This window comes from Lichenibacterium ramalinae (assembly GCF_004137085.1).
Taxonomy (GTDB): Bacteria; Pseudomonadota; Alphaproteobacteria; order Rhizobiales; family Beijerinckiaceae; genus Lichenihabitans; species Lichenihabitans ramalinae.
In genome coordinates this window covers 104,635-159,620 of sequence record NZ_QYBC01000005.1, presented here as the reverse complement: position 1 = coordinate 159,620, position 54,986 = coordinate 104,635, and the positions used below count along the sequence as shown (strand labels likewise).

The 54,986-nt window shown below is 72.2% G+C and carries 53 protein-coding genes and 1 riboswitch (2 of these 54 only partly in view); of the genes, 34 read left to right on the top strand and 19 right to left on the bottom strand.

Going from position 1 to position 54,986, the window contains the following annotated elements; translation table 11 throughout:
* Window positions 1-1,466: the 5' portion of a 1-deoxy-D-xylulose-5-phosphate synthase gene (dxs, locus tag D3272_RS07585; RefSeq protein ID WP_129218556.1), read on the bottom strand. 490 nt of this gene lie to the left of the window's left edge; only the first 1,466 of its 1,956 coding nucleotides appear in the window; its start codon is at window positions 1,464-1,466; its stop codon lies off the left edge, out of view.
* Between the two features lie 198 nt (window positions 1,467-1,664).
* Between dxs and D3272_RS07580 the strand changes: the two genes are divergently transcribed.
* A complete protein-coding gene (locus D3272_RS07580) occupies window positions 1,665-2,243 on the top strand; it encodes an HdeD family acid-resistance protein (RefSeq protein WP_129218555.1) in 579 nt (192 codons plus the stop codon).
* Between the two features lie 213 nt (window positions 2,244-2,456).
* Window positions 2,457-5,153, top strand: a complete 2,697-nt coding sequence (gene ppdK / locus D3272_RS07575; protein WP_129218554.1) for a pyruvate, phosphate dikinase — start codon at window positions 2,457-2,459, stop codon at window positions 5,151-5,153.
* Window positions 5,154-5,184: 31 nt separating this feature from the next.
* On the opposite strand, the gene D3272_RS07570 is transcribed toward ppdK, so the two are convergent.
* From D3272_RS07570 to D3272_RS27215, 3 genes are all read right to left on the bottom strand, one after another.
* Window positions 5,185-6,027: an NAD(P)-dependent oxidoreductase gene (locus D3272_RS07570; protein ID WP_129218553.1), complete on the bottom strand. Its 843-nt coding sequence runs from the start codon at window positions 6,025-6,027 to the stop codon at window positions 5,185-5,187.
* Window positions 6,024-6,974, bottom strand: coding sequence for an oxidoreductase (locus D3272_RS07565; RefSeq protein ID WP_129218552.1), 951 nt, complete (start codon window positions 6,972-6,974; stop codon window positions 6,024-6,026). The genes D3272_RS07570 and D3272_RS07565 overlap by 4 nt, the downstream gene beginning before the upstream one ends.
* Before the next feature lie 232 nt (window positions 6,975-7,206).
* The gene (locus tag D3272_RS27215) at window positions 7,207-7,371 is read right to left on the bottom strand and encodes a hypothetical protein (protein ID WP_165361267.1); all 165 of its coding nucleotides are present in this window, start codon (window positions 7,369-7,371) and stop codon (window positions 7,207-7,209) included.
* 156 nt (window positions 7,372-7,527) lie between these two features.
* Between D3272_RS27215 and D3272_RS07560 the strand changes: the two genes are divergently transcribed.
* From D3272_RS07560 to D3272_RS07510, 10 genes are all read left to right on the top strand, one after another.
* On the top strand, window positions 7,528-8,322 hold the full coding sequence (locus D3272_RS07560; RefSeq protein WP_129218551.1) for an MBL fold metallo-hydrolase: 795 nt from the start codon (window positions 7,528-7,530) through the stop codon (window positions 8,320-8,322).
* Between the two features lie 150 nt (window positions 8,323-8,472).
* The gene (gene fdnG, locus D3272_RS07550; RefSeq protein ID WP_207210159.1) at window positions 8,473-11,556 is read left to right on the top strand and encodes a formate dehydrogenase-N subunit alpha; all 3,084 of its coding nucleotides are present in this window, start codon (window positions 8,473-8,475) and stop codon (window positions 11,554-11,556) included.
* Window positions 11,557-11,572: 16 nt separating this feature from the next.
* Entirely contained in the window at window positions 11,573-12,505 is a 933-nt protein-coding gene (gene fdxH, locus D3272_RS07545; RefSeq protein WP_129218548.1) for a formate dehydrogenase subunit beta, read from the top strand.
* A 59-nt stretch (window positions 12,506-12,564) separates the two neighbouring features.
* A complete protein-coding gene (locus D3272_RS07540; RefSeq protein ID WP_129218658.1) occupies window positions 12,565-13,290 on the top strand; it encodes a formate dehydrogenase subunit gamma in 726 nt (241 codons plus the stop codon).
* Window positions 13,291-13,602: 312 nt separating this feature from the next.
* Window positions 13,603-14,511 carry a formate dehydrogenase accessory protein FdhE gene (gene fdhE / locus D3272_RS07535; RefSeq protein ID WP_129218547.1) on the top strand — a complete coding sequence of 303 codons (909 nt, stop codon included), beginning with the start codon at window positions 13,603-13,605 and terminating at the stop codon, window positions 14,509-14,511.
* A gap of 5 nt (window positions 14,512-14,516) precedes the next feature.
* A complete protein-coding gene (gene selA / locus D3272_RS07530) occupies window positions 14,517-15,944 on the top strand; it encodes an L-seryl-tRNA(Sec) selenium transferase (RefSeq protein WP_210214702.1) in 1,428 nt (475 codons plus the stop codon).
* Window positions 15,941-16,726 carry a tetratricopeptide repeat protein gene (locus tag D3272_RS07525; protein ID WP_129218546.1) on the top strand — a complete coding sequence of 262 codons (786 nt, stop codon included), beginning with the start codon at window positions 15,941-15,943 and terminating at the stop codon, window positions 16,724-16,726. Before selA ends, D3272_RS07525 begins: the two co-directional genes overlap by 4 nt.
* The gene (gene selB, locus D3272_RS07520; RefSeq protein ID WP_129218545.1) at window positions 16,723-18,681 is read left to right on the top strand and encodes a selenocysteine-specific translation elongation factor; all 1,959 of its coding nucleotides are present in this window, start codon (window positions 16,723-16,725) and stop codon (window positions 18,679-18,681) included. The genes D3272_RS07525 and selB overlap by 4 nt, the downstream gene beginning before the upstream one ends.
* Window positions 18,682-18,844: 163 nt before the next feature.
* Window positions 18,845-19,492, top strand: a complete 648-nt coding sequence (locus D3272_RS27655) for a hypothetical protein (protein WP_207210158.1) — start codon at window positions 18,845-18,847, stop codon at window positions 19,490-19,492.
* A gap of 229 nt (window positions 19,493-19,721) precedes the next feature.
* Window positions 19,722-20,924, top strand: a complete 1,203-nt coding sequence (locus tag D3272_RS07510) for a mandelate racemase/muconate lactonizing enzyme family protein (protein ID WP_129218544.1) — start codon at window positions 19,722-19,724, stop codon at window positions 20,922-20,924.
* Window positions 20,925-20,950: 26 nt separating this feature from the next.
* Here D3272_RS07510 and D3272_RS07505 read toward each other — a convergent pair whose 3' ends face one another.
* Window positions 20,951-21,157 (bottom strand): hypothetical protein, encoded by a 207-nt coding sequence (locus tag D3272_RS07505; protein WP_129218543.1) that lies wholly within the window; start codon window positions 21,155-21,157, stop codon window positions 20,951-20,953.
* A 172-nt stretch (window positions 21,158-21,329) separates the two neighbouring features.
* On the opposite strand from D3272_RS07505, the gene D3272_RS07500 reads away from it, so the two are divergent.
* A complete protein-coding gene (locus tag D3272_RS07500; RefSeq protein WP_129218542.1) occupies window positions 21,330-21,548 on the top strand; it encodes a hypothetical protein in 219 nt (72 codons plus the stop codon).
* Here the strand turns inward: D3272_RS07500 and hutH are convergent.
* Window positions 21,541-23,100 (bottom strand): histidine ammonia-lyase, encoded by a 1,560-nt coding sequence (gene hutH / locus D3272_RS07495; protein WP_129218541.1) that lies wholly within the window; start codon window positions 23,098-23,100, stop codon window positions 21,541-21,543. The genes D3272_RS07500 and hutH overlap by 8 nt on opposite strands.
* Window positions 23,097-24,314, bottom strand: a complete 1,218-nt coding sequence (hutI, locus tag D3272_RS07490; RefSeq protein WP_245496434.1) for an imidazolonepropionase — start codon at window positions 24,312-24,314, stop codon at window positions 23,097-23,099. The genes hutH and hutI overlap by 4 nt, the downstream gene beginning before the upstream one ends.
* 116 nt (window positions 24,315-24,430) lie before the next feature.
* On the opposite strand from hutI, the gene D3272_RS07485 reads away from it, so the two are divergent.
* The 3 genes from D3272_RS07485 (at window position 24,431) to D3272_RS07475 (ending at window position 27,497) form a co-directional block, all read left to right on the top strand.
* Window positions 24,431-25,780 (top strand): formimidoylglutamate deiminase, encoded by a 1,350-nt coding sequence (locus D3272_RS07485; RefSeq protein WP_129218539.1) that lies wholly within the window; start codon window positions 24,431-24,433, stop codon window positions 25,778-25,780.
* A 92-nt stretch (window positions 25,781-25,872) separates the two neighbouring features.
* Window positions 25,873-26,289 carry a CopG family transcriptional regulator gene (locus D3272_RS07480; protein ID WP_129218538.1) on the top strand — a complete coding sequence of 139 codons (417 nt, stop codon included), beginning with the start codon at window positions 25,873-25,875 and terminating at the stop codon, window positions 26,287-26,289.
* Between the two features lie 83 nt (window positions 26,290-26,372).
* The gene (locus tag D3272_RS07475) at window positions 26,373-27,497 is read left to right on the top strand and encodes an extracellular catalytic domain type 1 short-chain-length polyhydroxyalkanoate depolymerase (RefSeq protein ID WP_129218537.1); all 1,125 of its coding nucleotides are present in this window, start codon (window positions 26,373-26,375) and stop codon (window positions 27,495-27,497) included.
* 52 nt (window positions 27,498-27,549) lie between these two features.
* On the opposite strand, the gene D3272_RS07470 is transcribed toward D3272_RS07475, so the two are convergent.
* Window positions 27,550-28,236, bottom strand: a complete 687-nt coding sequence (locus D3272_RS07470) for a fumarylacetoacetate hydrolase family protein (RefSeq protein WP_129218536.1) — start codon at window positions 28,234-28,236, stop codon at window positions 27,550-27,552.
* Between the two features lie 207 nt (window positions 28,237-28,443).
* Between D3272_RS07470 and D3272_RS07465 the strand changes: the two genes are divergently transcribed.
* The 3 genes from D3272_RS07465 to D3272_RS07455 all read left to right on the top strand — a co-directional run bounded on the left by D3272_RS07465 (window position 28,444) and on the right by D3272_RS07455 (window position 29,831).
* Window positions 28,444-28,749, top strand: a complete 306-nt coding sequence (locus D3272_RS07465) for a hypothetical protein (RefSeq protein WP_129218535.1) — start codon at window positions 28,444-28,446, stop codon at window positions 28,747-28,749.
* A gap of 123 nt (window positions 28,750-28,872) precedes the next feature.
* Entirely contained in the window at window positions 28,873-29,388 is a 516-nt protein-coding gene (locus tag D3272_RS07460; RefSeq protein WP_129218534.1) for a hypothetical protein, read from the top strand.
* Complete coding sequence (locus D3272_RS07455) at window positions 29,385-29,831, top strand: DUF421 domain-containing protein (protein ID WP_129218533.1); 447 nt, start codon at window positions 29,385-29,387, stop codon at window positions 29,829-29,831. Before D3272_RS07460 ends, D3272_RS07455 begins: the two co-directional genes overlap by 4 nt.
* Before the next feature lie 80 nt (window positions 29,832-29,911).
* On the opposite strand, the gene clpS is transcribed toward D3272_RS07455, so the two are convergent.
* Both clpS and D3272_RS07445 read right to left on the bottom strand, forming a co-directional pair.
* Window positions 29,912-30,217 (bottom strand): ATP-dependent Clp protease adapter ClpS, encoded by a 306-nt coding sequence (gene clpS, locus D3272_RS07450; protein ID WP_129218532.1) that lies wholly within the window; start codon window positions 30,215-30,217, stop codon window positions 29,912-29,914.
* A gap of 244 nt (window positions 30,218-30,461) precedes the next feature.
* The gene (locus D3272_RS07445; RefSeq protein ID WP_129218531.1) at window positions 30,462-30,653 is read right to left on the bottom strand and encodes a hypothetical protein; all 192 of its coding nucleotides are present in this window, start codon (window positions 30,651-30,653) and stop codon (window positions 30,462-30,464) included.
* Between the two features lie 150 nt (window positions 30,654-30,803).
* Here D3272_RS07445 and D3272_RS07440 point away from each other — a divergent pair, with 150 nt between their 5' ends.
* Window positions 30,804-31,577 (top strand): SDR family oxidoreductase, encoded by a 774-nt coding sequence (locus tag D3272_RS07440; protein ID WP_129218530.1) that lies wholly within the window; start codon window positions 30,804-30,806, stop codon window positions 31,575-31,577.
* A 203-nt stretch (window positions 31,578-31,780) separates the two neighbouring features.
* Complete coding sequence (locus D3272_RS07435) at window positions 31,781-32,410, top strand: YciE/YciF ferroxidase family protein (RefSeq protein ID WP_129218529.1); 630 nt, start codon at window positions 31,781-31,783, stop codon at window positions 32,408-32,410.
* A gap of 72 nt (window positions 32,411-32,482) precedes the next feature.
* On the opposite strand, the gene thiC is transcribed toward D3272_RS07435, so the two are convergent.
* On the bottom strand, window positions 32,483-34,348 hold the full coding sequence (gene thiC / locus D3272_RS07430) for a phosphomethylpyrimidine synthase ThiC (RefSeq protein ID WP_129218528.1): 1,866 nt from the start codon (window positions 34,346-34,348) through the stop codon (window positions 32,483-32,485).
* A 63-nt stretch (window positions 34,349-34,411) separates the two neighbouring features.
* Window positions 34,412-34,517, bottom strand: a riboswitch (TPP riboswitch).
* Between the two features lie 116 nt (window positions 34,518-34,633).
* On the opposite strand from thiC, the gene D3272_RS07425 reads away from it, so the two are divergent.
* From D3272_RS07425 to D3272_RS07410, 4 genes are all read left to right on the top strand, one after another.
* Window positions 34,634-34,978 carry a DUF433 domain-containing protein gene (locus D3272_RS07425; RefSeq protein WP_129218527.1) on the top strand — a complete coding sequence of 115 codons (345 nt, stop codon included), beginning with the start codon at window positions 34,634-34,636 and terminating at the stop codon, window positions 34,976-34,978.
* Entirely contained in the window at window positions 34,978-35,415 is a 438-nt protein-coding gene (locus D3272_RS07420) for a type II toxin-antitoxin system VapC family toxin (RefSeq protein WP_129218526.1), read from the top strand. The genes D3272_RS07425 and D3272_RS07420 overlap by 1 nt, the downstream gene beginning before the upstream one ends.
* Window positions 35,416-35,467: 52 nt before the next feature.
* Entirely contained in the window at window positions 35,468-35,923 is a 456-nt protein-coding gene (locus tag D3272_RS07415) for a hypothetical protein (RefSeq protein ID WP_129218525.1), read from the top strand.
* Window positions 35,924-36,108: 185 nt separating this feature from the next.
* Window positions 36,109-38,109 (top strand): SPFH domain-containing protein, encoded by a 2,001-nt coding sequence (locus D3272_RS07410; protein ID WP_129218524.1) that lies wholly within the window; start codon window positions 36,109-36,111, stop codon window positions 38,107-38,109.
* A 45-nt stretch (window positions 38,110-38,154) separates the two neighbouring features.
* Here D3272_RS07410 and D3272_RS07405 read toward each other — a convergent pair whose 3' ends face one another.
* Window positions 38,155-39,336, bottom strand: coding sequence for a PAS domain-containing protein (locus D3272_RS07405; RefSeq protein WP_129218523.1), 1,182 nt, complete (start codon window positions 39,334-39,336; stop codon window positions 38,155-38,157).
* A 187-nt stretch (window positions 39,337-39,523) separates the two neighbouring features.
* Entirely contained in the window at window positions 39,524-40,498 is a 975-nt protein-coding gene (locus tag D3272_RS07400) for a S1C family serine protease (RefSeq protein ID WP_129218522.1), read from the bottom strand.
* Between the two features lie 351 nt (window positions 40,499-40,849).
* Between D3272_RS07400 and D3272_RS07395 the strand changes: the two genes are divergently transcribed.
* On the top strand, window positions 40,850-42,616 hold the full coding sequence (locus tag D3272_RS07395) for a DEAD/DEAH box helicase (RefSeq protein WP_129218521.1): 1,767 nt from the start codon (window positions 40,850-40,852) through the stop codon (window positions 42,614-42,616).
* Between the two features lie 215 nt (window positions 42,617-42,831).
* Window positions 42,832-43,119: a con-10 family general stress protein gene (locus D3272_RS07390; protein ID WP_129218520.1), complete on the top strand. Its 288-nt coding sequence runs from the start codon at window positions 42,832-42,834 to the stop codon at window positions 43,117-43,119.
* Window positions 43,120-43,126: 7 nt separating this feature from the next.
* Here the strand turns inward: D3272_RS07390 and D3272_RS07385 are convergent, their stop codons facing one another.
* Both D3272_RS07385 and ggt read right to left on the bottom strand, forming a co-directional pair.
* A complete protein-coding gene (locus tag D3272_RS07385) occupies window positions 43,127-44,203 on the bottom strand; it encodes an NAD(P)-dependent oxidoreductase (RefSeq protein ID WP_129218519.1) in 1,077 nt (358 codons plus the stop codon).
* Between the two features lie 16 nt (window positions 44,204-44,219).
* Window positions 44,220-45,977, bottom strand: a complete 1,758-nt coding sequence (gene ggt, locus D3272_RS07380) for a gamma-glutamyltransferase (protein ID WP_129218518.1) — start codon at window positions 45,975-45,977, stop codon at window positions 44,220-44,222.
* A 148-nt stretch (window positions 45,978-46,125) separates the two neighbouring features.
* Between ggt and D3272_RS07375 the strand changes: the two genes are divergently transcribed.
* Together D3272_RS07375 and D3272_RS07370 are read left to right on the top strand one after the other, a co-directional pair.
* On the top strand, window positions 46,126-46,707 hold the full coding sequence (locus D3272_RS07375; RefSeq protein ID WP_129218517.1) for a YqaA family protein: 582 nt from the start codon (window positions 46,126-46,128) through the stop codon (window positions 46,705-46,707).
* A gap of 22 nt (window positions 46,708-46,729) precedes the next feature.
* Window positions 46,730-47,239: a disulfide bond formation protein B gene (locus D3272_RS07370; RefSeq protein ID WP_129218516.1), complete on the top strand. Its 510-nt coding sequence runs from the start codon at window positions 46,730-46,732 to the stop codon at window positions 47,237-47,239.
* Between the two features lie 22 nt (window positions 47,240-47,261).
* Here D3272_RS07370 and D3272_RS07365 read toward each other — a convergent pair whose 3' ends face one another.
* Window positions 47,262-48,338 (bottom strand): alpha/beta fold hydrolase, encoded by a 1,077-nt coding sequence (locus D3272_RS07365; RefSeq protein ID WP_245496433.1) that lies wholly within the window; start codon window positions 48,336-48,338, stop codon window positions 47,262-47,264.
* Between the two features lie 201 nt (window positions 48,339-48,539).
* Here D3272_RS07365 and D3272_RS07360 point away from each other — a divergent pair, with 201 nt between their 5' ends.
* Both D3272_RS07360 and D3272_RS07355 read left to right on the top strand, forming a co-directional pair.
* A complete protein-coding gene (locus D3272_RS07360; protein WP_129218514.1) occupies window positions 48,540-48,920 on the top strand; it encodes a response regulator in 381 nt (126 codons plus the stop codon).
* A gap of 244 nt (window positions 48,921-49,164) precedes the next feature.
* Complete coding sequence (locus D3272_RS07355; protein WP_165361266.1) at window positions 49,165-49,536, top strand: response regulator; 372 nt, start codon at window positions 49,165-49,167, stop codon at window positions 49,534-49,536.
* Between the two features lie 5 nt (window positions 49,537-49,541).
* Here D3272_RS07355 and pdxA read toward each other — a convergent pair whose 3' ends face one another.
* On the bottom strand, window positions 49,542-50,519 hold the full coding sequence (gene pdxA, locus D3272_RS07350) for a 4-hydroxythreonine-4-phosphate dehydrogenase PdxA (RefSeq protein WP_129218512.1): 978 nt from the start codon (window positions 50,517-50,519) through the stop codon (window positions 49,542-49,544).
* Between the two features lie 133 nt (window positions 50,520-50,652).
* On the opposite strand from pdxA, the gene D3272_RS07345 reads away from it, so the two are divergent.
* Together D3272_RS07345 and D3272_RS07340 are read left to right on the top strand one after the other, a co-directional pair.
* Window positions 50,653-51,438 (top strand): 2OG-Fe dioxygenase family protein, encoded by a 786-nt coding sequence (locus D3272_RS07345; protein WP_129218511.1) that lies wholly within the window; start codon window positions 50,653-50,655, stop codon window positions 51,436-51,438.
* Window position 51,439: 1 nt separating this feature from the next.
* Window positions 51,440-52,180 carry a pyridoxine 5'-phosphate synthase gene (locus tag D3272_RS07340; protein ID WP_129218510.1) on the top strand — a complete coding sequence of 247 codons (741 nt, stop codon included), beginning with the start codon at window positions 51,440-51,442 and terminating at the stop codon, window positions 52,178-52,180.
* A 25-nt stretch (window positions 52,181-52,205) separates the two neighbouring features.
* Here the strand turns inward: D3272_RS07340 and hisB are convergent, their stop codons facing one another.
* Entirely contained in the window at window positions 52,206-52,802 is a 597-nt protein-coding gene (hisB, locus tag D3272_RS07335) for an imidazoleglycerol-phosphate dehydratase HisB (protein WP_129218655.1), read from the bottom strand.
* 273 nt (window positions 52,803-53,075) lie between these two features.
* Between hisB and D3272_RS07330 the strand changes: the two genes are divergently transcribed.
* Window positions 53,076-54,113, top strand: coding sequence for a DHH family phosphoesterase (locus D3272_RS07330; RefSeq protein ID WP_129218509.1), 1,038 nt, complete (start codon window positions 53,076-53,078; stop codon window positions 54,111-54,113).
* Between the two features lie 255 nt (window positions 54,114-54,368).
* On the opposite strand, the gene D3272_RS07325 is transcribed toward D3272_RS07330, so the two are convergent.
* Window positions 54,369-54,986, bottom strand: the 3' end of a protein-coding gene (locus D3272_RS07325; protein WP_129218508.1) for a carnitine 3-dehydrogenase. Its footprint extends 903 nt past the window's final position; 618 of the gene's 1,521 nt are visible here — the last part of the coding sequence; the start codon falls outside the window, past its right edge; it ends in the stop codon at window positions 54,369-54,371.

The window sequence follows — 54,986 nt, the reverse complement described above, 5'->3', positions numbered from 1 at the left end:
CCGACGGCCGGCATGTCCATGCCGACGCCTTCGCCGCGCGGGTAGCGCAGGGCGGAGGGACCGTCGTCGTAGGCGACCTGGGTGGCCACCATGTGGACGAGGTCCGCCTCGTCGGCCGCCGCCATGATCATCATGTTGGGCAGGCAGCCGAGGTAGGCGAGGTCGAAGGAGCCGGCGTGGGTCGGGCCGTCGGCGCCCACGAGGCCGGCGCGGTCCATGGCGAAGCGGACCGGCAGGTTCTGGATGGCGACGTCGTGCACGACCTGGTCGTAGCCGCGCTGCAGGAAGGTCGAGTAGATGGCCACGAAGGGCTTGAACCCTTCCGTGGCGAGGCCGGCCGCGAAGGTGACGGCGTGCTGCTCGGCGATGCCGACGTCGAAGGTGCGGGTGGGGTGGGCCTGGCCGAAGAGGTCGATGCCGGTGCCGGACGGCATGGCGGCCGTGATGGCCACGACCTTGTCGTCCCGGTCGGCCTCCTTGATGAGGCTTTCGCCGAAGACGCGCTGGTAGGCCGGGGCATTGGCCTTGGGCTTGGCCTGGGTGCCGGTGATGACGTCGAAGGTCGACACGCCGTGGTACTTGTCGGCGGAGGCTTCGGCCGGCGCGTAGCCCTTGCCCTTCTGCGTCACGACGTGGATCAGCACCGGACCCTGCGCCTCGTCGCGCACGTTGCGCAGCACGGGCAGCAGTTGGTCGAGGTTGTGGCCGTCGATCGGCCCCACGTAGTAGAAGCCGAGCTCCTCGAACAGCGTGCCGCCGGTGAAGAAGCCGCGGGCGTATTCCTCGGTGCGGCGGGCCTTGTCGTAGAAGAACTTCGGCAGGTGGGCCGCCAGCTGCTTGCCGAACTCGCGCACGGTGCGGTAGGCCCCGCCCGACACGAGGCGGGCGAGGTAGCCCGACATGGCGCCGACGGGCGGCGCGATCGACATGTCGTTGTCGTTGAGGATGACGACGAGGCGCGACTTCAGCGCGCCGGCGTTGTTCATCGCCTCGTAGGCCATGCCGGCCGACATGGACCCGTCGCCGATGACGGCGATGACGGAATTGTCGCGGCCCGCGAGGTCGCGCCCGACGGCCATGCCGAGGCCGGCCGAGATCGACGTCGAGGAATGGGCGGCGCCGAAGGGATCGTATTCGCTCTCCGCACGTTTCGTGAATCCCGACAGGCCCCCGGCCTGGCGGAGCGTGCGGATGCGCGCGCGGCGGCCGGTGAGGATCTTGTGGGGATAGGCCTGATGACCGACATCCCAGATCAGCCGGTCGGCCGGCGTGTTGAAGACGGCGTGGATCGCGACGGTGAGTTCGATGACGCCCAGAGCCGAACCGAGGTGGCCGCCCGTGACCGACACGGCGCTGATCGTCTCGGCACGCAGTTCATCCGAGACTTGGCGCAGGTCGGCGTCCGACATGCGCCGGAGCGCGTCGGGCTGATCGACTTGATCGAGAAGGGGCGTGGAAACCGTCACGACAACCTCATGAATGATAGACCCTAGCGTCTGAGCTTTCCCTTCGTTTAGGCGGAAGGGTGCCGGGACGCAAATGCTCCCTGGGGAGCCCGGCGCTCAAAGTCACCGCTGTGGTCTTCCAGGTCACAGATCACCAGAACACATCGAGCGCTGCGCTTCGGATTGTTCAGCTCAACATCGGCCGCAGAAGGACAGACCATGACGATGCAGCCACCGACGGGCTTCGGCGCCAAACTCCGCGGCCTGCCGCCGACCGAACAGCTGCGGGCCAACTGGGCCTGGTTCCTGGGCCTCGGGATCGTGGCCGTGGTGGCGGGCCTCGTCGCGCTCGCCATCACGGAATTCGCCACGCTGGTGTCGGTGGTGACGATCGGCGTGCTCGTCGCCGTCGTGGGCCTCGTCGAGATCGTGCTGGGCTTCCGGGCGCGCGGCTGGGGCCAGGCGCTCTACTGGGAGATCAGCGGCCTGTTCTATGTGGCGGCCGGGATCTTCGCCTGGGCCGAGCCCGTGCAGGCCTCGGTCGTGCTGACGCTCCTGCTCGGCGCCGGCCTGCTCGCCACCGGCATCGTGCGGGCGGTCGCGGGCTTCCGCCACCACGACAAGATGCGCGGCCCGCTGATCCTGTCGGGCGTGGTGACGGGCCTGCTGGGCCTCCTCATCGTGAGCGGCTGGCCCGCCAACGGCCTCTTCGTCATCGGCCTGCTGCTCGGGATCGAGCTCGTCTTCACGGGCATCAACTGGATCTTCTTCGCGCTGCGCCTGCGCTCGCACGCGTGACGCGCAGCGGCGGCGGGGGACCGCATAGACGTCGCCCCGGTTTCGGTCGGAGCCGACCGGCACGACCCGCGCGGCGGACCGGGCGTTCCAGGCCGTCGCCGGGCGGGGCGCCACCGTCACGCGGCGCTCGCCCCAAGGCTACGTTCATGCTCTAAACGCGACGATAAGCGGCGCAAGGCCGGGCTGTTGGCGGTCGGAAGAGGGCGGGAGAGCATGACGAAGTGGGTTTACGCTTTCGGCGGCGGACAGGCCGAGGGCTCCGGCAGCCAGCGCGACCTCCTCGGCGGCAAGGGGGCGAACCTCGCCGAGATGGCGCATCTCGGCCTGCCGGTGCCTCCCGGCTTCACCGTCACGACCGAAGTCTGCACCTATTTCTACGCCCATGAGCACCAGTATCCCGACACGCTGAAGGGCGATGTCGCGGCCGCGCTGGCGCATGTGGGCCGCCTGACGGACCGGGTCTTCGGCGACGAGACGCGGCCGCTGCTCGTGTCGGTGCGCTCGGGCGCCCGCGCCTCCATGCCGGGCATGATGGACACGGTGCTGAACCTCGGCCTCAACGACCGCACCGTCGCGGCTCTGGCCGCATCGGCCAAAGACGAACGCTTCGCCTTCGACAGCTACCGCCGCTTCATCCAGATGTACTGCAACGTGGTGCTCGACCTGCCGAGCCACGGCTTCGAGGAGATCCTGGAGGAGTTCAAGGAGCGCAAGGGCTTCATGCTCGACACCGATCTCGCCGCAGCCGACTGGCAGGCCGTGATCGAGCGCTACAAGGCCAAGGTGCTGTCCGAGACCGGCAAGCCCTTCCCGCAGGACCCGATGGTCCAGCTGTGGGGCGCCATCGGGGCGGTGTTCTCGTCCTGGATGAACAGCCGCGCCAAGACCTATCGGCGGCTCAACACCATCCCCGAGTCCTGGGGCACGGCCGTCACCGTGCAGGCCATGGTGTTCGGCAACATGGGCGAGACGTCGGCGACGGGCGTCGCCTTCACCCGCAACCCGTCGGTCGGCACGCACGAACTCTACGGCGAGTTCCTGGTCAACGCGCAGGGCGAGGACGTGGTGGCGGGCATCCGCACCCCGCAGAACATCACGGAAGCCGCCCGCATCGCGGCGGGCTCCGACAAGCCCTCGCTCGAGACCGTGATGCCGGAGGTATTCAGGAGCTTCGTCGAGACGACGCAGCTGCTCGAGCGCCACTACCGCGACATGCAGGACATGGAGTTCACGGTCGAGCGCGGCAAGCTGTGGATGCTGCAGACCCGCAACGGCAAGCGCACCACCAAGGCGGCGCTGAAGATCGCCATCGACATGGCGGGCGAGGGGCTCATCACCCGCGAGGAGGCGGTGCGCCGCATCGACCCGGCCTCGCTCGACCAGCTGCTGCACCCGACCCTCGACCCGAAGGCCAAGCGCGACCTCCTCGCCACCGGCCTGCCCGCCTCGCCCGGCGCCGCCCAGGGCGAAATCGTCTTCACCTCCGACGAGGCCGAGGCCGCCAAGATCGCCGGCCGACGCTCCATCCTGGTGCGGGCCGAAACCTCGCCCGAGGACATCAACGGCATGCATGCCGCCGAGGGCATCCTCACGACGCGCGGCGGCATGACCTCGCATGCCGCCGTGGTGGCGCGCGGCATGGGCAAGCCCTGCGTGTCGGGCGCGGGCTCCATCCGGGTCGACGCCGCCAAGGGCACGCTGTCCTGCGCGGGCGTGGTGCTGAAGAAGGGCGACCTCATCACGGTGGACGGCTCGACCGGCCAGGTGCTGCGCGGCCTCGTGCCCATGCTGGAGCCGGAGCTGTCGGGCGACTTCTCGGCCCTGATGGAATGGGCGGACGCGTCGCGGCGCATGAAGGTCCGCACCAATGCCGAGACCCCCGCCGACGCCCAGGCGGCGCGGCGCTTCGGCGCCGAAGGCATCGGCCTGTGCCGCACCGAGCACATGTTCTTCGAGGGCGACCGCATCGTGGCGGTGCGCGAGATGATCCTCGCCGACGACGAGGCGGGCCGGCGCGCCGCCCTGGCCAAGCTGCTGCCGATGCAGCGCGAGGACTTCAAGCAGCTGTTCGGCATCATGTCGGGCCTGCCGGTGACGATCCGCCTGCTCGACCCGCCGCTGCACGAGTTCCTGCCCCACACCGACGGGGAGATGGACGAGGTCGCGGCCTCGCTCGGCCTGTCGGCCGACAAGGTGCGGCGCCGCGCCCAGGACCTGCACGAGTTCAACCCGATGCTGGGCTTCCGCGGGGTTCGCCTCGCCATCGCCTATCCCGAGATCGCCGAGATGCAGGCCCGCGCCATCTTCGAGGGTGCGGTGCTGGCCGGGAAGGAGGCCGGCGAGGTCGTCGAGGCCGAGATCATGGTGCCGCTGGTGATGACGCTGGCGGAGCTCGACCTCGTGAAGGGGCGCATCGTCGCCATGGCGGAGGCGGTGGCGCAGGAGACGGGCGTGACCGTGCCCTACACGGTCGGCACCATGATCGAGCTGCCGCGCGCCGCCCTCAAGGCCGGCGAGATCGCGGGCTCGGCCGAGTTCTTCTCCTTCGGCACCAACGACCTCACCCAGACGACGCTCGGCATCAGCCGCGACGACGCCGCTTCCTTCCTCGGCCCCTACACCGCCAAGGGCATCCTCCCGGCCGATCCCTTCGTGACGCTGGACCAGGAGGGCGTGGGCGAACTCGTCGCCATCGCGGCGGAGCGCGGGCGCAGGACCCGGCCCGGCATCAAGCTCGGCATCTGCGGCGAGCATGGCGGCGACCCGGCCTCCATCGCGTTCTGCGAGACCTTGGGCCTCGACTACGTCAGCTGCTCGCCCTTCCGGGTGCCGATCGCGCGGCTGGCGGCGGCGCAGGCGGCCATCGAGGCCAAGAGCGGCGCTTCGAACGAGAAGCACCGCACCGTGTGACGTCGGCGGCGGCGCCCCGGGGACGGGGCGCTCACACCGCCGGCTTCGACCCCGCCAGCAGCGTGGCCCCGAGTTCGCCCCCGGCCTCGCGGTCGGCGGCGAGCCGTTCGTAGACCTGGGCGGCGCCCTCGAACATCAGGGCGGCGGGATCGTCCGGGCCGAGGAAGGCCGCGATCTCGCGCATCTCGGCGACCCAGCGGTACGCCTTGGGCAGCATGTCGGGCATGGCCTTGGCGAAGCGGCCGACGAGTTCGGGCTGGCTGCGGGCGAGTTCGGCCCGCAGCGCCGCGCCGGCGCCGTTGCGCTCCGCCCCCAGCACCATGGCGGCGGCGAGCGCCGTGACGCCCTTGGTGCACATGGCATAGACGAGCTTCAGGCCGGAGGCTGCCCCGAAGGGCGCCTCCATGGGCTTCCAGTCGAGCCCGTGCTGGGCCAGCGGAGCGGTCAGCCGGTCCGGGTCGCCGCTGACGTAGAAGGCCGGGCTCTTGCCGCGGGGCTGCGGCGGCGCCCCGATGATGCAGCCGTCGACGACGGCGCATCCCGAACCGGCGAGCGCCGCGCGCACGCGCTCCGCCGTCTCGGGGCTGATGGCATTGGCGTCGACGAAGACCGGCTTGCTGTCGCTGGCCGCCAGGGCCGGCGCGAGCCGCTCGGCGAGCGCCACGGCGGAGCCCGGCGGCACGATGGACAGGACGATGTCGGCACGGGCGACCTCGGACAGGGGCACGTCCCGCAGGCCCGCCTCGACGGCGCGGCGGCGGCTCTCCGGTCCCCGGCCGTCGAGGTTGGTCAGCACGGTGGCGCCGCCCTCGACGAGGTGCAGGCCGATGCCGGCCCCCATGGCGCCCGTCGCCAGGATCGCGATCGTGGTCATACCCTCTCCTCCAGCCCGAAGCGCACGCCGGTCAGCCGCTCCGACGCGTCCCACAGGGCCGCCGCGACAGCGGCATCGCGCGCCTGCGGCATGACGCGGGAAGGGCCGACCGACCCGGTCCTCTCCCCCCGCCCCGCGGGGCCGTAATAGCCGCCGGGCTCGGCCTTCTCCATCGTGGCGGAGTAGAGGATGGGCAGGGCGCCGTCCGCCGCGGACTGGCCGAGGAAGCTGAAGGCGAGGTTCATCAGCGCGGGCTTGACCCCGCCGCGCCCCTCGGCCGGCCCGTTCGAGATGATGTCGGTGACGGCCCAGCCCGGATGGGCCGCGACGGAGCGCAGGGGCCAGCCCGCCGCATCGGCGCGGCGCTGGAGTTCGCGGGCGAAGACCAGCATGGCGAGCTTGCTCTGGCGGTAGGCCGTCCAGCCGTCGTAGCGCGCCTCGCCCTGGAGGTCGTCGAGGGCGATGCGGCCCTGGACATGGGCGAGGCTCGCCAGCGACACGACCCGGCCACCGCCCTGCGCCCGGACGAGGGCCGGCAGCAGCAGGCCGGTCAGGGCGAAGTGGCCGAGGTAATTGGTGCCGAACTGTTCCTCGAACCCGTCCCGCGTGACTCGCCGCGTGGGATAGGCCATGACGCCGGCGTTGTTGACCAGCACGTCGACCGGCTGGCCGACGTCGAGATGGGACTGGGCGAAGCGCCGCACGGAGGCGAGGTCGGCGAGGTCGAGCAGCCCGACGCGGATATCGGCGCCCGGCACGGCCGCGCGCAGGCGCTGCAGCGCGGTCTCGGCCTTGACGGCGTTGCGGGCCGCCAGGACCACGGCGGCGCCCCGCCGCGCGAGGCCGAGCGCGGTCTCGGCGCCGAGCCCGCCCGACGCCCCCGTGACGATGGCCAGGCGGCCATCGAGCCGCGGCGCGTCCTCGATCTTCCACGCCCGCTCCGCCATCGCGCACCTCCTGCCTTGGTGTCGCAGGTGGGGTCAGGGCCCGCCCCCGGCAAGGCGGCGGGCCTCGGGGCGAAGCGGACGGCTGGCATGTCGGAGCCGGCGTGTGTCGGCGACGGCGCGATGGACGCCATGGGCCAGGAGGGGACCTCGCCACACGAAAAGGGCCGCGACGCCCATGGCGTCGCGGCCCTTTTCGTATGGCGGCTGGATCGGGCCGTCGTGGCCCGGAGGATCAGCCGTAGACCTGGCGATGCGCCGCGGCGTAGAGGTCGGACTGGAAAGCCCCCATCTCGACGAGGTCGGCGTTCGACAACGTGTCGATCTCGGCCAGCAGCTGGCGATAACGGCGGCTCTTGTCGAGGCGATCCTGCGCCAGGGCGAAAAGTTTGTTGAACATGGTTCGATTTCCCTCAAAACGGTTTGATGGATCAAACCTCCCGGATCGGTCTTGATGCCGATGACGATGAGATAGCCCCGTCCATGTTGCGTCGCAACACAGGAAGAGTGCAGCGCAGCTAGGCGCACGGTGCATGGCGTTGTTAAGGAGTCCTTCATGGTCGACGGACAAGCCATTTCGAAATCGCATGGCGTACCGCCCGAGGGTTGGTACGAGGCCCTGCCCTTCGCCGACGACGTGACGCTGATCCACGAGCCCTGGATGCCGCCCTTCTATCGGGGCCACATGTGGCTGGTGCGGGGACGGGACCGGGACCTGCTGATCGATGCGGGGCTCGGCCACGTGCCCCTGCGGGCGTCCCTGCCGATCCTGCGCGGGCGGCCCGTGACGTTGCTGGTCAGCCACGTCCATTGGGACCACATCGGGGCTGCCCACGAGTTCGACGGGCCGGAGGACGAGCGCCTCGTCCACCCTGCCCTGGCGGCGGTCCTGGCCGACCCGGCGCCGGACGCGACGCTCTTCGCCAACTATGCGGACGGCAGCCGGGACGCCGATGCCTTCACGCGGCGGCCGGAGGGCTGGTCGGCGGGCGCCCACCGCATCGCGCCCGCGCCGGCCACCGGCTTCGTGGACGAGGGCGACCGGATCGACCTCGGCGGGCGCAGCCTCACGGTGCTGCACACGCCGGGCCATTGCCGCGGCCACCTCGCCCTCTTCGAGGAGCGGACCGGCACGCTCTTCGCGCAGGACGCCGTCTACGACGGCCCCCTGGTCGACACCTGCCCGGATTCAGACATCGCCGCCTATCGCGCCACGCTGGCGCGGCTGAGGGCCGAGATCGCGCCCCGCATCGTCCACGGCGGGCATTTCCCCAGCTTCGGGGCGGTGCGGTTCCGCCAGATCGTCGACGCTTACCTTGCGGCAACCGACCCATGCGGCGGTGCCGCTTGACGGATGGGGCCGAACCCCGCATCTGAGCCACTAACGTTTGACACTGCATGCGATCATGCCACATGGTTGTGACAATCGTAATCGTTCTAAAGCACCATCCTCAACGGGACGAGCGAACGTGACGCGAAGCGTGAAGAAGGGGGGGCCTCAATGAACATGGAGCTCTCACGACGCCATTTCTTGAAAATGGCCGGCGTGGGTGCGGCGGGCACATCGCTGGGAGCCTTCGGCTTCGGCGGCGTCGAGGCGGCGCAAGCCGCGGCCATCAGGCCCTATAAGCTCGCCAACACCACAGAAACCCGCAACACCTGCCCCTACTGCTCGGTGGCCTGCGGCATCATCATGTACTCCAAGGGGGACCTGAAGAAGGGCGAGCGCGCCGACATCACCCATATCGAGGGTGACATCGACCATCCGACGAACCGCGGCACCCTGTGCCCCAAGGGCGCGGCGCTGCACGACTTCGTCACCTCCAAGACCCGCATCACCGTTCCCCGCGTGCGCAAGCCCGGGTCGGACGCGTGGCAGCAGGTGTCCTGGGACCAGGCCCTCGACCGCATCGCGCGCCTCCTCAAGGACGACCGCGACGCCAACTTCATCAAGGCCAACAAGGACGGGACCGCGGTCAACCGCTGGACCACCACCGGCTTCCTGGCGGCGTCCGCCACCACGAACGAGACCGCCTACCTGACCTACAAGGTGGTGCGCTCGGCCGGCATCCTGGGGTTCGACAACCAGGCGCGTGTCTGACACGGCCCGACGGTGTCCAGTTTGGGCCCGACGTTTGGCCGCGGAGCGATGACGCAGCCGTGGACTGATATCAAGAACACCGATCTCGCGATCGTGATGGGCGGCAACGCGGCCGAAGCGCACCCGTGCGGCTTCAAATGGCTCGTGGAAGCCAAGGCCCACCGCGGCGCCAAGCTGATCGTCGTCGACCCGCGCTATACCCGCACGGCCGCCGTCGCGGATTATTACGCCCCCATCCGCCAGGGCACCGACATCGCCTTCCTGCTCGGGGTGATGCGCTACTGCATCGCCAACGACAAGATCCAGTGGGAATACGCCAAGAACTATACCAACATCAGCTACCTGGTGAAGGACGGGTTCGCCTATAAGGACGGGCTGTTCACCGGCTACGACGAGATGAAGCGCGATTACGACCGCTCGACCTGGGATTACCAGATCGGCCCGGACGGCTTCGTCGTGTCCGACATGACGCTGCAGCACCCCCGCACGGTGTGGCAGCTGCTGAAGGACCACGTCGAGCAATATACGCCCGAGCTCGTCGAGCGCATCTGCGGCACGCCGAAGGACAAGTTCCTCCACGTCTGCGAGATGATCGCCACCACGTCGGCGCCCGACAGGGCGATGACGTCCATGTATGCGCTCGGCTGGACGCAGCATTCCAAGGGTGCGCAGAACATCCGCACCATGGCGATGCTGCAGCTGCTGCTCGGCAACATCGGCGTGGCGGGCGGCGGCATGAACGCGCTGCGCGGCCATTCCAACATCCAGGGTCTCACCGACCTCGGCCTGATGTCCAACCTGATCCCCGGGTATCTCGCGATCCCCACCGAGAAGGAGAAGACCTACGGCGACTACGTCGCGACGCGCCAGTTCAAGCCGCTGCGCCAGGACCAGACCAGCTATTGGCGCAACTACGACAAGTTCTTCGTGTCCTTCATGAAGAGCATGTGGGGCGACAAGGCCACCAAGGACAACGACTGGGCCTACGATTACCTGCCCAAGCTCGACGTGCCGGCCTACGACATCCTGCGCATGTTCGAGCTGATGCGGGAAGGCAAGGTCAACGGATATTTCTGCCAGGGCTTCAACCCGATCCTGTCGATCCCGGACCGGGCCAAGACGACGGACAGCCTGTCGAAGCTGAAGTTCCTCGTCACGATGGACCCGCTCGACACCGAGACGTCCAACTTCTGGAAGAACTTCGGCATCTACAACGATGTCGACTCGTCCAAGATCCAGACCGAAGTGTTCCAGCTGCCCACCACCTGCTTCGCCGAGGAGGAGGGTTCGCTGGCCAATTCCGGCCGGTGGCTGCAGTGGCACTGGGCGGGCGGCTCCGCACCGGGCGAAAGCCGGCACGACACCTGGATCATGGCGCAGATCTTCCTGCGGCTGAAGAAGCTCTACGCGACCGAGGGCGGGGCCTACCCGGACCCGATCCTCGACCTCACCTGGAACTATGCCGATCCGGAGGAGCCGACCCCCGAAGAGCTCGCCAAGGAGGTCAACGGATCGGCGCTCGCCGACCAGTTCGACGCCAAGGACCCGACCAAGCTCCTCACCGCCAAGGGCAAGCTGGTCGTCAACTTCAGCCAGCTGAAGAACGACGGCTCGACCGCCTGCGGCTGCTGGATCTACTCGGGCCAGTGGAACGAGAACGGCAACAACATGGCCCGGCGCGACAACGCCGACCCGGGCAACATGGGCACGTTCCTCAACTGGACCTTCGCCTGGCCGGTCAACCGGCGCGTGCTCTACAACGCCGCCTCCTGCGACATGCAGGGACGGCCGTGGGACCCGAGCCGCAAGCTGATCGAGTGGAACGGCAGCAAGTGGGCCGGATTCGACGTGCCGGACATCGCGCCGGACGCCAAGCCCGGCACCGTGCAGCCCTTCATCCTCAACCAGGAGGGCACGGCCCGCGTCTTCTCGCGCGGGATGCTGCGCGACGGGCCGTTCCCGATCCACTACGAGCCCTTCGAATCGCCGGTCAAGAACGTCATCAACCCGGCGATCCGCGGCAATCCCGTGGCGCGCATCTTCCAGGCGGACGTCGCCTCCTTCGGCGATTCGGACGAGTTCCCCTACGCGGCGACCTCGTACCGGCTGACGGAGCACTTCCACTACTGGACCAAGCACAACCGCGTGAATGCCGTGCTGCAGCCCGAGTTCTTCGTGGAGATCAGCCACCAACTCGCGGACGAGAAGGGCGTCGCCAACGGCAGCTGGGTCCGGGTCTGGTCCAAGCGCGGCGAGGTCAAGGCCAAGGCCTATGTCACCAAGCGCATCCAGCCGCTGATCTGCGACGGCAAGACCGTCCATGTCGTCGGCATCCCGCTGCATTGGGGCTTCATGGGCGCGGCCGCGAAGGGCTGGGGGCCGAACTCCCTCACGCCCGTCGTGGGGGACGCGAACTCCGATACGCCGGAGTTCAAGGCCTTCCTGGTCAACATCGAGCCGACCAGCGCGCCGGCCATCGCCTGAGGGGGGAGACACGACCATGTTCATGCCCAATGCCCCCGTCGGCCAGCCCGTCCCCGGCTTCACGGACGCCGACCTCGTCAAGAGGTCGGCCTCCACGGTGCCGGAGCCGGCCCGCAAGCTGACCGAAGTCGCCAAGCTGATCGACATCTCGAAATGCATCGGCTGCAAGGCCTGCCAATCGGCGTGCATCGAGTGGAACGACACCCATCCCGAGATGGAGTCGTTCCAGGGGACCTATATGAATCCCCACGACCTCACGCCCAACATGTTCACTCTGATGCGGTTCAACGAATGGACCAATCCGGAGACCGACAAGCTCGAATGGCTGATCCGCAAGGACGGCTGCATGCATTGCTCCGACCCGGGCTGCCTCAAGGCCTGCCCGGCCCCCGGTGCCATCGTGCAATATTCGAACGGCATCGTGGATTTCGTCCACGATAACTGCATCGGCTGCGGCTATTGCGTGAAGGGCTGCCCCTTCAACATCCCGCGCATCTCGCAGACCGACCACAAGGCCTACAAGTGCACGCTGTGCTCGGACCGCGTGGCGGTGGGCCAGGGACCGGCCTGCGCCAAGGCCTGCCCCACCCACGCCATCTCGTTCGGCACCAAGGACGAGATGAAGGCCGAGGCGGCGACCCGCGTGAAGGACCTGAACGGCCGCGGCTACGCCAATGCGGGCCTCTACGACCCGCCGGGCGTCGGCGGCACGCATGTCATGTACGTGCTCCAGCATGCCGACAAGCCGCACATCTACAACGACCTGCCCGACAACCCGAAGATCTCCAGCCTGGTGCAGGCCTGGAAGGGCGCGGGCAAGTTCGCCGGGCTCGCGCTGATCGGCTTCGCGGCCGTCGCCAGCGCCGCCCACGCCGTCTTCGCCGGCCAGAACAAGGTCACGAAGCACGACGAGGACGAGGGTGAGGCTTTGACCGGGACGGACGCATGAGCGAGGCTCTCCGCGACACGGACCGGCTCGACCCGAACCGCAAGATCGAGCACCGCACCATGGTGCAGCCGGGGGATGCCATCACCCCCGGCACGGCGGGCACGCCCGTCACGGTGAAGCGCTACGGCCCGCTGGCGCGCCTCAACCACTGGGTCGTGGCCTTCAGCCTGATCGCGCTCGCGCTGTCGGGCCTGGCCCTCTACACCCCCTACCTGTACTTCCTCACCAACCTCTTCGGCGGCGGGCAGACCACGCGCTGGATCCATCCGTGGATCGGCGTGCTGCTGTTCGTGTCGTTCTACGTGTTCTTCGCCCAGCTCTGGCGCGCCAACCTGTTCAACCGGGACGACGTGACCTGGGTGATGCGCTTCAAGGACGTCGTGGCCGGCAACGAGGACCGCCTGCCCGAGATGGGCAAGTACAATGCCGGCCAGAAGTTCGTGTTCTGGGGCATGTCGGCGCTCATCCTGGTGCTGATCGGCAGCGGCATCGTCATCTGGCAGGAATACTTCTCGGTCTACACCGCGATCGAGACGCAGCGCTGGGCCGCGCTGCTCCACGCCGCCGCCGCCATCGTCATCATCCTGATCTGGATCACGCATGTCTACGCGTCCATCTGGATCCAGGGCACGATGCGGGCCATGACGCGCGGCAATGTGACGGCCGGCTGGGCCTACCGCCACCATCGCAAATGGCTGAAGCAGTTGAGCGGCCTGCGCCGCAAGACGGCGCCGCAGCCGAATACGACGGAGCGGACGGAGACGGCGAAGCATCTCGGGCTCTGACTGGCGCATGAGGTCCATGAGAGGCGACAAGGGCCGCACGCCTCAGCGTGTGGCCCTTGTCGCTGGGTCGATGCCGCGCGCCATTAGCCGTTCTCGAACCTAGGCGAACAGATTCCATCGACCCATCGGGTTCATGCGATGGGACCAGTGCATCGTCGCCAGTCCCAGCGGCTTCGCACCACCAAGGCAGTTCCGAGTCGGCCGATTGCGCTCCATACGGAATCGTGTCGCATCACCGCCAAACTTGAGCCGGGGCGCCTCGCAGGCTCGGCACCGCATTGCGCTCGGCCCGCGCCGCGATACATATCCCCCATGGCCGACCCCCGTACCCTCGAAGCCGACCCGACCGCCATCGGCGGCGTCGTCACCCCGCCCTTCGCCCGCCTGCCCGATCCCGCCGGGCTCTTCGTCAAGCGCAGCCTGCGGCTCCGCGCCTATGCGGAGCACAGCGACCTCAAGCCCTTCCTGCTGTTCCTGGCCGGGCTCGCCGACGCCCAGGCCGCCATCCAGTCCACCCTCGCCGCCGTCTCGGCCCCCGAGGCCCTGGCCCGCTCCCGCCACCACGCCATGCCGCCGCTCGACCGCGCGGCCCTGCTGCCCGACGCCGCGCTCGACGCCACCTTCGACGCCCTGTTCGACGCCGCCGCCGCCCTCGACCAGCCCGACGAGGCCCGGGCCGCCCTCGGCCGGATCGCCGGGGACCGGGCGCTGCGCGACGCCTGCGCCCGCACGGTGCTGGCGGGCGAGCGGCCCGAGGCCGGCCTCGCCGAACACGCCTATGCGGCGGCGGCCGTGCAGGTCCACATGGCGCGGCTCGCCGCCACGCTGGATGTCGCCGCGCTCGTGCCGGTCGGCACCGGTGCCTGCCCGGCCTGCGGCGGCCCGCCCGTATCCTCCACGGTGGTGGGCTGGCAGGGCGCCGACGGCGCGCGCTACTGCACCTGCGCGCTCTGCGCCACGATGTGGAACGTGGTGCGGGTGAAGTGCACGCTCTGCGATTCGACCAAGGGCATCACCTACATGGGGGTCGAGGGCGGCACCGACACGGTGAAGGCCGAGACCTGCGACGCCTGCCACCGCTACGTGAAGATCCTGCAGGGCCAGAAGGACATGCTGGTCGATGCCGTGGCCGACGATGTCGGCAGCCTCGGCCTCGACATGCTGATGGCGGGCACGGCCTACCGGCGCGGCGCCTACGACCCCTTCCTGATGGGGTACTGACGCGCGTGTCCGGTGCCATCGACCGGTTGCGGGACCTGCCCGCCGTGGACGACGTGCTGCGCCACGACGCCGGAAGCGCACTCGTGGCGCGCTTCGGCCGGGCCGAGGCGGCGGCGGCGATCCGCGGCGCCGTGGCGGAGATGCGGGCCGCGTTGCGGGCCGGCGCCGCGCCCGACCTCCGCCCCGCCGCCGTGGCCGAGGCCGCCGACCGTCGCCTCGCCGTGCGGGACGCGTCCGGCCTGCGGCCGCTCTTCAACCTCACCGGCACGGTGCTGCACACCAACCTCGGCCGCGCCGTGTTGGCCGAATCCGCCGCCGAGGCCGCCCGCGCCGCCATGCTGGAGCCGGTGGCGCTCGAATACGACCTCGCCACCGGGCGCCGGGGCGAGCGCGACGACCATGTGGCCGAACTGCTGCGCGAGCTCACCGGCGCGGAGGCCGCCACCGTCGTCAACAACAACGCCGCCGCCGTGCTGCTGGTGATCAACACCTTCGCGGCCGGCCGCGAGGCCGTCGTGTCGCGCGGCGAACTCGTCGAGATCGGCGGCAGCTTCCGCATGCCCGACATCATGGCCCAGGCCGGGGCGCGGCTGCGCGAGGTGGGCACAACCAACCGCACCCATCCCCGCGACTACCGCGACGCCTTCGGCCCCGAGACGGGCCTGGTGCTCAAGATCCACACCTCCAACTACCGCATCGAGGGCTACACGGCCGAGGTGGAGGGGGCGGAACTGGCCGGGCTGGCCGGCGCCGCCGCGATCCCCTTCTGCAACGACCTCGGCTCCGGCACGCTGGTGGACCTGTCGCGCTGGGGGCTTAAGAAGGAGCCGACCGTGCGCGAAGCCGTGGCCGAAGGCGCCGACCTCGTCACGTTCTCGGGCGACAAGCTGCTCGGCGGCCCCCAGGTGGGCTTCGTGGTGGGCCGGCGCGACGCCGTCGCGCGCCTCAACGCCAACCCGATGAAGCGTGCCCTGCGCGTCGACAAGCTGCGGCTCGCGGCTCTCGAGGCGACGCTGAAGCTCTACCGCGACCCCGAAACGCTGGCGCAGAAGCTGCCGACGCTGCGGCTCCTGGCCCGGCCCGCGGCGGAGATCGCGGCCCTGGCGGCGCGCCTGCGCGACCCGGTGGCCGCCATCCTGGCGCCGGCCCACGCGGTTTCGGCCGAGCCCTGCCGCAGCCAGATCGGCTCGGGCGCCCTGCCGGTCGACACGATCCCCAGCGCCGGCCTGGCGATCCGCCCGGCGCCCGGCACCCCGCCCGGCACCGACGCGCTCGGCCGGCTGGCCGCGGCCCTGCGCGCACTGCCCCGCCCCGTCGTCGGTCGCGTCACCGACGGCGCGCTGGTGCTCGACCTGCGCTGCCTCGAGGACGAGGCCGGCTTCCTGTCCAACCTCCGGGCCCTGCCCCCAGGCCCTGCCGCGGGACCGCCATGACGCTGCTCGACCGCCTCCTCCGCCGCAAGGCCGAGGATCCCGCCGCCGCCATGCAGCGCGCGCAGGACCTCGCCGCCACCGGCGACTACGGGGCCGCGCTGGCCATCTGGGAGCCGCTGGCCCGCAAGGGCCACCCCCGGGCGCAGAACAACATCGGGGCTTGTTTCGCCGAAGGGCTCGGCGTGGCGCGCGACCTCGCCCTGGCGCATCGCTGGATCGGCCTCGCGGCGGAAAGCCGGGATGCCGTGGCGCAGCGCAACCTCGCCGCCCTGCACTTCAGGGGCGAGGGCGTCGCGCAGGACGATGCCGAGGCGGCCTGGCGCTATCGCCTCGCCGCCGAGAACGGCGATGCGCCGTCTCAGGACATGCTGGGCTACATGATGCTGGAAGGCGTCGGGCTGGAGCGCGACCTCGTGCAGGCCCGCCGCTGGAGCGAGCGCGCCGCCGCGGCCGGCATCGCCGGTGCCATGACGCGGCTCGGCACCATCCACAACGACGCGCTCGGCACGCCGCGCGACCCCGAGAAGGCCGTCTCCTGGTGGCGGCGGGCGGCGGACCGGGGCGAGGCCGACGCGCAGGCCTTCCTCGGGGCCGCGCTGCTGGTCGGCATCGGGGCGCCGCGCGATCCCGTGGCGGCCCTGGCCTGGCTGATCCGCGCCCAGAACGGCGGCAGCCTGCGTGCGCCCGCCTACCTGCCGACCGCCCGGGGCGCCAACGACGCGGCGGGGATCGCCGAGGCCGAGCGCCGCGCGGCGGAGCCCCTGCCCGGGGGCGCCGCTTGATCGTCGGGACGGCCGGCCACGTCGACCACGGCAAGACGGCCCTCGTCCGTGCCCTGACCGGCATCGACACGGACCGGCTGCCCGAGGAGAAGCGGCGCGGCATCACCATCGACCTCGGCTTCGCCTACCTGCCCCTGCCGGACGGCGACACGGTCGGCTTCGTCGACGTGCCGGGCCACGAGCGCTTCGTCGGCACGATGGCGGCGGGCGCGTCGGGCATCGACCTGCTGATGCTGATCGTGGCGGCCGACGACGGCGTGATGCCGCAGACGCGCGAGCACCTCGCCATCGCCGACCTGCTCGGCCTCGGCCGCGGCCTCGTGGTCCTGTCCAAGGCCGACCTCGCCGACGCCGACCGCCGCCAGACCGTCGCGGGCGAGATCCGGGCGGCCCTCGCCGGCACCGCCCTCGCCGAAGCCCCGATCCTCCCGGTCTCGACCGTGACGGGCGAGAACGTCGGGGCGCTCAGGGCCGCGATCGAGGGCGAGGCGGCCCGTCGGGGCGAGCGCAGCCGGGCCGGGCGCTTTCGCCTCGCGGTCGACCGCAGCTTCGTGCTGGCTGGCGCCGGCACGGTGGTGACCGGCACGGTCCTGTCGGGCACGGTCGCGGTGGGCGAGCGCGTGATGCTGAGCCCCGCCGGCACGCCCGCCCGGGTCCGCTCCATCCATGCCCAGAACCGCGCGGCCGAGCGCGGCCTCGCCGGACAGCGCTGCGCCCTGAACCTCGCCGGCGTCGACCGGGACGCCGTGGGCCGGGGCGATGTCGCGCTCGACCCCTCGCTCCACGCCCCGACGGACCGCATCGACGTGCGGCTGCGGGTGCTGGCGGGCGAGGCCAAGCCGCTGTCCACTTGGCTGCCGGTGCGGTTCCACCACGCCGCCGCCGACGTCGCGGCCCGGCTGGTGCCGCTGGCGCCGGCCGGCATCGCGCCCGGCGAGGAAGGCTATGCCCAGCTCGTGCTGGAGCGTCCCGTCTCGGCCGCGGCGGGCGACCGCTTCGTGCTGCGGGACACGTCGGCCCGCCGCACGGTCGGCGGCGGCACGCTGCTCGACTTGCGCCCGCCCGCCCGCCGGCGCCGCACGCCCGGACGCCTGGCGCAGCTCGCCGCGATGGCGGAGCCCGATCCCGACGGCGCCGTGACGGCGCTGCTCGACCTCGCGCCCTTCACGCTCGACCTCACGGGCTTCTGCCGCGACCGGGCGCTGGCGTCGGCGGCGGCCGACGAGATCGCGGCACGCCTCGACCTCGTCGTGCTGCCGGTCGCCGACGGCGCAACCGCCCTGTCGGCGGCGCGCTGGGCAGGCTATGCGGCCGCGCTGACCGGCGCGCTCGACGCCTTCCACGCCGAAAACCCCGACCTGCAGGGCCTCGGCTCCGAGCGGCTGCGCCTGCAGCTCGAGCCGCGCCTGCCCCGTCCGGCCTTCGTGGCGGCCCTGGCGCGGCTGGCCGCAGCGGGCGTCGTCGCCACGGAAGGGTCCTGGGTCCGCCGACCCGACCACGTCGCCCGGCTCAGCGCGGCCGACGAGGCGCTGTGGGCGCGCGTGGCGCCGCATCTCGGCCGCCATGCGGACCGGTTCCGCCCGCCCCGGGTGCGCGACGTCGCCGGCCTCGTCGAGGCGCCCGAGACGGAGGTGCGGCGCGTGTGCAAGCTCGTCGGCCGTTCGGGGCGCATCGACCAGGTGGCGCACGACCACTTCTTCACGCGCGCCACCGTGGCCGAGATGGCCGCCATCGTGGCCGACCTGTCGCGGACGCTGCCCGGCGGGGAGTTCACGGCCGCGCAGTTCCGCGACCGCGTCGAGAACGGTCGCAAGGTGGCGATTCAGATCCTGGAATTCTTCGACCGCAACGGGCTGACCATGCGGCGGGGCGACCTCCGGCGGCTGAACCCGCACCGCGCCGACCTGTTCGGCCCGCCTATCACCATGGCGCTGCCCGGCGAGGAGGCCGCTTGAGCAACCTGCAGTTCGTCCTCGGGGTCGGCGCGGCGCTGCTGATCGGCGCGCTCTGGGCCTACCTGCGCGGCCCGAAGGGCTGAGCGGGGCCCGGGCCCGTCGAGGAACCATGACGGGCGCCGGCGCGTCGGTGGCGGGGGCGCGGCCGACGAGGAGACGGAACATGAGACGCATCACCCTGGGGCTCGCCTTGAGCCTCTGCGGCGGCATGGCCCTGGCGCAGACGCCGCCCGCGACCCCCCCGGCTCCCGGGGCGCAGACGCAGCCCGGCACGGCCACACGGCCCGGCGCCCCGCCGACACAGCCCGGCGCTCCGACCCAGCCCGGAATCCAGGCCCAGCAGGCTCCGACGAGCCCGGCGCCCAACCCGGCGGTGCCGACGCCGAACGGCCCGCCCGAGGGCATGATCGTCGAGACGCCGAACGGCTTCTACCTCGTTCGCCCCGGCGACGCGGCGCCGCACCGTCTCGACCTCGGCCAGATGCAGGGCCGGATGCCGCCCGGCGCCGCGCAGGCCGGCCGTGGCGGCGGCATGGACGCGATGGGCGACATGGGCCAGCCGGGCGACATGGGCCAGCCGGGCGACATGGCCGACATGCCCGATGGCGGCATGCCCGACGGCGGCATGCATCCGCCCCCGCCCCATCCCCACCGGCCGCCGCCCCGCCCGCCCGAAGGCAAGGGCGCGCGGTTCCGCATCCAGGCGCCGAACATGACCGTCGGCGTGAAATGCCCCGACGACGAGCCCATGAAGGCCTGCGTCGACGCCATCTCCCAGCTGCTCGACAAGGCCGCCGCCCAGCCTCATTGAGGCGGCGGGGCACCCTGATCCGGGGCGCGGCGTTCGAGTCGGGATCCGGCCGGACCGCCCCCTCTGAAGCGCTTTCGCCTTCGGCGAATTCGCTCCAGCTCTCGCATAGAGAGCATCGGCTTGGAGTCGCCCAGGCGACTCGAAGAAAGCCGATACTGCACCAGGCGGTGTCGGCTTGGCTTGGAAGCGCCTCGGCGGTTCCGAGCCGTTACGGCACCAGGGACACGCCATGAAGATCACCGCCATCGAGACGCTGCGGACGGCCGAGTTCGCCAATGTCATCTGGGTGCGGGTCCACACCGACGGCGGCGTCGTGGGGCTCGGCGAAACCTTCTACGGGGCGGGCGCGGTCGAGAGCCACATCCACGACACGCTGGCGGGGCGGCTGCTCGGCCGGAACCCGTTGCACATCGAGGCGCTGCACCGCGAGATGCTGAACCTGCCGATGGCGCAGGCCAGCACGGGCGTTGAATACCGCGCCGCCTCGGCCATCGACATCGCGCTCTGGGACGCCTTCGGGAAGGTCTGCGGCCAGCCCGTGCACCAGATGCTGGGGGGCCTCTGCCGCCCGCGGCAGCGCATCTACAACACCTGCGCGGGCTATGGCTACGTCCGCTCCAACGACATCAAGCCCGTCTCCAACTGGAACAGCGACGCCGCCGCGGCCGGCCCCTACGAGGACCTCGGCGGCTTCATGACCCGGGCCGACGCCGTGGCGGAGAGCCTGCTCGAATCCGGCATCACCGCCATGAAGATCTGGCCCTTCGATCCGGCGGCGATCCGCAACGAGGGCATGGCGATCGGCCGGGACGAGCTCAAGGCCGCCATCGCGCCCTTCGAGAAGATCCGCAAGGCCGTCGGCGACCGCATGGAGATCATGGTGGAGTTCCATTCGCTGTGGAACCTGCCCATGGCCAAGAAGCTCGCGCGCTGGCTCGAGCCCTACGAGCCGACCTGGTACGAGGACCCGATCCGCATGAACTCGCCCCAGGCCCTGGCGGAACTGGCGGCCTCGACGGATGTGTGGATCTGCGCCAGCGAGACGCTGGGCTCGCGCTTTCCCTACCGGGACATGCTCGACCGCGACGCCATGCATGTGGTGATGGCCGACCTGTGCTGGACCGGCGGCCTCACGGAGGGCCGCAAGATCGCCGCCCTGGCCGACACCTACCACCGGCCCTTCGCGCCGCACGATTGCGTCGGCCCCGTGGGCTTCATCGCCGGCATCCACGCCTCCTTCAGCCAGCCCAACACGCTGATCCAGGAAAGCGTCCGTGCCTTCTACACCGGCTGGTACCGCGAACTCGTGACCGTGATGCCGGTCATCGCGGACGGCCACGTGCTGCCCATGGAAGGGCCGGGCCTCGGCACGGAGCTGCAGCCGGCCGTGTTCAAGCGCCCGGACCTCACGGTGCGCCGCTCGGACGCGTGACGAGCCCGGGCCGCGGCGGCCCGGCCTCAGAGCTTCCCGTTCGGCTGCGGGTCGAGCCGCGACACGTCGACCGTGTGGCCGTCCCGCCGGAGCCGGTCCGCCTGGGCCTCGGCTTCGGCCTCGGTCTTGAAGGCGTCGCGGCTCACGGTGCGCCCCATCCCGTCGGTGGCCTGGACGACGTGCGTGGCGTCCTTGTCGTGCCCTCCGGGCTCCAGTTCCTTCTCGGCTCCCATGCTGGTTCCTCCTCCGGCTCGTGAGACCCGTCAACGCCGCCATGCCGTCGGTGGATGCGGCGAGCCGCGGCCGGCCGAGGCGGCGCAACCCGGGACGGTCGCGGAGGGTTCGTCCGAGGGGTCACGGCCGCACCGGGCCCGGCGCGGGACGGGCCATCCGGTGGAGGCGGCCATGGACTATGCGATCGAGCAGCTCGGCGACGATCGCCTCGCCGTGACGGCGCCCGACGGACGGCGCTTCACCTTCCCCATCGTCGAGCTGCAGGCGACCCGGCGGCGGCCGCGCCCCGCCAACAGCGCCGGAGACCTCCCCGTCAGCACGCCCCTGCAGGTCCTGGCGGAGGCGCGGCGCGCCGCCGAGGATTATGCGATCCTCAACGACCTCATCTGAGCTTCGGCGCGGCCCCGTCCTCGAGGCCCGGCAGGCTTTCGAGGCCGACCGCCGCCGTCAGCGCGCCCGAGGCGACGAGCGCGGTCGCCTCGGCCATGTCGGGCGCGAAATGGCGGTCGTCGTCGAGACCCGGCACGCGGGCCCGCAGCAGGGCGCGGGCCCGCTCCAGCGGCGCGCTGGAGCGCAGCGGCGCGTGAAAGTCGCAGCCCTGTGCGGCGGCGAGGAGTTCGATGCCGACGACGTCGGCGGCATTGCGCGCCATGGCGAGCAGGCGGCGCGCGCCATGCGTCGCCATGGAAACGTGGTCCTCCTGGTTGGCGGAGGTCGGGATGGAATCGACGCTGGCGGGATGGGCGCGCTGCTTGTTCTCCGACACCAGCGCCGCCGCCGTCACCTGCGGGATCATGAAGCCGGAGTTCAGCCCCGGTCGCGGTGTCAGGAAGGCCGGCAGGCCCGACAGCGCGGGGTCGACCAGCATGGCGACGCGGCGCTCCGCGATGGAGCCGATCTCGCACAGCGCCAGCGCGATGACGTCGGCGGCGAAGGCCACGGGCTCGGCGTGGAAGTTGCCGCCCGAGATCACCTCTCCGGTGTCGGTGAACACCAGCGGGTTGTCGGACACGCCGTTGGCCTCGATGCCGAGCGTTTCGGCCGACTGGCGCAGGATGTCGAGGCAGGCGCCCATCACCTGGGGCTGGCAGCGCAGGCAATAGGGGTCCTGCACCCGGGCGTCGTCGACCCGATGCGAGTCGCGGATCGCCGAGCCCGCCATGAGGCCGCGCAGGGCCGCCGCTACCTCGCCCTGGCCGCGGTGGCGGCGCAGCGCGTGGATGCGGGGATCGAAGGGACCGTCCGAGCCGCGGGCCGCGTCGGTGGCGAGCGCCCCGGTGACGAGCGCGGTCTGGAACACGCGCTCCGCCTCGAAGAGCCCGGCCAGCGCCAGGGCGGTCGACACCTGCGTGCCGTTGAGCATCGCCAGCCCCTCCTTGGGGCCGAGTTCGACCGGGACGAGGCCCGCCCCCGCCAGCGCCTCGGCGGCCGGGACGGTGCGGCCCTCGACCATGAAGGCGCCGACGCCCATCAGGGCGGCCGTCATGTGGGCCAGGGGCGCGAGGTCGCCCGAGGCGCCGACGGATCCCTTGCCGGGGATCACCGGCACGAGGTCGCCCCGCAGGCAGGCGTCGAGCATCGCCAGCGTGTCCCAGCGCAGGCCCGACGCGCCCTGGCCGAGGCTCGCGACCTTCAACGCCATGACGAGGCGCACCACCGCCACCGGCAGGGGTTCGCCGACGCCCGCCGCGTGGGACAGGACGATGTTGCGCTGCAGCCGCGCCAGGTCCCCGGCGGCGATCCGCACGCTGGCGAGCTTGCCGAAGCCGGTGTTGACCCCGTAGACGGGCTCGCCCTTGGCCACGATGGCGTCGACCACGGCGGTCGAGCGCTCGACGGCGGGCCGGCAGGCCGGATCGAGCGCCGCGCCGCGGCCGAAATAGATGGCGCGCCAGGCCGACAGCGGCACGGCGCCGGGCGTGAGGACGAGGCTGTCGGTCATGATGCGATCCCGCGGCGGATGCGCCGGTGCAGGGGGTTGAAGCCGATGCGGCAGAGGAGCTCGGCCGGTCGCTCGACGTCCCACACGGCGAGGTCGGCCCATTTGCCCGCCTCCAGCGTCCCGGTCTCGGCGAGGAGCCCGAGGGCGCGGGCCGCCTCGCGGGTGATGCCGGCGAGGCACTCGTCCACGGTGAGGCGGAACAGCGTCGCCGCCATGTTGGCGGCGAAGAGCAGCGAGGTCAGCGGCGAGGTGCCGGGGTTGTAGTCGGTCGCCACCGCCATGCGGGTGCCGTGGCGGCGGAAGGCCGCGACCGGCGGGCGCTGGGTTTCTCGCAGGAAGTAGAAGGCTCCGGGCAGCAGCACCGCCACCGTGCCGGCCGCCGCCAGGGCGGCGGCGCCCGCCTCCGAGGCATGTTCGAGATGGTCGGCCGAGAGTGCGCCGTAGCGGGCAGCCAGGGCAGCGCCGCCGAGGTCCGACAGCTGGTCGGCGTGGAGCTTCACGGGCAGGCCGAGGCCGCGCGCGGCGTCGAAGACGCGGGCGATCTGCGCGGGCGAGAAGGCGATGCCCTCGCAGAAGCCGTCGACGGCGTCGACCAGCCCTTCCGCAACGAGGGCCGGCAGCATCGCGTCGGCGACGAGGCCGGCGAAGCGGTCCTTGTCGCCCGCCGCCTCGGGCGGCAGGGCATGGGCGCCGAGGAAGCTGGTCCGCACCCCGATGTCGCGCGCCTCGCCGAGCCGGCGGGCGACGCGCAGCGACCGCGCCTCGGTGGCGAGGTCGAGCCCGTAGCCGGACTTCACCTCCACGGTGGTGACGCCTTCCGCGATCAGCCGGTCGAGCCGCGCCAGCGCGCCCCCGAGCAGGGCCTCGTCCGACGCCGCCCGCGTGGCCCGCACGGAGGAGACGATGCCGCCGCCGGCGCGCGCCACCTCCTCGTAGGTCGCGCCCGCGAGGCGCATCTCGAACTCGTTCGAGCGCTCGCCGCCGTGGACGAGGTGGGTGTGGCAGTCGATCAGGCCGGGCGTCACCAGCCGCCCGCCGCAGTCGACGGGCTCGGCCCCCGCCGCAGCGGCCGCCGGCAGGCCGGCGAGCGGGCCCGCATAGGCGATGCGGCCGTCGCGGACCAGCAGCGCCCCGTCCTCGACGAGGCCGAGGCCGCCCGCGGGATCGGCCAGGGTCGCCAGGCGGGCGCCGCGATAGAGGACAGGCTGGGACATGGCGCCTCGCATCCGATCGGGTTCGGCGGCCCGCGCGGTCGCCGGGGCGGCCTTGAGCCGCGGGCAACTTGTATATACAAGTTGCGGTGGAGGCAACGGCCCCTCCGGAGCGCGCCATGCACCCGATCCATTTCGACCTGCTGCTCACGTCCGAGGGTTGGCGCCGGGACGTCACGGTCGCGGTGGCGGGGGGCCGCGTTTCGGCCCTGGTGCCGGGACGGTCGCCGGGGGCGCCCTCCCACCGCATCGGCGTGCCGGGGCTGCCCAACCTCCACTCCCACGCCTTCCAGCGCGGCATGGCGGGCCTCACCGAGACGCGCGGGGCGGGGCCGGACAGCTTCTGGTCCTGGCGCGACGTCATGTACCGCTTCGCCCTCGCCATGACGCCCGACGACGTCGAGGCCGTGGCGAGCGAACTCTATGTCGAGATGCTGGAAGCGGGCTTCACGCGCGTCGGCGAGTTCCACTACCTCCACCACGCGCCGGACGGGCACCCCTACGACGACGTGGCCGAGATGGGCACCCGCATCGCCGCCGCGGCCGGCACCGCCGGCATCGGCCTGACGCTGCTGCCCGTGTTCTATGCCCGGGCGGGTTTCGACGGCGCGCCGGCCGGCGGGGGCCAGCGCCGCTTCGCCTGCGACCTCGACCGCTACGCGGCGCTGCTCGCCGGAAGCGAAAGGGCCATCGCGGGGCTCGACGGCGCCAACCTCGGCGTGGCGCCCCACAGCCTGCGCGCCGCGGCGCCCGGGGAACTCGGCGCCGTGGCGGCGATGGCGGGCGGGCGTCCGGTGCACATCCACGTTGCCGAGCAGGTGAAGGAGGTCGAGGACTGCATGGCGCAGCGCGGCGCCCGGCCCGTCGCCTGGCTGCTCGACCACGCGCCGGTCGACGCGCACTGGTGCCTGATCCACGCCACCCACATGACCGACGCCGAATGCGCCGCCCTGGCGGCCCGCGGCGCGGTGGCGGGCCTGTGCCCCGTGACGGAAGCCAACCTCGGGGACGGCATCTTCGACGCGCCGCGCTTCCGAGACGCCGGCGGGCGCTTCGGGGTCGGCTCCGATTCCAACGTCGCCATCGATGCCGCCGGGGAATTGCGCCAGCTCGAATATTCCCAGCGGCTGGCGCGGCGCGCCCGCAACGTGCTGGCGCCGCCCGGCGGCTCCACCGGCGAGGCCCTGTTCACGGCCGCGCTCGCCGGCGGCGCGGCGGCGCTCGGACAGGCGGGCGCGGGCCTCGCCGCCGGCGCCCCGGCCGACATCGTCTCGCTCGACGCCGACCACCCCGCCCTCGCCGGCCACGGCCCCGCCACGGTCCTCGACGCCTGGGTCTTCGGCGCCGGGACGGCGCTCGTCGACGCCGTGTGGACCCGCGGCATCCAGCAGGTGGCGGGCGGGCGGCACCGGCACCGGGATGTGGTGCGGCGGCGCTTCGCCGCCAGCATGGCGCGTCTCGCGGGCTGACGCGCCCTGGCCGAAGTTTCGGTCTCCAGCCCCTTGCATCTCCACCGACGCCCCCGATCTACCATCCAGTGGGATGGTATGGAGATGGTCGGATGGGCAAGGTGCAGGATCTCAGGCCCCGCGCCGGGGACAGCGAGAAGATCACCATCAACCTCGGCTTCGTCGACCTCGGCCAGATCGACCTCCTGGTCCAGGACGGGTTCTACGCCAACCGGACGGACTTCATCCGCACCGCCATCCGCAACCAGCTCGACCGGCACGGCGAGGCCGTGAAGCAGTCGGTGGCGCGCAAGCGCCTCAGCCTCGGCCTGTCGCATTACGGCCGGCAGGAACTCGAGGCCGTCGTGGCGGCGGGCGAAACGCTGGACATCCAGGTGCTGGGTCTCGCCACCATCGCCGAAGACGTGACGCCCGAACTCGCCCGCGCCGCCATCAGCTCCGTCCAGGTGCTGGGGGCGCTGCAGGCCAGCCCCGCCGTCCGATCCGCCCTCGCCGACCGCATGCGCTGACGGCCGACGACCTCAACCCGAACGCCCCGAACCGTGAACCCCGCCGCCGCGGGGAACGACCCTCCACGCCCGAAGGACACCCCATGTTCGCCAGATCCACCTTCGCCAAGCCTGCCTTCGCCAAGCCTGCCTTCGCCAAGCCCGCCTTCGCCAAGCCCGCCTTCGACCTCGGCGGCTTCGCCAGCCTGCCGAAGCTCGCCGGCCTCGCCGCTCTGAAGATGCCCCGCGGCCTGCCGGACCTGCGGGACGGCGCCGGCCTGCCTCCCGCCATGCGCGACATGCTGGCCCGCCTCGGCGACCTCGCGCCCGCCGCCCCGCTGTGCGGGTCGGCGCCGGCCGCCGCGGTGGCGGTGGCGGTGCCGCCCGGCGCGCGCTTCGAGGAGCTGACGCATGCGGGCCCGGCCGGCACGCTCGGCTACAGGCTCTACGTGCCGGCCCGGGCCGCCGACGGCCCCATGCCGCTCGTCGTGATGCTGCACGGCTGCACGCAGTCGCCGGAAGACTTCGCCGCCGGCACGCAGATGAACGCCGTCGCCGAGGCGGAGGGCATCCTCGTCGCCTATCCGCGCCAGACCCGGGCCGGCAACGCCCAGAAATGCTGGAACTGGTTCGATCCCAAGGACCAGGGGCGCGACCGCGGCGAGCCCGCGCTGATCGCCGGCATGGTGCGGGACATCCTGCGCGACCACGCCGCCGATCGCTCGCGCGTCTATGTGGCGGGGCTGTCGGCAGGCGGCGCCGCCGCCGCCATCCTGGGGCAGGCCTATCCCGACGTCTTCGCGGCGGCGGGCGTGCATTCGGGCCTCGCGGCGGGCGCCGCGACCGACATGCCGGGAGCCTTCACGGCGATGCGCGGCGGCGGGCGGGCGGCGCCGGGGCGTGCCGTGCCCACCATCGTGTTCCATGGCAGCGGCGACCACACGGTGGCGCCGGCGAACGCCGTCGCCGTCGCCGCACAGGCGCGCGGCGGGGCCGACCTGGCCGAGGCGGTGTCGCGCGGACGGGCGGAGGGCGGGCTCGCCTTCACCCGCACGGTCGAGACCGACCCCAAAGGGCTGCCCCTGGTCGAGCGCTGGCTCGTCGATGGCGCCGGCCATGCCTGGTCGGGCGGCAGCGCGGCGGGATCCTACACGGAGCCGCGCGGCCCGGACGCCAGCCGCGAAATGCTGCGCTTCTTCCTGCGGCACCGTCTCGTGGCCGGCGCCTGACGCCGGTGCAGGCTCCGCGGATGGAGCGAGCCGGTGCCTGGATGCCGTCGTCTCAGGCGATGCGCGTCCTCAGCACCGGCAGGTCCGCCACCCGCCCCTCGAGCCGGTCGCCGCGCCCCACTGCGCCGACGCCCTCAGGCGTGCCGGTGAAGATGAGGTCGCCCGGCGCCAGCCGCACCAGCCCCGACAGGTAGGCGATGGTTTCAGGGACCGACCAGATCATGCGGCTCACGTCGGAGGACTGGCGCGTTTCGCCGTTGACCTTGAGTTCCAGGGCACCGCGCGTCAGCACGCCGGTCGCCGAAATTGGCACGAGGTCGCCCACCGGCGCGGACAGGTCGAAGCCCTTGGCCATGTCCCAGGGGCGCGCGGCCTTCTTGGCCTGGGCCTGCAGGTCGCGCCGCGTCATGTCGAGGCCGACGCCATAGCCCCACACGTGGGCCTGCGCGTCGCCCTCGGCGATGTCGGCCCCGCCCGTGCCGATGGCGACGACGAGTTCGAGCTCGAAATGCAGGTCCGCCGTGGCGGCGGGATAGGGCATGTCGGCCCCGCCGGTCACGACGGCGTCGGCCGGCTTGGCGAAGAAGAAGGGCGGCTCGCGGGTCGGGTCTCCGCCCATCTCGCGCGCGTGTTCGGCATAGTTGCGGCCGACGCAGAAGATGCGCCGCACCGGGAAGGATCCCCCGCCCGCCACGGGAACGGCCGCGACCGGCGGCGGCGCGATGACGTAATCGGACATGGTAAGGCTCCTTCCCGGGTCGTGCGGGCCCTGGTTTAGGGCAGAACGCCGCCGGTTGGGAAGGCGCCCGAGCGGGCGCCGGGGCCGGACGGCTCGATAAACCGGGCCTGAACCGATCGGTTCAACGTAGGTTCCCGGCCTGGCTCTAAACACCGACCTGTCCTCGACGGATGCAGACCTCTGCACCGCAGGCCCAGGAGACGCACCATGGATCCGAAAAACACGACGCTTAGCGGCGAGATCACCGACATCTTCGCTCACCGCTTCGTGATCAAGACCGATGCCGGCAACGTCCTCGCCGACCTGGGCCCCAAGGGCGCCGAGAAGGCGATGCTGAAGGTCGGCGAGCGCGTGGACGTGACGGGCGAGATGAAGCCGTCGGAACTGAAGGTCGGCCGCCTCGTGCGGGCCGGGCAGGAGCCGGTGGTCATCGACCACGACAAGCCGAAGCCCAAGCCCGGCGACGACCACAAGCCCGGCCCTGGCCACAAGCCCCACGAAAAGACCGCCTGAGCGCCCCGGCCATGGCCGGCCGCGTCCTCCCGTGACGACGGCCGGCACCCCGATGTCAGCCGCGCCGGAGGCGCTTCCGCCCCCGGCGGGTGCGTCCCGGGCGGACACGGCCCAGGAGGACCGATGCGCGACAGCCCACCCATGTCGGACGAACTCAGGAACGGGTTCTATCCGGATTTCGAGTCAGGCTGGCGCCGTGCCGAGGTCGTCGGTCGGATCGCCATGCTGCTCGTCGTCGCCGCGACCCTGGCGGGCCTGCTCGGCGGAGGCCCGGCGACCCTGTGGACCTCCCACGTCGCCGCCGGCGCACTGCGGGTCGAGTTCCCGCCGGTCATCCGCTTCGGGACGCCGACAGGCCTCACGCTGCACGTGGACCCCCGGAGCGACCAGACGGCCGTGGCGATCGCCATGCCGGCCGCCCTCGTGAAGCGCTTCGGCCTCCAGAGCGTCACGCCCCGGCCGCTCGCCTGGAGCGCCGGGCCGGACGGCGAGGTGCGGATGACCTTCGGCGTTCTGCCCGGGCTGAAGGATCTCGTGGTGGAGGTGGGCGGCATGCCGATCGGCAGCGGCAGCCTCGAGCTGTCGGCGCGGCTCGACGACGCGCCCGCCCTGTCCTGGTCGCAGGCGATCCTGCCATGAGCACCGTCCTCAAGGCCGCCGCCGCCTACCTCGTCATCCTGTTCGCCATGCGGCTCATCGGGCGCCGCACCGCGAGCCAGCAGGCCCCCTTCGACATGGTGGTGCTGTTCCTGTTCGGCGGCATGACCACGGCCGCGATCCTCGGCGAGGACCGATCCTTCACGGCGGCCATGACGGGCGTGTTCACGGTCGGCCTGATGCACGTGCTGGTGTCGTGGCTCAAGCTGAGGTCGGTGCTGATCGAGCGGATCGTCGATGGCACGCCCATCGTGGTCTACGACGGGGGCCGCTGGGCCGAAGACGCGATGCGCAAGCTGCGCATGCAGGAGGCGGACATCCGCACCGCCATGCGCCAGGGCGGCATGACGGACGAGAAGGCCATGCGCTATGCCGTCGTCGAACGCGACGGCACCATCTCTATCATCCCGGCAGAGGACGGCTGAGGCGGGGCCGCTCCGAAACCCGCGACGCCATACGGGCGGTCATGCGGGCGAAGGCCGCCGCCCGACCTGCGAACCCGCCGTCACTCCTCGGGTTCAGTGGTGAACTGCAGCGGAAAGCCGCGCGAGCGGCCGAGGTCGGTCGCGCGATCGGCCTTGGTCTCGGCGACGTCGCGCGGATAGACGGCGATCACGCAGGAGCCCTTGCGGTGTGCGGTCAGCATCACGGCATTGGCGTTGGATTCGCCCATCTTGAACTCGGCCTTCAGCACCATGACGACGAACTCGCGCGGCGTGTAGTCGTCGTTGATCAGGATGACCTTGTAGAGCTTGGGCCGCTCCACCTTCGTGGTGGTGGCGGGCCGCGTGTCGAAGGTTGTGTCGGGCATGGCCGAGGTCGCTTTCGGCGGGTCGCGTGATGGGGTCGGTGGGGCCAAGCCCGGCGAGGCTCGCCGGTGAACGCATGCCACCGTCCGGCCGCCGCGTCCATGCCCCCCGGGCCGCGCCGGATGCACGGCCCGGGGGGCATGGCGTCAGAATCCTGGAGGCATGGAACGCGTGGTTGGATGCCCGCTGAAGACGGAAGAGGCACCTCTCTTCGTCTTCGGCGCAAGGGCATCCGTTCACAGGCTCTCAGCGCTTGGGCGCCTGGTCGGTGCCCGCACCCGCGCCGGTATCGGCGCCGCCGAAGGCTTCCTTCACCTCGTCCTCGCTGATCCGCGCCCCGGGATTGCCGGGCTGGCCCAGGTTCTGCTCCTCGGTGCCGTCGCCCATCATGCCGGGATGCTGCGTCGCACTGCCCGCCTTGTCCTTGTCGTCCGCCATGGCCTTGGCCCTCTCGGTCTGCCCGAAGGGCGAAGAGGCCCCCGGCGCACCGTGACAACCCGCTCGGCACGGCGCTTGATCCGGGGCGCCTCGCCGCGGCGCGTCGCCGAGCCTATATGCGGCGCATCGCCACTGAGGAGATGAACGCCCATGAGGATCGATCTGACGGGCAAGCGCGCCCTGGTGCTGGGCGCCAGCGGGGGGCTCGGAGGCGCCATCGCCAGGGGCCTCGGGGAGGCCGGTGCCCGTGTCGCCGTGTCGAGCCGCTCGGGCGACAAGCTCGCGTCGCAGTTCCCCGATGCCGGAACCTACCCCCGGATCGTCGCCGATCTCGCGACGCCCGGCATCGGCCGGACCATCGCCGCGCAGGCGCTCGACGTGCTGGGCGGGGTCGACATCCTGGTCAACAATTCCGGCGGCCCGCCCCCCACCACCGCGCTCGGCGCCACCGAAGCGCAGTGGCGGGCGCAGTTCGACGCCATGGTGATGGCCCTCGTGGACCTCACGGGCGCGCTGGTGCCGGGCATGCGCGAGCGCGGCTGGGGGCGGATCGTCACGGTGGCGTCCTCGGGCATCGTCGCGCCCATCCCCAACCTCGCCCTGTCGAACGCCCTGCGCTCGGCCCTGCTCGGCTGGTCGAAGACCTTGGCCGGCGAGGTCGCCGGCGACGGCGTGACGGTCAATCTCGTCCTGCCCGGGCGCATCGCCACCTCGCGCGTCGAGGCGCTCGACAAGGCCAATGCGCAGCGCAGCGGCAGGAGCCTGGAGGAGGTGGCGGCGGCGGCCCTCGCCACCATCCCGGCCGGACGCTATGGCGCCCCGGAGGAGTTCGCCGCCGCCGCGGTCTTCCTGGCGAGCCCGCAAGCCTCCTACATCACGGGCACGACGCTGCGCGTCGATGGCGGTGCGCTGCGCAACGTTTGATCGCAGAGGCCCGCGACGGGACGGACGGCGGCAGGTTTCGCCGTCCCGCACATGAATCGTGATCCCGGCCGTGAACCTTCGCGGCCGCATCGGACTTGAGTCGCCCGAGAGACGGCCGGGATCTACTCCCGCCCGTTTCGCGGCGTCTCAGCATCCCCGAGACCGCCGTCTTGATCTATGTTTAGTCCGAAGAGGATCACATCATGGCCGCCAAGGAAAAGACACTCAGCGACGCCTTCTACGAGACCTTGAAGGACGTCTATTGGGCCGAGAAGCAGGGCACGCGCTCGCTCGGCAAGGCCGCCAAGGCTGCCAAGCATCCCGAGCTGAAGAAGGTCTTCGAGACGCATCGCGAGGAAAGCGCCCACCAGATCGAGCGCCTGGAGCAGGTCTTCGAGATCATCGGCAAGACTGCCCGCGCCAAGACCTGCGAGGCCATGAAGGGCATCTCGGAAGAGATGACCGAGGATCTCGAGGACTTCGGTGACACGAAGGCCGCCGACGCCGTGCTGATCGGCTGCGCCCAGGCCGTCGAGCATTACGAGATCTCGCGCTACGGCACCCTCAAGTCCTGGGCGAAGCAGCTCGGCTTCGCCGAGGCCGAGAAGCTCCTCGGCGAAACGCTGGAGGAGGAGAAGAAGGCCGACCAGCTCCTCAGCGAGACCGCCGAGACGATCGCCAACGCGCAGGGCGGTTCGGGCGAGATGGAGTCCGAGGACGGCGAAGAGGACGAGGACGAAGAGGCCCGCGGCGAGCTCGAGGGCTCCGAGGCCGACGAGAAGCCCAAGGGCAAGAAGGCGTCCGGCAAGAAGAAGGAAGCCGCCCAAGCCTGAGGCGGGACGGCTGCAAGGGAGACGAGGGCGGCCATCGGCCGCCCTTCTTTCATTTCAGGCGCAACTCCCGCCTCACTCCGCGGCCGGCACGTAGAGCTGCCCGCCCCCGTCGAGGAACTCCTTCGACTTCTCCTCCATGCCGGCCATCGCCTCCGCCTCGCGGCGCAGGTCCTGGGTGATCTGCATGGAGCAGAACTTCGGGCCGCACATCGAGCAGAAATGCGCGACCTTGTGGGCGTCCTTGGGCATCGTCTCGTCGTGGAAGCGCCGCGCCGTGTCGGGGTCGAGCGCCAGGTTGAACTGGTCCTCCCAGCGAAAGTCGAACCGGGCGCGGGACAGCGCGTCGTCGCGCACCCGGGCCGCCGGATGGCCCTTGGCGAGGTCCGCCGCATGGGCGGCGATCCGGTAGGTGATGACGCCGGTCTTGACGTCGTCGCGGTCCGGCAGGCCGAGGTGTTCCTTCGGCGTGACGTAGCACAGCATGGCGGTGCCGAACCATCCGATCATGGCGGCGCCGATGCCGCTGGTGATGTGGTCGTAGCCGGGCGCGATGTCGGTGGTCAGCGGCCCGAGCGTGTAGAACGGCGCCTCGCCGCATTCGGCGAGTTGCTTGTCCATGTTGACCTTGATCTTGTGCAGCGGCACGTGGCCCGGCCCCTCGATCATCACCTGGCAGCCCCCGGCCCAGGCCACCTTGGTGAGTTCGCCCAGGGTCTCGAGTTCGGCGAATTGCGAGGCGTCGTTGGCGTCGGCGATCGATCCCGGGCGCAGCCCGTCGCCGAGCGAGAAGGACACGTCGTAGCGCCGCATGATGGCGCAGATCTCGTCGAAGCGCTCGTAGAGGAAGCTTTCACGGTGGTGCGCCAGGCACCAGCGCGCCATCATGGAGCCGCCGCGGCTGACGATGCCGGTGACGCGCCGGGCGGTCAGCGGCACGTGGGCGAGTCGCACCCCGGCATGGATGGTGAAATAGTCGACGCCCTGCTCGGCCTGCTCGATCAGCGTGTCCTTGAACACCTCCCAGTCGAGCTTGACGGGGTCGCCCCCCACCTTCTCCAGCGCCTGATAGATCGGCACCGTGCCGATCGGCACCGGCGAATTGCGGATGATCCAGGAGCGGATGTTGTGGATGTTGCGGCCCGTCGACAGGTCCATGACGGTGTCGGCGCCCCAGCGGATCGCCCAGACCAGCTTCTCCACCTCCTCGGCGGCGCCCGACGTGACGGCGGAATTGCCGATGTTGGCGTTGACCTTGACGAGGAAGTTGCGCCCGATGGCCATGGGCTCGACTTCGGGATGGTTGATGTTGGCCGGGATGATGGCGCGGCCGCGCGCGATCTCGCTGCGCACGAACTCCGGGGTCACGAAATCCGGCAGGGCGGCGCCGAAGCTGTCCCCGTCGGCGAGCCGTGCCGCAGCCTCGGCATGGGCACCCTCGCGGGCGAGGTTCTCGCGATGCGCCACGTAGACCATCTCTTCCGTGACGATGCCGGCGCGGGCGAACTCGTATTGCGTCGCCATCCGGCCGTCGCGCGCGGCCCGCAGCGTGCGATGCGCCGGGCAGGCCTCGGCGATCCTGTCGTCCGGGAGGTTGCCGTTGTCCTCCGGGCGCAGGGCGCGGCCCGCCACGACATCGAAGCCGCGGCCCGCGATCCAGCCTTCGCGGATGGCAGGCAGGCCTCGGCGCAGGTCGATGCGGGCGTCGGCCTCGGTGTAGGGGCCGGACGGATCGTAGACCCGCACCGGCGGCTCCTTGGGATCGCTGAGCGCGATCTCGCGGAAGGGCACGCGGATGTTGGGATGGGCGGCGGGCGCCGCGTAGACCTTGCGCGAGCCGACGATCGGTCCCGTCGTCACGCTGTCGGGCGCGGGCGCGCGGTTGAAGGGCGCCGGAGTTTCGGCGAGCTGAGCCTTCGTTTCGGATGGAAGCAGCGACATGGATCTCCTCCTGCAGGTTGGAGACCCGGGCGCGAGGAGATGGAGAGTGCGGGCCGCACGCGTCGCGCGGACCTATCCCGTCCCTTCGCCGGCATGACCCGGATCAGGTTCAAAGGGATCGGCTCGTCGCCGTCTCAGCCCCGATCGTGGGACGCCCCTCGGACAAGGCCGAGACTGCCGCGCCGCGGACTGGGCGTCAAGCCGCCTCCGGCGCACCGCGCCGGCTCATCCGGTCGTTGCAGGACGAGGCGGCGCGGCTTAGATTGACGGGGCCAGGAGGCCGCGATGGACAGGGACCACGACCACGACTGGCGCCCGGGCGACGACATCGCCGGCCCGCAGCGGCGCGCGCCGCCGCCCGGTGTCGAGACCGATCGGTCCGGCATCCCCGTCATCGCCGGCACCGGCATCGAGGCCCACCGCATCGCCGCGCTGATCGCCGGCGGCATGGACCTCGACGAGGTGCTGGGCGACTACCTGTCGCTGACGCGCGGCCAGGTCCTGGCCGCCAAGGCCTATGCCGACACCCATCCCTGGACGGGCGCGCCCTACCCGAGCATCACGGCCAAGAAGGCGATGCGAGACTCGGACCTCAGCGATCTCGAGCCCTTTCTGCCGATCCGACAGTGATGCGGTTCCTGCTCGACACGAACGTCGTCAGTCACATCGGTAAGCCCGGAGCAGACCGCAATCTTCGGAGATGGCTGACGAGCGTCGACGAAGAACAGATTCGGATCAGCGTCATCACGGTCCGGGAACTCTGGTACGGATCGGAGAAGGCCCGCGTCGATCGCCACGCGGCCGCGAACCTCATCGAGGCTCGCGTGTCGGCCATCCTCAATGCCTACAAGGATCGTGTGCTCGGGATCGACGACAGGGTCGCCGTCGCCTGGGCCGGCATGCTGGCGCGGTCGAACAAGCATGTGGACGACACCGGCCTCGCCGCGACCGCCGCCGTCCACGGGCTCGTCGTCGTCACCCGCAACACCGATCACCTGCGCGGCCGCGGCGTGGCGCTGCTCGACCCGTTCAGGTCTCCCGCGGCCCAGACCGCCCCGGCGATCTGACCGCGGCCCTCGCACGTTGACGCTGCGTTCCGTCCAGACCACGAGCGATCCCATGCGCCATCTCCGAGCCACCCTGCTGATCGTCGCCCTCGCAGCCTCCACCCCGGCCCTCGCGGGACCGGCCGAACGCGATGCCCACATGGACGAATACCTGACGATCTGGTCGCGCAACGGCGCCGTGACGCCCGCGACGGTCGACCGGCTCTACGCCGGGCGCGTCATCTATTACGGCCGCCCGATGTCGTCGGCCGCGGTATTCCGCGACAAGCTCGCCTTCATCCGCACCTGGCCGCGGCGCAGCTACGAGGCGGTCCCCGGCACCGTGACCAACGATTGCGGCGACGGCGCCGCGCGTTGCCGCGTCACGGCGCTGATGCGCTGGAGCCGGGCCGATGCCGCGGGCCGGCGGCGGCAGAGCGGCACCAACAGCGTGCGGCTCGACCTCGCCCGCCAGGACGGCGCCCTGAAGATCGTGCGCGAAAGCGGCAGGCCGGTCGGCTCCCGGTGAGGCGGGCTGCACGCAGGGGCAGAGCTGGAATAATCATCGGGCCCATCTTCAACCGGCGCTCGACTCGGCGTAGATGATGGCGCGGCCCCCGCGGGGGCCGACCGGCCCCTCGGGCCGGCCCGCCGGGACGGCCCACGGTCCGACACGGACCATGACGAGGCGCCGGCGGTCACGGTGCCCCTCCCATGTCAGATCTGACCGCTCTCGCCGCTGCGCTGACCACGCACGTGCTCTTCGTCGTCTCCCTCGCCCTGCTCGCGCTGCTGCTGCTTTTCTTGCTGCGCGCCGCCTTCGTCTACATCCCCAACACGCATTACGGCATCGTGGAGCGGCGCTGGAGCGCCCGGCGCAGCCGCGAATCCTTCGCCCCCATGGCGCTCGCCGGCAACGCGGGCTTCCTGCCCGAGGTCATCCGCGGCGGCTGGCACGCGCTGACGCCCTTCCAGTACCGCGTCCACAAGATGCCGCTCATCGGCATCGACCAGATCGCCTACCTGGTGGCGCGCGTCGGGCGCCAGCTCGAATCCGGCCAGGCGCTCGGCGAATGGCCGCGGGACGTGGCGGTCGACGATGCCGGCGGCTTCCTCGAGAACGGCGGCCAGGCCGGGCCCCAGCGCCGCATCCTGCGCTCGGGCACCTACGCCATCAACACCGCGCTCTTCGCCGTCATCACCGAGGACGCCATCCACCACCTCGATCCCGCCAAGACCGACGACGCCCAGTTCCAGGCCATGCTGGTCGACCGCGACGGCTTCCGCCCGGTCGTCATCAAGGACGACCGCATCGGCATCGTCACGGTGCAGGACGGGCCAGCGCTGCAGCACGGCGAGATCATCGCGCCCACCGTCGGCACGGATGCCGGCAACCCCGACCATTTCCACAATTCCTTCCAGGACATCGGCCGCTTCCTCGCCGCCGGCGGCCGGCGCGGGCGCCAGGAGCAGGTGCTGGTCGAGGGCACCTACTTCCTCAACCGGCTGTTCGCCACCGTGGAGGTCACGGGCAAGCGCCGCATCGAGATCGGCACGGTCGGGGTGATCAACTCCTTCGTGGGACGCGAGTCGGAGGAGGCCATGACGGCCGAGAACGGCCGCGGCCGCACCGTCGAGGTCGGCAGCCGCGGCATCTGGCGCCGCCCGTTGGAGCCCGGCAAATATGCCATCAACCCCTATGCCGCCGAAGTGGTCGACGTGCCCACGACCAACTTCCAGCTGCGGTGGATCGCCGGCGTGGTGAGCGCCGCCGCCATCCCCAACGGCCGCAGCTACGACGACGACCTGCGTGAGATCCCGGTCATCACGCGCGACGCCTTCGAGATCCTGGTGCCGTTGTCGATCGTGGCGCATATCGCGCCCGTCAACGCGCCCCACGTCATCCAGCGCTTCAGCCAGATCGAGCGGCTGGTCACCCAGACGCTCGACCCGTTCGTGTCGTCCTATTTCAAGGATACGGCGCAGCGGAACACCCTGCTCGACTTCATCGAACGGCGCGTCGACATCGGCAAGGAGGCACTGGCCGCCATGAAGTCACGGCTGGCGGAGCACCGGATCGAGATCGAGGAGGTGATGATCGGCACGCCCAAGCCGGCGCCGGGCGACACCCGCATGGAGGCCATGCTGGAACAGCTCCGCGCCCGCCAGCTGGCCCGCGAAGAACAGAAGACCTTCGCGGACCAGCAGGAGGCCGCCACCAAGCGCAAGGCTTTGAACGAGCAGATCGCCCTCGCCGAGCAGCAGGCCGGCATCACCCGCTCGGAACTGTCGATCCGCATCGCCGAGAACGAGGGCGCGGCCGAAACGGCGCGCAAGCGCAAGGCCGCGGACGGCATCCGGGTGATGGCGGAGGCGGAGGGCTCCGCCGAGACGGCCCGCAAGACCCGGGCGGCCGAGGGCATCCGCGTCATGGCCGAGGCCGAGGCCTATGCCGCCAAGGCGCGCGCCGAATCCTTCGGCGGCACCGAGAACCTCATGCGGCAGGCCATGATCCAGGCGCTCGTCGAGATCGCCCGGGACAGCAAGGTGCCGCTGGTGCCCTCGGTGATGATGGGCGGCGGCGCGGGCGAGGCCGGTGCCGTCGCGGGCCTGCCCGGCCTGCTGCTCGCCCTGGTGGGGCGCGACCTCGCCGGCCGGGACGCTGCCGGGACGGAGGCGGCGGCGGGCCGAAGCGCCTCCAGGCCCGAGCGTTAGGACCGGCCCACAACGGCCGAGGTGGGCCGGCGGCTCCGGGCGGCCTCAGGCCGCCCGCCCGGCCGCCTCCGACGGCTCGGCCGTCACCGTCACCAGCACGGCGGGGCGGCCGCGGTGGTCGAGGTCGATGGTGCGGCCGGAAACTGCGAGGGCGCGGCCGTCCCGCGTCCGGTGCGTCCAGCCGCCCTGCCCGGCATCGGGCTCCGGCGCTGCCGTGACGGGGCCGATGCCGTCGAGGTCGAGGGCCAGGAAGGCGTCCCGGTCCCAACCGTAGAGGGCCAGGGCCGCGGCGTTGACGGCCAGGATGGCGCGCGTGTCGCGGTGGAACACGAACATCGGCAGGGGGCAGCGCTCGAACAACTGCTGCATGTCGCCCTCGCCCCCGAAGGCGTCGCGCGCTTCCACCCGCGCCAGCAGGCTGCGTCCGTGCGCCCCGCGCCGCTCCTCGACGCTGAGCCAGGTGCCGTCCGGCAGGGCGGCGCGATAGACGCCGACCGGCGGCACGTCGCGGGCGAGGTGGAGCGCGATCCAGCTCGCCTCGCAGCCGCGCGCCCCCGGCAAGGCCGCCGCCGGCGCCGAGGCCGTGCCGAGCAGCGCGTCGAAGCGGGCGTTGCGCAGGAGGCAGCGCCCGTCAGCGTCGAAGAGCGCGAAGGCATCGGGCTCGGCATCGGCGATGCCCTGCAGCAGCGCGGCGCTGTCGCGCGCCGCCGCCTCGCCGGCCGGCACCGCGGGTGCGGCGCCGAGTGCCGGTGCGATGAGGTCGCCGAACTCGCCGAACAGCCGCCGCTGCAGGCCGGACAGCAGCGTCGTCCGGCCGCTGTCCATCAGGCAGACGGCGCCGAGGCAGCGGCCCGCGGTGGACAGGATGGGCGTGGCGGCGAGGAAGCCCCGGCCGGGCGCGACCTCCTCCATGACGCCGCCGCGGCGGGCCTGGTCGGAGGGTTCGGAGGTGGCCAGCACCTCGAAGAGACGATGGGCGGCCGCGATGGCGTCCTCCGCGCGCCAACCCTCGGGGCTCGACACGGTCTCGACCCGGAACCCGTCGGGGCCGGCCAGGACCAGGGCCGCCACGGAGACGCCGAAGAGGTCGGCCGCGAGGCCGAGGACGCGCGCCGCTTCCGGGCTGCGGACCTCCGGCACCGGGCGGCCCGGCCGGGCCGCCGCAGGCCGGCGCGCGGCGGGCGGGATCATCCGGTCGCGAAGGCTGTGGAGCGTAGCGGTGGCCATCGGGATTTTCCGGAACTCTGGAACACCCGGAAAACCATAAGCCGCGATCGTTACCCGGGCGTTGCCGCGAGCCGGCCGTCATACGGCCGCCAAGTCCGAATGCGCCGGGCCCGGGCCTGGATGTCCCCCAGGGACCGCCAAGCACGTGTCTTCGCCTCCGGGGAACACGCCATCCCTCCACACACCGTCAGTGGAGGCGCGGCGTCTTCAGGAACTGGCGACGGTCCGCCGCCGTCACGCGCAGGTCGAAGACGTCGCCTTCCCGCTCCAGCGTCAGCGGCACCTCGACGCCCGGGCCCCCGAGGGCCCACATGGACCGGTAGAAGTCCGCCAGGTTGGCGATGTCCATCCCGGCCGCGACCTTGACGATGTCGCCCTTGCGCAGCCCGGCGCGGTCCGCCGGCCCCTTGTCGGCCACCCCCACGATGACGACGTTCTTGTCGATCTCGTGGGCGTAGACGCCGAGCCAGGGCCGCGCCGATCCCAGCTTGCCGGACAGCAGGCTCTCGTAGATCGGCACCAGCAATTCGCTCGGCACCACCATGTTGAGGGCCTTCAGCCGTCCGCCGTTCACCTGGTGCTGCAGCTGCAGCGAGCCGATGCCGAGGAGCTCGCCCGTCGATCCGATCAGTGCCGCCCCGCCCCAGTTGGGATGTCCGGGCGCGGTGAAGATCGCTTCCTCGATGAGGTACTCCCAGTAGCCGGCGAATTCCTGCCGGGCGACGATCTCGGCCGCGACCGAGTGGCGACGCCCCCCGGCCCCGGCCAGGATCACCCGCTCGCCCACGCCCGCGTGCCGGGAATCGCCGAGCTTCAGCGCCGGCAGGCCGAGCGGCTCCAGCGCCTGGACGAGGCCGAAGCCCGTCGCGCCGTCGTAGCCCAGCACGTGGCCCGGCACGACGCGACCCCGATGGGTCTCGAGCAGCACCTCCTCGGCCTCGGTGATGAGGTAGCCGATCGTCAGGACCACGCCGTCCTCGCGGATCACCACCCCGTTGCCGCCGCGCTCGACCCCGAGCGTTTCGGCCGTGTAGGCGTCCTCGTCGACGCGCGCCGACAGGCCCACGACCGCCGACAGGGCGCGGTCGAGATCGAAACCGTAATCGGCGGCCTTGGGCTGCGCGCGGGGGGAAACTTCCCAATCGTCGTACTCGTCGCTCACCGCATCCGTCTCCCGAGCTGCCCCTCAGATTTCAGTACGCGGGCCCGCCTTCGCAAGTGTCGGACCGCTGCGGCACCATCGATCCCGGGGGAGATCGAGCGGCGTCCTTCACCGTCATTTGGGGCACCGATGCGGCTCCGACACGGATTTGGCGGGCGGATCGGCGGTTTCTTTGGTGCCATGCGGGGCTCGCCGATTGTGCCGGGATGGCTTAAGGACCATCTCGGTCTCCATAGACGCAGTGCCCGGCATGGGCCGAAGCGTCGCAGGGCCGCGATGAGCGCGGCCGCTTCCCCATCGGCGCCAGGGTCCGACCCGCCCGCGCCGCCCTTCGAAGGCACGAAACACCGCGTGGCATTTCCTCCGACAGCTCCCTCCCTCGCACGAGCCTTGGCCGAACGCGATTACCAGGACCCGACTCCGGTCCAGTCCGCTGTGCTCGAGGCCGAGGCGGGCCGCGATCTCCTGGTCTCGGCCCAGACCGGCTCGGGCAAGACGGTGGCCTTCGGCCTCGCCATCGCGCCGACCCTGATGGGAGACGGCGACACGCTGCCGGTCGCGGCCGCGCCCCTCGCCCTCATCGTGGCGCCGACCCGCGAACTCGCCCTGCAGGTGGAGCGCGAGCTCACCTGGCTCTACAGCAAGACGGGCGCCCGCATCGTGTCCTGCGTCGGCGGCATGGACGCGCGGCGCGAGGCCCGCTCGCTGTCCTTCGGCGTCCATATCGTCGTGGGCACGCCGGGACGCCTGCGCGACCACCTGGAGCGCCGCAACCTCGATCCCTCGGCCCTGCGCGCCGTGGTGCTCGACGAGGCGGACGAGATGCTCGACCTCGGCTTCCGCGACGACCTCGAATTCATCCTGCAGACCACGCCCGAGGAGCGGCGCACGCTGCTGTTCTCCGCCACGCTGCCCAAGGGCATCGTGATGCTGGCCCAGCGCTACCAGAACGACGCTCTGCGCATCGCCGTGGCGGGCGGCGCGCGCGGCCATGCCGACATCGAATACCGCGCCGTGCGGATCGTGCCGCGCGAGGTGGAGCACGCGGTGGTCAACCTGCTGCGGTTCTACGAGCCGCCGAGTGCCCTCGTCTTCGCCAACACGCGCGAAACGGTGCGCCACCTGCAGTCGGCCCTGCTGGAGCGCGGCTTCTCCACCGTGTCGCTGTCGGGCGAGCTCAGCCAGAACGAGCGCAACCACGCACTCCAGGCCCTGCGCGACGGCCGCGCCCGGGTCTGCGTCGCCACCGACGTCGCGGCCCGCGGCATCGACCTGCCGGGGCTCGCCCTCGTGGTCCATGCCGACCTGCCCAACGACGCCGAAACGCTGCAGCACCGCTCGGGCCGTACCGGCCGCGCCGGCCGCAAGGGCGTCAGCGTCCTGCTGGTGCCGCCGGCCCGCCGCCGCCGCGCCGAAGGGCTGCTGGCCATGGCCAAGGCCGAGGCGGTCTGGGCCGCGCCGCCCACCGCCGACGAGATCCGCAAGCTCGACCAGGACCGGATGGCGCAGGACCCGCTGCTGGCCGAGGAGCCCAGCGAGGACGACCTCGCCATGGCGCGCACGCTGCTGGAGCAGCGGACGCCCGAAGAGGTCGCGGCCGCGCTGGTGCGGGTCTACCGCGCCCGCCTGCCGGCGCCCGAGGACGTCACCGATCCGGGCTCCCAGCCGCCACGGCGCCCGCGGTCCGACGCCGAACCCTTCGTGCCGCGCGAGCGGTCCGAGGGCGGCCGCGGGCCTGCCGGACACGGCGGCCAGGCCAGCCAGGAAGGCGGCGCCTGGTTCCGCATGAACATCGGGCGCCGCAACAACGCCGACCCGCGCTGGCTGCTGCCGATGCTGTGTCGCCGCGGCGGCGTCGGCAAGGGCGACATCGGCGCCATCCGGATCTTCGACCGCGAAACCAAGTTCGAGGTGCGGGACAGTGCCGCCCGGCAGTTCGCCGAGGCCGTGCGGCGGGGCGAGAATGCCGACCCGCGCATCGAGCCGGCGACCGAGGCGCCGCCGCGCCGCCCCCGCTACGAGGACGGTCCCGGCCGCGGCGCCCCGCAGGGCCACGTGCCGCGCACCGACGAGCAGGGCGCCCGCCCGCGCAAGCCGCGCCGCGAAGCCGAGGCCTGAGACACGGGCCCGCCGACCCCATGCACGCTGGGTGCGGTGCAGCATGTTTGCTGCACCGCCCAAGCTTAGCGCGACCGCGCGCCAAGTGTCCGGCAGCACGCCGGCGACCCGCCTCCGGCGCGCCGGAGTGAAGCAGGCCCGACGCTTGACAGGAACTCGCGTCTAGGCCGGGCGTTCAACGACTCACGACACACCTCTCTGTCAGCGAGCCGGCCATGCCCGAGGAAACGCAATTCGTGACACGGTCGACCCGTGGCTTTGCTTCGATGGACCTGGAGAAGCGGCGGGCCATCGCGCGCAAGGGCGGCGAAAGCGTGCCCAACGAGAAGCGCAGCTTCTCGCAGAACCATGAACTCGCCTCGCAGGCCGGACGCAAGGGCGGCCAGAGCGTCGATCCGGAGAAGCGCAGCTTCTCGCAGAACCACCGCCTCGCCGCTCAGGCCGGCCGCAAGGGCGGGCATGCCTCTCACGGCGGCACCCGCACGCTCAAGCCCGATCACTGACGGCCGACTACAGAGCCGCGCAGCCCGCGGGAAGGGCCGCGCAGCCCGCGGGACAAGCCGCGCAGCGAAGGCCGCGCACGGTTTCGGGCGCAGTCCCGCGCCGCGCCAGGCCCGCCGCGCGACCGGCCCAGGCCCCGCAGGTTTCCGGGTCCCCGGGTCCCACCCAGGCGACCGTGCGGCCTTCGGCGGCGAGCGCCAGCACGGCATCGAGGGTCGCGTCCGGTTCCGCCGGCGCCGGGATGCGCCGGGCTTCGCGGCGTCCGAGCCCCAGGACCGCGGGGGCCACGCCGGCCTCGTGCAGGACTACGTCCGCCGATTGAAGCGCCCGCACGGCGCCGAGTGTCACCTCCTCGGTCGGGCCCGGCCCGGCCCCGACGAGCAGGATGCGGCCGGCTCCGGCGGCTTCGGTCGCCTCGGCCGCCGCCATGCAGCGCAGCCGGTCGGCCTCGCGGGGCGCGCGGTCCCCGCCCTCGAGGGCCATGTCGGCGAACAGTTCCCAGAACCGCCGTCGCGCCGCGAACCCAAGCTTCAACGCCTGCAGCGGCTCGCGCCAAGCCTTGGCCGCCACCGCCCAGGCCCCGGTCTCCGCCGGCAACAGCGCCTCGATCCTGGCCCGAAGGGCCTGACCGAAGACCGGAGCCGCGCCGTCGGTCGAGATGCCGATCACCAGGGGCGAGCGCGCCACGATCGTGCCGAACTGGAAGTCGCAGAGCGGGGGCACGTCGATGACGTTGACGGGCACGCCGGCGGCCTGGGCGGCCGCCCGGAAGGCCTCGCCCTCGTCGCCCTCGAAGGCCCCGATGGCGAGGGCGGCGCCGGCGAGGTCGGCGGGCGCGAAGGCGCGACGATGCAGCGTCAGCCGCGCCGGCAGCGCATCGCAGAGCGCCTCCATCTCGGCGCAGGGCTCCGCCGCCACGACGTCCACGGCAGCGCCGGCCGCCGCCAGGAGCTCCGCCTTCCACACGGCCGGCGCGGTCCCGCCCGCCACGAGGACGCGACGCCCGGCGAGCTTGAAGAAGATCGGCAGCGTCGCCAGCGGCGCGATGGCGCCGGGCGGCTTCGGCGGGCGGCGGCCATCCGTCATGGCGGCACCGTCCCGGTCAATAGCCCGCCGCCGACCCCACGGGGTCGCGGTCGTCGTCGGCGCCGTAGAGCCGGTAGGGCTTCGGCGGCTTCGCCAGATACGGGATGGCGAGGCCGTTGCCGCCCCCGTCCTCCCCGAATAGGTCCGTGGTGATGCCGGCCGCCTGGCCCCAGGGCGCCTTCTCGCGGAACGTATAGCCGGAGGCCTCGAGGAGCCGGCGCGTGTCGGCCGACAGCGCATAGGGTTCGGTCTCCACCACGTCCGGCATCCACTGCATGTGGAAGCGCGGCGCATCGATGGCCTCCGACACCGTCATGCCGTGGTCGACGACGTTGACGATGGCTTCGAGCGTGATGGTGATGATGCGCGAGCCGCCCGGGCTGCCGATCACCATGGCGAGCTTGCCGTCCCGCGTCAGGATGGTGGGGGACATGGAGGAGATCGGCGTCTTGCCCGGTGCCACCGCGTTGGCGTCGCTGCCGACGAGGCCGAACTGGTTCGAGGCCCCGGATTTCGCGGCGAAATCGTCCATCTCGTTGTTCATCAGCACGCCCGTGCCGCCCGCGACCCGGCGCAGCCCGAACCACGAGTTCAGCGTATAGGTCACCGACACGGCATTCCCGGCCCCGTCGGCGATCGAGAATTGCGTGGTCTGCTGCCCCTCGGGCTTGGGCGGCGGCGGTGCCTCCAGCGCCGCGGACGGCGTCGCCTGGACGGCGTCGATGCCGGCCCGCAGCCGCGCCGCATAGTCCCGGTCGACGAGCTTCGCGATGTCGTTCTTCACGAAATCCGGATCGCCGAGCCCCTGGCGGTCGCGGTAGGCGCGCCGCATGGCCTCCACCATGACGTGGAGCTCGGCGGCCGAATGATAGCCCATGGCGGAAAGGTCGTAGCCTTCGAGGATCTGAAGGACCTCGCAGATCGCCACGCCTCCGGCGCTCGGCGGCGGGGCGGATTGGATGTCGTAGCCCCGGTAGGAGCAGCGCACCGGCGCGAGTTCGCGCACCCTGTAGCCCGCCATGTCGGCCGCCGTGATGATGCCCCCGCCCGCGCGGCTCGCTTCCGCGATGGCCCGGCCCACGTCGCCGCGGTAGAAGGCGTCGGCGCCGCCGGCCGCGATGGCCTCCAGCGTCGCGGCGAGGTTTGCCTGCACCAGCCGCTCCCCCACCGCATAGGGCTTGCCGCCGTGGGTGAAGATCGCCGCGGTGGCGGGGTCGGCGGCGAAGTCGGGCGCGCCGAGCTGCAGCAGGCTCGTGTCGGCGGGCGCCAGCACGAAGCCGTCGCGGGCCAGCCGGATCGCCGGCGCGACGAGCGCGGCGCGCGGCTTCGTGCCGTAATGGTCGCGCGCCCATTCGAGGCCCGCCACCGTGCCGGGGACGCCCACGGCGAGCCAGGTGTCGGTGGAGCGGCCCTTCACGACGGCGCCGGACGCGTCCTGGAACATGGTGGCGGTGGCGGCCGCGGGCGCCTTCTCGCGCATGTCGACGAAGGCCGCGCGGCCATCGGCGAAGCGGATGTTCATGAAGCCGCCGCCGCCGAGGTTGCCGGCCGCCGGGAACACCACCGCCAGCGCGTAGCCCACCGCCACGGCGGCGTCGACGACGTTGCCGCCGTCCTTCAGGACCTGGGCGCCCACCTCGGAGGCGAGATGCTGGGCCGTCACCACCATGCCGTGGTCCGCCCCGACCGGCGCGGGCGCGGCGGCGGCGGCCGGCGAGGCGACGGCCGGCAGGGCGGCGAGGACCGCCAGGGCGAGGGCGAGGGGTCGGCGCATGGCATGGAGTCTCGCGAGGGCCGTGCAAGCGGGCCCGACGCGCCAGGGTCTGGACCCAATCGGTCGGGCTGACAAGATGGCGCGCGGGCGCCGGGTCGGGTGCCGGGCCGCCATGGACTTCCCCCGCCCCCTCCTCTAAGCCCGCCCCATGTTCAAGAGCATCTATCGCTGGACCCTCGCGCTGTCCCAGAGCCGCCACGCGCCCCTGGCGCTGGGGGCCGTGGCCTTCGCGGAAAGCTCCTTCTTCCCCGTGCCGCCGGACCTCATCCTGGTGCCGATGGCGCTCGCCCGGCCGCAGCGGGCCTGGGCCTATGCCACGATCTGCACGGTGGCGTCGGTGCTGGGCGGCATGCTGGGCTACGCCATCGGGGCGCTGCTCTACGACACGGTCGGCCAGTGGCTCATCGCCGTCTACCACTATGCCGACAAGATGGAGGCGATGCGGGCCGCCTATGCCCAGTGGGGCTGGCTGCTGATCCTCATCAAGGGCCTGACGCCGATCCCCTACAAGCTCGTCACCATCGTGAGCGGCCTGCTGGGCTACAATTTCGGGCTCTTCGTGCTGCTGTCGATCATCACGCGCGGGGCACGCTTCTTCATCCTGGCGGGGCTGCTCAACCGCTTCGGCGACCCGATCCGCGGCGCGCTCGAACGTCACTTCGCCGCTATCCTGATCGGCTTCATCCTGCTGATCGTGGTGGGCTTCTACGTGGCCACCCACGTCATCTGAAGCGTCGGGGGAAGCGGCCGGCATGAGCGACATCTCCAGGGCACCGGCATGGCGCGACGGGCCCGCGCTGGCCGCCGGGGGCGTGGCGCTCGCCAGCTTCCTCACCATCGCGGCGGTGTGGACGCTGCAGGCCCGCGGCTACACGCCCTGCGAACTCTGCCTCAAGGAACGCGTCCCGTTCTACATCGGGCTTCCGGTCGCGGCGCTGCTCGCCGTCCTGGGCCGGCGGCTCCCCCGCGGCGCGTCGCGGGCGGGCTTCGCCCTGCTCGCCCTGGCCTTCGCGGCCGGCGCCGCGCTGGGCGCCTACCATGCCGGCGTGGAATGGCACCTGTGGGCGGGGCCGACGGGCTGTTCGGGCGCCGCCGACGCGCCGTCCGACGTGGCGGATTTGCTGAAGGCGCTCGACCACGTCAACGTGGTGCGCTGCGACGAGGCGGCGCTCGCCGTGCTGGGGCTGTCGCTCGCGGCCTGGAACGCCCTGCTGTCCGCCGCCCTGGCCATCCTCGCCATCCTGGGGCTACGCCGCGCCTGACGTCGCGGACCCGGCATCGCCGTCAGGTCGATCCCGGCACGAAGGCGTCGAAGGCGGCCCAGAACTGGCGCCGGAAGGCGTCGCGCTCCATGAGGATCTCGTGGCGGGAGCCCGGCACCGTCACGGCGCGGCTGGCCCGCAGGCGCGACAGCAGCCTTTCGGTGGCGCGGGGCTCGACGACGCGGTCGAGGCCCGGCACCACGGCCAGCACGGGGGTGCGCATGCGCTCGGCGAAGTCGTCGCGATGCAGCCGGGCCATGGCGGTGAAGGCGGCGTGCAGCCAGCCCAGCGTCGGGGCCCCGACGACGAGGCGGGGCTCGACCCGCAGGTAGTCGAGCACGGCATGGTAGCGCGTCTCGTCCGAGGTGAGCAGGTTCTCCTCGAAGGCGCGGAACAGCATGGCGCGCCCGCGACCGCCGGGCACGAAGCTGCGCGCCAGCCCGCCGTAGCGGCAGAGCCGCGCCAGCGCCCGCGCCGTCGCGGCGAAGGGGAGGCGGGCGATCTCCACCATGGGAGCCGAAAGCACCAGCCGGTGGAACAGGTCGGGCCGGTCCGCCGCCGCGTTGAGGGCGATGGCGCCCCCCATGGAATGGGCGAGGCCGAACCACGGCCGGGGGCAGAACGGCGCCATCACCTGCTCGGCCACGGCGACGAGGTCGCCCTCGTAATCGGTGAAATGCTCGACGTGGCCCTTCATGGCATTGCGGAGCGGGCGTTGCGACAGGCCCTGCCCGCGCCAGTCGAAGACCACGACGGCGAAGCCGCGCTCCCGCAGATCGGCCACGACGGGGAAGTACTTCTCGATGAACTCGCTCCGGCCCGTGCAGATCAGCACGGTCCCGGCCGGGTGCGCCGTCGCGGAGATCTCCGGGGCCGGCCAGCGGGCCGCCCGGATGGCGACCCCACCGCTGCGGACCGGGACCACGATGCCGCCGGGCGGGACCGGATGGCCGGCATCGACGAGGTGGAAGGGGTGTTCGCCGGACCGGTGGCCGCGGTCGGCGGCCGGCCGGGGCCCGCCGCCCCGCAAGCCCGGCAGGGCGGGCCTGAACCAGCTCCCCCACCTCGAACCCGCCGTGGGATTGACGCTCTGCGACACGCTCACCCTCATTCCGCCCCACCCGTCCACGGTCGCCCGCTTCGACCTCGCCCGACCCGCTCTCCCGCGGGAACAAGCCCGCCCGGCCGGGTGCGGTTCCGACAGGGGAGATCCGCGGGAGCCGAAGGCCGGGCGGCGGGCCGGGTCGATGAAGCCCGGCCCGCCTGAGGAACATTGTCGCGCCTTGGGCGTAGGCCGTCCATGACTCAAACATCCCCTCCCGGCCGGGCCGTGGTCCTCATCGTGGAGGACGAGCCGATCGTCAGGATGATGGTCATCGATTTGTTCGAAGACGAGGGCTTCGAGGTGCTGGAGGCCGCCACCGGCGACCAGGCCCTCACGATCTTCGACGAACGCCGCGACGTGGCGTTGCTCTTCACCGACGTCGAGATGCCGGGCAAGGTCGACGGCTACGCTCTGGCCCATTGGGTCCACGCCAACCGACCGGCCGTGAAGACCGTCATCGTGTCGGGGCGCGCCATGCCGAATGCCGGCGACATGCCCGAGGGTGCGACCTTCGTGGGCAAGCCCTACGATCACGACGACGTGATGCGCCGCATCCAGACCATGATGGCGAGCTGACGCCGGGCGTGTTTCGGGCTGTCGCCGACCCGGGCCAGATCCGCCGCGCGAGCCGGCCCACCGGGATGGCGGGCGAGACTCCGCGCGTCGGATCGGCATGGCCGGCGGGACGGCGGCGCCGCTGCCGGGTTCGCCCCTCCGCATCGGCAGGCTGGTTCACGCGTTGTCCGGGCGAACGTCGCGCACCGGCCGGTCGGCCGGCCCGGACGGAGGCGACGGCCGGATACGGGACCGAGGCAGGACCATGAACCAGACGACCGTGACCCGGACCACCGTGCTGATCGTCGAGGACGACCTCGAACTCTCCCGCATGGCGCGCGACATGGTGGAGGAATGCGGCCTCGAAGCCCTCGAATGCGCCAGCGGCCAGGCCGCCCACGACCAACTCGCTGCCCGGGCCCACGACATCCGGGCGCTCTTCACCGACGTCGCGCTCGGCGATTCCATCGACGGCGTCGCCCTCGCCCTGACGACGGCGGAGCGCTACCCGTGGATCAGCATCTGCGTCACCTCGGGCCAGTCGGCCACCCGGCCCGACGCCCTGCCGCTGAAGGTGCGCTTCATCTCCAAGCCGTGGCGCGCCGCCGAGGTCCTGGCCTTCGTCGAAGGGGCCTGACCCGGTCAGGAGCCCGTCATCGCCACCGCCTGACGGAACGCGGCCCTGAGGCTGGCGTGATCGGCCCGGCCCGAGCCGGCGATGTCGAAGGCCGTGCCGTGGTCGACGCTGGTCCGCACGAAGGGCAGGCCCACCGTGATGTTCACGCCCTCGTCGATGCCGAGGTACTTCACCGGGATCAGGCCCTGGTCGTGGTACTGCGCCACCACGACGTCGAACTCGCCGCGCCGCGCCCGCATGAAGACGGTGTCGCCCGGCCAGGGGCCGGAAGCGTCGATGCCGTCGGCCCGCGCCCGGGCGACCGCCGGTGCGATGACGTCGCGCTCCTCCGACCCGAACAGGCCGTTCTCGCCCGCGTGGGGGTTTAGCCCCGCGACGGCGACGCGCGGCCGGGCGACGCCGAAGGCCCGCGTGGCGCTGTCGGCGAGGCGGATGGCGCGGCTCTCGGTCTCGGGCGTCACGGCCCGCACGGCCTCGGCCAGCGACAGGTGGATGGACACCAGGAGCACCCGCAGGTCGGCATTGGCCAGCATCATGGCGAAATCGGCCGTGCCGGTGCGGGCGGCCAGGATCTCGGTGTGGCCCGGGTAGCCGATGCCGGCGGCCCGCAGCGCATCCTTGTTGATCGGCGCCGTGACGATGGCGGCGATGCGCCCCGCCGCGGCGTCGTCGATGGCCCGGACCACGGCCCCATAGGCGCCGGCGCCGGCCTCCGCCGACACCCGGCCCAAGGGCGGCAGCGCGGCGAGGCGGCCGGCGGCGATCACCGGGACGGTGCCGGGCGGCAGGGCGGCGGCGTCGGACGGCGCGTCGACCTCGGCGAAGCGCAGGTCGACCGCGGCGTCGGCGGCGCCCCGGCGCAGGGCGGCGAGGTCGCCGTAGACCAGCGCGGGCCGTTCCGGGCCCTCGGCGAAGAACCGCGCCACGATCTCGGGACCGATGCCGGCGGCGTCGCCCATGGTGATGCCGATCGGCGCTTTCATCCGGCCCCTGCCTCCGCTATGCCCTGCTCTCCGTATCAAAGCGCCGCCGCCCGCACCATATGCCGCCGGGATCGGGGCGCGACCGGGCCGGGTCGCCCCGGGGATCCGCCCGAAGCCGGAGGCTTGTGGAGCCATGTCCGAGACCCGCGCCGCCGAATCCCGCGTCGCTGCAGTGCCGGCCCCCGACGCCGATGCCGTCGTCGGCGGCCTCGTCGCCGACGGCTATGCCTTCGTGCCGGGCGGGGCCATGCGGCGCCTCGCCGAGGCCGCCGGCGGGACCGATTGGCCCGACTACGCGGCGAGCTGGGACGACCTCGGCCCCGACCGGTTCATGGCGGATGGCGGGACCTACCGGAAGCGCCGCTTCGCCTGCTTCGCCGTGACGGCGGCCAGCCTCGCCCTGAAGCCGCCCCGGCCGCATTTTCAGACGCGCGACAACAACCCGCTCAACGGCGGCGTGGCCCGCACCTTCGAGCCCGTCCGCGACGGCATCGCGTTCCACCCCATGAACCGCGCCCTGGTGGCGACCTGCCTGCGGGTCTTCGAGGCCGCGACGCCCGCCGGCGCCGCCCCCGCCGCCTGGCATGCCGAGATGCACCAGTTCCGCATCGAGGCGCGCGCCGGCGAGAGCGGCCAGCCGACGCCCGAGGGCCTGCACCGCGACGGCGTCGACTGGGTGCTGGTGATGATGGTGCGGCGCGAGAACGTCGCCGAGGGTCAGAGCACCATCGCGGATGCCGAGCGGCGGCCGCTGCGGACCGAGACGCTGGCGGCGCCCTTCGATGCCTCGCTGGTGGACGACCGGCGCGTCTTCCACGGCGTCAGCCCCATCACGGCGCGGGATCCCGCGCGGCCCGCCTTCCGCGACGTCCTGGTGCTGACGTTCCGGGCCGACGACGCATCCGACGGGGAGGCATGACATGGCCAGGCTGAGCGTCAACCTCAACAAGATCGCGCTGCTGCGCAACTCGCGCCGCACCGGCGTGCCCGACGTGCTGCGCTTCGGCCGGCTGGCCCACGAGGCCGGCGCCCACGGCCTCACCGTCCATCCCCGCCCGGACGAGCGCCACATCCGCCGCTCGGACGTGCCGGCTCTGGCCGCCCTGATGGCGCCCTGGCGCCCGGCCTTCGAGTTCAACATCGAGGGCTATCCCGACGAGGATTTCATGAGCCTCGTCGAGAGCGTGCGGCCCGAACAATGCACCCTGGTGCCGGACGCGCCCGACACGTTCACCTCCGAGGAGGGCTGGCGCTTCGACGGCGCACGGGCCGGCATCCTGCGGGACGCCGTGGCGCGGCTGAAGCGCTGCGGTTCCCGAGCCGTGGTCTTCGTGGACCCCGACCCCGCCGCCGCGGAGGCCGCGGCCGCCGTCGGCGCGCAGGGGATCGAGATCTACACCGGCGGCTACGGCGCGGCCTTCGGCCGGGGCGACGCCACCGCGCTGCTCGACCGCTGCGCCGAGACGGGCCGGCGCGCGGCGGCGCTGGGGCTCGTGGTCAACGTCGGCCACGACCTCAACCTCCACAACCTTCCCCCGCTCGTCGCGGCGCTGCCGGGTCTCGCCGAAGCCTCGATCGGCCACGAACTGACGGCCGACGCATTGGAGATGGGCTGGGCCGCCGCCATCGCGGCCTATCGGGGGGCGCTGGCGGGCGGCTGAAGCCGGCCGGCCTCCGGCGGCGCTGTCAGCCGCCGCCGAGCGTTCCCTTCGTCGAGGGGATGCGGTCCTGCGTGCGCGCGTCGATGGCGACGGCCTCGCGCATGGCCCGCGCCACGCCCTTGAAGCAGCTCTCGGCCATGTGGTGGTCGTTGAGCCCGTAGAGGGTCTCGACATGCAGCGTCATGGCCGAATGCACGGCCAGCGCCTGGAAGAACTCGCGCACCAGCTGCGTGTCGAACGTGCCGATCTTGCCGGTGTAGAACACCGTGCGGAACACCAGAAAGGGGCGGCCGGAGAAGTCCAGCGCCACCCGGGTCAGGCACTCGTCCATGGCGAGGTGGCAATCGGCGTAGCGCCGGATGCCGCGCTTGTCGCCGAGCGCCTGGGCGATGGCCTGGCCGAGCGCGATGCCGGTGTCCTCCACGGTGTGGTGGTCGTCGATGTGGAGGTCGCCCGTGGCCTCGACCTCGAGGTCGAAGAGCGCGTGCCGGGCGATCTGGTCGAGCATGTGGTCGAAGAAACCGACCCCGGTGTTGATCTTGGCCGTTCCGGTGCCGTCGAGGTCCACGGCGACGCGGATCGCCGTCTCGTTGGTCTTGCGCTCTACACTGGCCCGCCGCATCGCATCCCCTTCCCCTGCCCCGTCGTCGCGCCGCATCAGCGGCACCGGGCGGCAAAAGGCAAGCGCTCCCTGCCGGGCCGTCGGAGTCTGCGGAGGACGGCCGGTTCGCCCGGGTGTCGGTGACGGGATGCCGGCTTCCCGGCGAACGGGCGGCCGGTTCCCGACGTCGTCGGCGGGCGTTCGGTCACGGATCCGGTCCCTCCACCGGCCGTGAGGCGATCCGCCCCGGGAACGCCGCCGCGGCGCCGCCGTTCCCGACCCACGGAGGCGCGCATGGCGACGGATACGGGTGAAGCGTTCAGGGCGGCGCTGGCGGGTTTCGATCCCGGCCGGCCGGTCGCGATCCTCTGCCACAACGACGCCGACGGCCTGTCGGCCGGTGCGCTCTTCCAGCATGCGCTCGGCCGCGCCGGGCGCGACGCCACGCTGCGCGTCGTCGGGCGGGGCGAAAGCGCCTGGTCGGACGAGATGCGGGCGGAGTTCGCGGGCCGTGCGGTGGCGGGTTTCGTGGTGGGCGACCTCGGCACGCGGGCGGAAGCCGTGCTGCCCGGCGTGCCGACGATCGTGGTCGACCACCACGTGCCCCGCGGCCCCGCCGAGGCCGCCGATGGCGTGACGGTGCTGTCCGGCTATGCCGAGGACCCGGTGCCGACCACGAGCCTCATGGCCTTCCGCTGCGCGGCCGCGCTGGCGCCCGCCGAGGACCTGCTGTGGCTCTGCGCCGTGGGCCTGGTCGGCGACCTCGGCGACAAGGCGCCCTTCCCCGAACTGGCGGCGGCGAAGAAGCTCTACACCGCCACGGCCATCCGGGAGGTGGTGTCGCTCGTCAACGCGCCCCGCCGCACCGCCACGGGCGACTACGGCCCGGCCCTGGACCTCCTCCTCGCCGCCGACAACCCGAAGGACCTCCTGTCCGGCCGCCATCCCGGCCTGGAGGCGCTGCAGGCCGCGCGCGAGGAGGTGAAGGCGGCCCTGGAGGCGGCCAAGCGCGTGCCGCCGCGCATCGTCGGCGACATCGCCCTGATCGGGCTCGATTCGGGCTGCCAGATCCACCCTCTGGTGGCGCAGGCCTGGCGCCAGCGGCTCAAGGACAAGGTGGTGCTGGCGGCGAACCACGGCTATCGCCCGGGCTGGGTGCATTTCGCGGCCCGCACCGCCCTCGACAGGAACCTCATCGCCTTCCTGCGCGGCGTCGCCCCGCCCGGCGCCGACGAGAACTACGGCGGCGGCCACGAGCAGGCCAGCGGCGGCGCCCTGCGGCTCGCGGACTGGCCCGTCTTCCTGCGCAACATCGGCTTCCCGGCCGCGTGACGGAGCGGCGCAGGACGGGGGCCGCCGGTCTCGTCCCGCGTCGGCCCGGAGCGCTGGAACTGTCCGTGGAGCTCAGCGGGCGAGGCGGCCGACGCCGCGAAGGGCAGCCTTCGTCGGGCAGCGCGAAGCCTTTGCTGAGCGCGCTTTCCCATGGCGCACTCGCTTGCAGGGGTCGACCATGGGGCTCAGGTTACGTCTGCTTCTCCCGACCGGGAAGGCAGGCGGGATCGCGTGGGCGGGCCCACGCCATCCTGCTCAGGCCCGCCCGATGCCCCGCCCCGCCCCCTCCGGCCGCGGCAGCCCGGCGTGGTCCCGCGCCAGCGCCGCCATGGCGTCCCGCACCGCGCCCGAGGCCACGACGCTGCGCCCCGCCGCCGTATCGACATGGAGCAGCATCTGCTCGGCGCTGGCCAGCAGCGTCCCGTCGCCGGCCCGGCAGAGGCGGTGGAACAGGTGGAGCCGCTTGCCGTCCGCCGCCATCACCTGCGTGGTCACGGCCAGCGCCTCGCCCTCGTGCGCCTCGCCCCGGTGGGCGAGATGCGTCTCGACCGTGTAGAAGCTGCGCTTCCCCGCCAGATAGGCGGCGTCGACGCCGATCCGCGCCAGCAGCGCGTCGGTGGCGTCGCCGAAGCACTGCAGGTAGCGGTGCTCCGTCATGTGGCCGTTGTAGTCGATCCAGTCGGGCGGGACCGTCCCCGCCCAGGTCGACACGGGGGCGGCATCGGGGGATGGGGCCTCGGAGGGTGGGGCCTCGGAGGGTGGGGCATCGGGGGATGCGGCCCGCCCCGCCAGGGCCCGCTCGTGCGCCGCCACCACGGCACCGGCGGCATAATCCTGGTCGCGCAGGGCCGACAGCACCGCCACGAGGCAATC

Excerpts from the sequence above, each read along its gene's own strand:
- D3272_RS07420 (WP_129218526.1), top strand. The coding sequence starts at position 34,978 with ATGCGGTTCCTGCTCGACACGAACGTCGTCAGTCACATCGGTAAGCCC.
- D3272_RS07485 (WP_129218539.1), top strand. The coding sequence starts at position 24,431 with ATGCACCCGATCCATTTCGACCTGCTGCTCACGTCCGAGGGTTGGCGC.
- fdxH (WP_129218548.1), top strand. The coding sequence starts at position 11,573 with ATGTTCATGCCCAATGCCCCCGTCGGCCAGCCCGTCCCCGGCTTCACG.
- D3272_RS07405 (WP_129218523.1), bottom strand. The coding sequence starts at position 39,336 with ATGGCCACCGCTACGCTCCACAGCCTTCGCGACCGGATGATCCCGCCC.
- pdxA (WP_129218512.1), bottom strand. The coding sequence starts at position 50,519 with ATGAAAGCGCCGATCGGCATCACCATGGGCGACGCCGCCGGCATCGGT.
- D3272_RS07460 (WP_129218534.1), top strand. The coding sequence starts at position 28,873 with ATGCGCGACAGCCCACCCATGTCGGACGAACTCAGGAACGGGTTCTAT.
- D3272_RS07425 (WP_129218527.1), top strand. The coding sequence starts at position 34,634 with ATGGACAGGGACCACGACCACGACTGGCGCCCGGGCGACGACATCGCC.
- D3272_RS07370 (WP_129218516.1), top strand. The coding sequence starts at position 46,730 with ATGAGCGACATCTCCAGGGCACCGGCATGGCGCGACGGGCCCGCGCTG.
- D3272_RS07470 (WP_129218536.1), bottom strand. The coding sequence starts at position 28,236 with ATGTCCGATTACGTCATCGCGCCGCCGCCGGTCGCGGCCGTTCCCGTG.
- D3272_RS07570 (WP_129218553.1), bottom strand. The coding sequence starts at position 6,027 with ATGACCACGATCGCGATCCTGGCGACGGGCGCCATGGGGGCCGGCATC.
- D3272_RS07410 (WP_129218524.1), top strand. The coding sequence starts at position 36,109 with ATGTCAGATCTGACCGCTCTCGCCGCTGCGCTGACCACGCACGTGCTC.
- D3272_RS07440 (WP_129218530.1), top strand. The coding sequence starts at position 30,804 with ATGAGGATCGATCTGACGGGCAAGCGCGCCCTGGTGCTGGGCGCCAGC.
- D3272_RS07510 (WP_129218544.1), top strand. The coding sequence starts at position 19,722 with ATGAAGATCACCGCCATCGAGACGCTGCGGACGGCCGAGTTCGCCAAT.
- D3272_RS07505 (WP_129218543.1), bottom strand. The coding sequence starts at position 21,157 with ATGGGAGCCGAGAAGGAACTGGAGCCCGGAGGGCACGACAAGGACGCC.
- D3272_RS07525 (WP_129218546.1), top strand. The coding sequence starts at position 15,941 with ATGACGCTGCTCGACCGCCTCCTCCGCCGCAAGGCCGAGGATCCCGCC.
- D3272_RS07500 (WP_129218542.1), top strand. The coding sequence starts at position 21,330 with ATGGACTATGCGATCGAGCAGCTCGGCGACGATCGCCTCGCCGTGACG.
- fdhE (WP_129218547.1), top strand. The coding sequence starts at position 13,603 with ATGGCCGACCCCCGTACCCTCGAAGCCGACCCGACCGCCATCGGCGGC.
- D3272_RS07360 (WP_129218514.1), top strand. The coding sequence starts at position 48,540 with ATGACTCAAACATCCCCTCCCGGCCGGGCCGTGGTCCTCATCGTGGAG.
- ggt (WP_129218518.1), bottom strand. The coding sequence starts at position 45,977 with ATGCGCCGACCCCTCGCCCTCGCCCTGGCGGTCCTCGCCGCCCTGCCG.
- D3272_RS07345 (WP_129218511.1), top strand. The coding sequence starts at position 50,653 with ATGTCCGAGACCCGCGCCGCCGAATCCCGCGTCGCTGCAGTGCCGGCC.
- D3272_RS07385 (WP_129218519.1), bottom strand. The coding sequence starts at position 44,203 with ATGACGGATGGCCGCCGCCCGCCGAAGCCGCCCGGCGCCATCGCGCCG.
- D3272_RS07455 (WP_129218533.1), top strand. The coding sequence starts at position 29,385 with ATGAGCACCGTCCTCAAGGCCGCCGCCGCCTACCTCGTCATCCTGTTC.
- D3272_RS07480 (WP_129218538.1), top strand. The coding sequence starts at position 25,873 with ATGGGCAAGGTGCAGGATCTCAGGCCCCGCGCCGGGGACAGCGAGAAG.
- D3272_RS07445 (WP_129218531.1), bottom strand. The coding sequence starts at position 30,653 with ATGGCGGACGACAAGGACAAGGCGGGCAGTGCGACGCAGCATCCCGGC.
- ppdK (WP_129218554.1), top strand. The coding sequence starts at position 2,457 with ATGACGAAGTGGGTTTACGCTTTCGGCGGCGGACAGGCCGAGGGCTCC.
- D3272_RS07375 (WP_129218517.1), top strand. The coding sequence starts at position 46,126 with ATGTTCAAGAGCATCTATCGCTGGACCCTCGCGCTGTCCCAGAGCCGC.
- D3272_RS07560 (WP_129218551.1), top strand. The coding sequence starts at position 7,528 with ATGGTCGACGGACAAGCCATTTCGAAATCGCATGGCGTACCGCCCGAG.
- hisB (WP_129218655.1), bottom strand. The coding sequence starts at position 52,802 with ATGCGGCGGGCCAGTGTAGAGCGCAAGACCAACGAGACGGCGATCCGC.
- D3272_RS07540 (WP_129218658.1), top strand. The coding sequence starts at position 12,565 with ATGGTGCAGCCGGGGGATGCCATCACCCCCGGCACGGCGGGCACGCCC.
- hutH (WP_129218541.1), bottom strand. The coding sequence starts at position 23,100 with ATGACCGACAGCCTCGTCCTCACGCCCGGCGCCGTGCCGCTGTCGGCC.
- D3272_RS07415 (WP_129218525.1), top strand. The coding sequence starts at position 35,468 with ATGCGCCATCTCCGAGCCACCCTGCTGATCGTCGCCCTCGCAGCCTCC.
- D3272_RS07475 (WP_129218537.1), top strand. The coding sequence starts at position 26,373 with ATGTTCGCCAGATCCACCTTCGCCAAGCCTGCCTTCGCCAAGCCTGCC.
- D3272_RS07340 (WP_129218510.1), top strand. The coding sequence starts at position 51,440 with ATGGCCAGGCTGAGCGTCAACCTCAACAAGATCGCGCTGCTGCGCAAC.
- clpS (WP_129218532.1), bottom strand. The coding sequence starts at position 30,217 with ATGCCCGACACAACCTTCGACACGCGGCCCGCCACCACCACGAAGGTG.
- D3272_RS07330 (WP_129218509.1), top strand. The coding sequence starts at position 53,076 with ATGGCGACGGATACGGGTGAAGCGTTCAGGGCGGCGCTGGCGGGTTTC.
- hutI (WP_245496434.1), bottom strand. The coding sequence starts at position 24,314 with ATGTCCCAGCCTGTCCTCTATCGCGGCGCCCGCCTGGCGACCCTGGCC.
- thiC (WP_129218528.1), bottom strand. The coding sequence starts at position 34,348 with ATGTCGCTGCTTCCATCCGAAACGAAGGCTCAGCTCGCCGAAACTCCG.
- D3272_RS27215 (WP_165361267.1), bottom strand. The coding sequence starts at position 7,371 with ATGTTCAACAAACTTTTCGCCCTGGCGCAGGATCGCCTCGACAAGAGC.
- D3272_RS27655 (WP_207210158.1), top strand. The coding sequence starts at position 18,845 with ATGAGACGCATCACCCTGGGGCTCGCCTTGAGCCTCTGCGGCGGCATG.
- D3272_RS07580 (WP_129218555.1), top strand. The coding sequence starts at position 1,665 with ATGACGATGCAGCCACCGACGGGCTTCGGCGCCAAACTCCGCGGCCTG.
- D3272_RS07465 (WP_129218535.1), top strand. The coding sequence starts at position 28,444 with ATGGATCCGAAAAACACGACGCTTAGCGGCGAGATCACCGACATCTTC.
- D3272_RS07355 (WP_165361266.1), top strand. The coding sequence starts at position 49,165 with ATGAACCAGACGACCGTGACCCGGACCACCGTGCTGATCGTCGAGGAC.
- D3272_RS07390 (WP_129218520.1), top strand. The coding sequence starts at position 42,832 with ATGCCCGAGGAAACGCAATTCGTGACACGGTCGACCCGTGGCTTTGCT.
- D3272_RS07565 (WP_129218552.1), bottom strand. The coding sequence starts at position 6,974 with ATGGCGGAGCGGGCGTGGAAGATCGAGGACGCGCCGCGGCTCGATGGC.
- D3272_RS07435 (WP_129218529.1), top strand. The coding sequence starts at position 31,781 with ATGGCCGCCAAGGAAAAGACACTCAGCGACGCCTTCTACGAGACCTTG.